This is a genomic window from Flavobacterium galactosi (assembly GCF_048158585.1).
Taxonomy (GTDB): Bacteria; Bacteroidota; Bacteroidia; order Flavobacteriales; family Flavobacteriaceae; genus Flavobacterium; species Flavobacterium galactosi.
The window spans coordinates 115,344-173,014 of record NZ_JBLNKV010000004.1; the positions used below are offsets into that span (position 1 = coordinate 115,344).

The following is a 57,671-nucleotide window of genomic DNA, read 5'->3' on the forward strand; positions in this document are numbered from 1 at the left end:
GGACAATTCCGGAAATATCAAAACTTGCTTCTTATTGTAAGATTGAAGGAGTTAAACTTATATCAGTTGTACATAATTCACTTTTAGCCACTATAGCGAATTTTAGCTCTGTAAATAAAAATAAATTTGAAAAAAATGGTATTAGTTGGTTGTTGCCTTATACAGATACTAAAATAGTAAAGTATTTATTGCTAAAGTTGTATAAGCGGAAATATGCAGAGCACTATAAATCTCTCTGTAAAAAGAGTGATTATGTTTTTTTATTATCTGAAAAGTATAAACAAGAACTAGTTTTTTTTATGGATGGGCAATCTATTGATAATGTTGTTGGCATACCCAATCCTGTTTCATTCGATGAAATAGTTAAAATTAGAAAAAAAAAGGAGATTCTTTATGTTGGCAGAATTAATACTTCTCAAAAACGAGTTGATTTATTGCTTCAAATATGGGGTTTATTAGATAATAGATTTGCTGATTGGTCTTTAAAGATAGTTGGTGATGGAGATGAGCTCGAATCTATGAAAGTATTAAGTTCTAAACTTAATTTACAAAATGTTTCTTTCTATGGATTTCGTGATCCTAAGCCATTTTATGAAACAGCTTCGATTTTTGGTATGACCTCTTCGTTTGAAGGATTACCTATGACTTTAATAGAAGCCATGCAATATGGTGTCATTCCGGTAGCTTTTGACTCATTTCTCTCTGCCACAGATATAATTGACGATGAAGTAAATGGGTGTTTGATTAGGCCTTTCGATGTTAATGAATATGTCAATGCGTTATCAAAATTGATGTCCTCTCAAGAGGAATTAGAGTGGTACTCAACAGCGGCAGAACAAAAAGTAAAAAGATTTGATTTGTCAATTGTAGGAGAACAATGGCTAAATGTCTTTAAAGAATTAAATATCTGTTGTTAAAATGCTGCTTTCGCTAATAGTGCTTTTATATTTTATTGTAGTACAATTTTTTGCGAATAATATAAAATTTTACGGTAATAAAGGTTTACCATATTTTGTATTATTCCTTTCTTTTGTTATACTGAATATACTTAGAATATATTGTCAATTATTTTTTTCAGATATACCCAATTATAAATCAATTTTTGAAGCTATACAACCGATTTCGTTTGTAATGAGTTCTGGATATGGGCTAGAATTATATGACGCAGATGTTGAAATTGGTTTTAGGGTGTTTATTTCTATATACAAGTTTTTCTGTAACGACTTTTTCTATTTTCTTTTTTTTATTTCGATAGTGGAACTATCAGTTTTTTACTTTTTCTGTAAGAGATGTAAAATAAGTCCAGTTAATGCTTTCCCCATTTATATTGCTCTTACCTATATAACTTTCCAAATAGGTATGCTACGGCAAGCATTAGCTTTTTGTTTTTTTCTTCTTGCATTAGTCTATATAAATAGAAAAATTATATATATACTTTTCCTTCTTTTAGGATTTACATTTCATAAATCAATCCTTTTTTGTGTTTTTTTTTTATGGTCAGATAAATTTATTAAAAAGGAGATTATTTATGGTGTCTTCTTAATTTCACTTTTTTTATATCTTTTAAAAATAGATATAATAAATTATTTTGTGGCTTATTTGGGAATGGACGAGGAAGTAAAGGCTGCTAGAGTTGGCTTTTACATGAATGTAGATAGAGAGAACAATTTTTTAGGAATAGGTTTTTGGGAAAGATTTATTTCATTTATTTTAATGAACGTTGTGTATGCAGACCTATTGAAAAAAAATAAAATAACAGTAAATCACAATTTAATATACAATTTGGGTATTTCAGTGATCATACTACAAATGATATTCTTTTCTTCTCCAACAATCACAAGTAGACTTCGATATTATATTGTAATATTTCCATTTATTTTCCTTTCGGAATATATTTACTCAGAATACAAAAGTGGAATAAAATGGATATATCAATTTCTTTTTTTTATGTATTTATTTATGTATTTATATTTTCAGGCATCCTATTTACAATAAAAAAGTTTTTAATTGTATGAATATTAAACATTATTATTTGTAAAAATTCATAACCATTTAAGTTGAGTCACAAAGAATATTAGAAATAATAAAAAGAAAACATATGATCAAAGTTTGTTATTTTACTTCAAAATCAGCCTCAGATGTGCGCGTTTTTGAAAAAGAGTGCACATCATTAGTCAAAGCAGGCTATGAGGTTTATTTAGTTTCTCCAAATGCAAAAGAAGAAATTAAAAATGGAGTTCACATCATTAGTGTTCCATATGATAAGGAAGGTTTATTAAATAGGTTATTTACTTTACCAAAGTTTCTTTATAAGAAGGCGCTGAGTATAGATGCAGATATTTATCACTTTAATGATCCGGCATCGTTACCTTATGGTTCAAAACTAAAAAGTAAAGGAAAAAAAGTAATATTTGATAGTTTTGAAGATCATCCAACATTGTTTTTCGAGAAAAAATCACTGCCATATTTTATAAGATATATAATTTCTAAGATTTATACTGTCTACGAATATTATCATTGCAAAAAATTTGATGGATTGATTTTGTGTTACCATTGGACTCAAGAACGGCTTAATAAGGCGTGTAAAAACAATCAGTTGGTGTTCAATTTTCCTATTTTGAAAGAAGACATCGTCAATAGAGAAGATGTTGTAGGAACTTCCATTTGTTATGCTGGTTTGTTTTCAAGAATGTGGTATATTGAAAATATCTTAACTGCTTTGATTCAAATTGATGATATTCAATTTAATCTAGCTGGAAATCCAGCTGATGTGTCTTATCTAAATATGTTAAAAAGCAACGCAGGATGGCAAAAAGTTAATTATCTAGGACAAATTGAATATAGAGAAGTTTACGATAAAGTTTATTCAAAATCAAATATTGCAATGGCCTTATTGGATTATATTCCACTTTGTAAAGGTAATGTTGGAAACTTATCTAACAATAAATTTTTTGAATATATGATGGCAGGGTTACCTGTAATATGCACAGATTTTATTCTGTGGAAGGAGGTTGTTGAAAAAAACGGATGTGGGATATGTGTGAATCCTCGCAATATTAATGAAATAGTTGATGCAATAAATTATTTGTTAAATAATCCAGATATTGCTCTCCAAATGGGTAAAAATGGTAGAGAAGCCATTTTTAGAGAATATAATTGGGGTACACAATCACAAAAGTTATTATCAGTGTATGAAAAAATTAGCAAAATAGGTTTTTAGTAAAACAAATTAATTCTTCAGCAAATTAAAATAGATAATATTCTTCGAAAATACTTAGTGAATACATAAATAAAAAAATCTCAAAAAATAATGAAAAAAATATTAGTTACTGGTGGAGCTGGAATGATTGGATCAAATCTAGTGAAACGACTTGTGAATGAAGGAAATGAAGTATTCATAATCGACAATCTTTGGAGAGGGAAAATTGAATACTTGAATGATGAAACAGGAAAACCGGTCATCCCTTTAGAATCCCACTTCTTTAATCTTGATTTACTAGAACAGGGTATAGCAGATGAAATAATATCAAAAGTTGAATATGTAATTCATTTGGCTGATATAGTTGCAGGTATTGATTATGTATTTAATAACCAAGGATCAATATTTCGTCAAAATTTATTAATCAATTCTAACGTAATAACTTCTGTACGTAAATTCACGAACTCAATCAAGGGATTTATTTATGTTGGAACCGCTTGTAGTTTTCCATTAACTCGTCAAAACTCTCTAGATGTTATCCCTTTACGTGAAGAAGAGCTTTATCCAGCCTTACCAGAATCGGCATATGGTTGGAGCAAACTAATGGGACAATATGAAACTGAGTTGTTGGAAAAGGAAACAGGAATACCTATCAGTATTTTGATGTTCCATAATGTTTACGGTTCTCCCTGCGATTTTGGTGAACGCAGTCAGGTTATTCCTGCACTAATTAGAAAAGCGATTACATATCCAGATGAGCCATTTCATGTTTGGGGTAGTGGCGAACAAGGTCGTGCTTTTATTCATGTTGATGATATTGTAAATGCTTTATGTCTGGCTTTAGAAAAAGGCTTGGGACATGGAGTTATTCAAATAGGCCCTTCGGTTTGCACTTCCATAAAAGAAATTGCAGAACAGGTTATTGAAATATCTGGTAAAAAAATTGAAGCATTTTACGACAAGTCTAAACCCGAAGGAGATAAAGCCCGTAGCGCTGATTTTTCAAAAGCAAAAGCTATATTAGACTGGGAGCCTAAAGTCACCTTAAAAGATGGTCTAAATGCTCAATATAATTGGATTAAGAAACAAATGGAAAATAAAAAAGACTAAATAGTTTGTTATGAATAAATCGACTGCTCTTATAGTTCTCACATGTGATAGTTACTCGGATTTATGGCCGATGTTTATACATTTTTCTGATAAATATTGGCCGGATTGTCCATATGATAAATACTTCGTAACAAATAATAAATCAATACCCACATCATCTTTTGAATTTATAAAGATAGGTAAGGATGATAGTTGGTCTGATGGATTATTAAAAGCAATTGCAATACTAAAAACTAAATATGATTATCTTTTTATAACTCTTGAGGATAGTCCAATTATTGAAAAGGTTGATCAAATGAAATTAGATTCAATTACTGAATCTTTTTTTGCAGTAGATGGAAATTTTATTTCCCTTTTTACTCAAGCTAATATGGGAAGGCCAACTAGTAAATTTAATAACTTTTTTGGGATAATTGATAAAGGATCTTTGTATCGTCCTACCTGTGTTTATTCGTTATGGAAAATTTCAGTCTTGGAGGATTTACTGGTTAGAGAAGAGAATGCCTGGGAATTTGAAAGGTTTGGATCAGTAAGAAGTGATAAATATGATGGATTTTACATGGCATACAAGAATTTCTTTAAGATGTCTAACACCGTAATTAAAGGGAAATGGCAAAAATCAGAATATAGGAAAATTGTTAATTTGGGTTACTTGCCTGATGTTAAATCACGAAAAATGTTTAACACAAAAGAAGAGTTATTCAACAAACTGTATTCATTTGCTTTTAAGGCATTTATTTATTACTTACCGATTCCTTACAAATCAAGAAGGAAATTTGTTTTTTACTTAAAAGGATATAAAAACAAAAAAATGATAGTTCATGAAAATCGATAATGTCAAAATAGTTAATCTTCCTAAAATTTTAGATCCCCGAGGGAATTTAAGTTTTTTTGAAAATAGCAATCAAATTCCTTTTGATATAATAAGATCCTACTGGATTTATGACGTGCCTGGAGGAGAAGTGAGGGGAAGTCATGCTTTTAAAGAATCACATGAATTTATTATTGCGCTTTCTGGCAGTTTTGATGTTGTTTTGAATGATGGAGAAAATGAAGTGAAGTATAGTTTAAACCGATCCTATTATGGGTTATATGTGCCAAATTTGCTTTGGAGAAGCATAGAGAATTTTTCTACAAATTCATGCGCCTTAATTGTTTCATCAATACCATATGATGCTGTAGATTATATAAGAGATTTTGAAGAATTCAAAATAGTAAGAAATGAAGCTAAAAAATAACACCGTATTTGATTGTTCTGTAATAGATGTTTCTAAAGTTCATAATGAAGCGGGGAATATTACAGTGGCTGAAAATTTGAAAAATATTCCGTTTGAGGTGAAAAGAGTATATTATTTATATGATATACCTGGAGGAGAAGCAAGAGGAGGCCATGCACACTATGAATTGGAGCAATATATAATTGCTGCCAGTGGTAGTTTTAATGTAATTTTGTCCGATGGTCAAAATAGAAAAATTGTTACTTTAAACAGACCTAATTTTGCGCTTCACGTTGTGTCTGGTCTTTGGCGTGAACTTGATAATTTTTCTTCAGGTTCTGTTTGTTTGGTTTTGGCATCACTTAAATATGATGAATCTGACTACATTAGAGATTATAGGGAATTTTTAAAATTAAAAAAATGATACACCCATTATCTGATGTACATTCCAAAAATATTGGAGAAGATACTTTTGTTTGGCAGTTTTCAATAATTTTAAAGGGGGCAGTAATTGGCAAGAGATGTAATATCAATTGTTCTGTTTTAATTGAAAATAATGTTTTGATTGGAGATGATGTCACTATAAAACCAGGTGTGCAAATTTGGGATGGAGTAAGTATAGGTAATAAGGTAATGATAGGTCCAAATGTAACCTTCACAAATGACAGAATACCTATCTCTAAAAATAAGGAGTACAAAAATGAAAAGACAATAATAAATGAAGATGCATCAATTGGTGCTAATTCTACAATATTGTGTGGCATTGAAATAGGAACTAAATCACTAATAGGAGCTGGAAGTGTATTGACAAAAAGTACACAGCCTTATACTGTTTGGTATGGAAATCCTGCTATTCACAAAGGGTATATTACAGAAGATTCTATTTTGTTAGGGTTGGATTTAAAAGATAAAAATACAGGAGATCAATATTATATAGATAGTTATAAACCAGTAAAAAAATGATTAGTTTTTTAGATTTAAAAAAAATTAATGCTCAATATGAGCTAGAGTTAAAGAATGCAGCTATTAGGGTTATTGATTCAGGTTGGTACCTAATGGGAAAGGAATTGGAAACTTTTGAACAGAATTACAGTACTTTCTGCGGTACAAAATATTCATTAGGCGTTGCAAATGGCTTAGATGCCTTGCGGTTAATTTTCAAAGCATATATTGAGTTGGGAATAATGAAAGTAGGTGATGAGGTAATTGTTCCGGCAAATACCTATATCGCTTCTGTATTGGCAATATCAGACAATGGTTTAATTCCTGTATTTGTAGAGCCTAATAGAAACACCTATAATTTAAATTCTTCAAAAATTGAAATAGCTATTACTTCCAAAACAAAAGCGATCTTAACAGTCCATTTATATGGTCAAAATTCTATTGACGAGGAAATGCTGGCTATTTGTAAAAAGCATCATTTAAAATTAGTAGAGGACAGTGCCCAATCTCACGGTGCAAAATGGAATGGGAAAGTAATGGGGAGTATCGGAGATGCGGCCGGCCATAGTTTTTACCCGGGAAAAAACTTAGGCGCTTTGGGTGATGCAGGAGCGGTAACCACCAATGATGAAACATTAGCAAAGACTATTGAAGCATTGCGTAATTACGGTTCACTAAAAAAATATGAGAATATCTATCAGGGATTAAATTCCAGATTAGATGAAATTCAGGCTGCCTTTTTAAATGTGAAATTAAAGTACATTCAAAAGGACATTTTAGAAAGAAGACGTGTTGCAAATTATTATTTGGAAAACATAAAAAATCCTAAAGTCATTTTACCTGAAGTGCTTAATGGAGAGGGGCATGTTTGGCATTTATTTGTAATTCGCAGCAAAGATCGATCAGTTTTTCAAAAGTATATGGAAGATAACGGTGTTCAAACGATTATTCATTATCCAATTCCGCCACATAAACAAAAGTGTTATAAGGAAATGAATAGTATTTGTTTTGAATTGACAGAACAAATACATAATGAAGTAGTTTCACTACCAATAAGCCCAGTACTTACAGAAGCAGAGTTGTACAAAATTGTTAATTTGATTAATAGTTTTTAAACGAAATGAAAAAGAAAATTTGGCTAGTAAATCCAGTTGCAATGCCACCTAAATATGAAGTTCGTATTCAAACGTTAAAACGCGCACAATATTTAATAGAAGCAGGTCATGATGTCACCATTATTGGAGGAAGTTATCTACATAATACATCCATAAATTTAATTACTGACAACAATAAATTTTTAGAAGCTGAATATGAAGGAATAAAGTTTATACATATCAAAACGAATAATTATTCCGGGAATGGCATAATGCGTTTTTATAATTTAATTTTATTCAATTTTCGTCTTTTTTTCTTGTCTAAAAATTTTGCTAAACCAGATGTAATAGCCCAAATAGCTACGGTTCCTTTTGGTAATATTTTATATTATGTTGCTAAAAGATTTAAGGCTAAAAATATTGTTGATGTAGTAGATTTATGGCCGGAATCGTTTGTCTCATATGGCTTGATTTCAAAAAACAATCCTCTTACTAAATTTGCGTATTGGGCAGAAAAATGGTTATATGAACATGCCGATGAAATAGTTTTTTCAATGGAAGGAGGAAAAGACTATATCATAGAAAATGGTTGGGATATAGATTCTGGCGGGAAAATTGATCTTAATAAAGTTCATTATATCAATAATGGAGTTGATCTAGGTGATTTTAATAAAAATAAGAAGTTATATAAAATAGATGATCCTGATTTAGAAAATGATGCATTGTTTAAAGTTGTTTATTTGGGATCTATACGTTTAGCAAATAATATAAAATTATTAATTGATGCTGCTGAATTGTTAAAAGACCAAAAAAATATTAGGTTTTTGATATATGGAGATGGAGATGATCGGGCCTATTTAGAAGATTATTGTAAAATTAAACAATTATACAATGTTGTTTTTAAACAGAACTGGATTGAATTAAAGTATGTACCCTATGTATTGTCGAAAAGCTCACTTAATATATTGAATTACATGCCAAGTACAATAATGAAATATGGTGGAAGTCAAAGCAAGTCTTTTCAGTATATGGCCAGTGGCAAACCAATTTGCTCTAATATTAAGATGGGTTATTGCCCAATAACTAAATATAATCTTGGAATAGCTAAGGAGTTTAAATCTGCTAATGAATACGCCAATGCAATATTATCTTTTGCTGTGATGGGGTCGAATGAATATGAAACAATATGTAAAAACGCAAGAAAGGCAGCAGAAAATTACGATTATAAAAAGTTAACTATTGGTTTTAATAAATTATTGTTAAACATTAAGTAGGTTTACGATATCAGGCAGGAAATATTCTACCAGCTTATATGTTTTTCTAAATAGCCCGTTTTAGTAATGGCTGATCTTGACTGTGATTCAGAACTTGCGGTTTCAAATACAAAATGTGGTTGGGTAGGAGAATATGGAGATTCGAATTGGCGAATAAATAGTGTCAACAAGATTTTAGAATCCGAAGATGTAAAACTAAAAGAAATGGGGTTGTCGGTTTTTTTTATTATGTTAAAGAGAATTTTAGTAAATCGAATAACCTAAGTAAATTTGAATTATTATATTAATGATCACAATTAGAATTCTAAAATTAGAAGATGTCAAAAATATTGCTGTCTTACATCAGATGGCATTTGATAATTTTTTCTTGACATCGTTAGGGAATAATTTTTTAAATAAATTTTATAGCTCTATCATAAAAAGTAGTGAAGGTATTGCAATAGGTGCTTTTGATGAGAATGATGAAATAGTTGGCTTCGCAATAGGGGCTAAAATTAAAAAAGGATTTTATAAAGCACTATTAAAAAATAATTTTATTTCGCTTTCTTTGTGCGCAAGTAAAAGTTTGATAATCAGACCAACAAATATTAGTCGTTTAATAAAGACTTTTTTAACTAATGAGACATCAAATGATAACTTTCTAAGTTATGCGACTTTATTGTCGATTTGTGTTAGTCCAGAAAAGAAAGGACAAAAAATAGGGAAGTTTTTATTAGAAGCATTTGAAACAGAAATTATGGAATATAGTAGTGGAATAACATTAACAACCGATAGATTAAATAATGATTACGTGAACAATTTTTATATTTCAAATAATTACACTTTGGCGGATCAGTTCAATCAAGGTAAACGAGAGATGAATTTTTATATTAAAAAACTAAAATAAATGAATATACCATTTTCCCCACCTTTCATTGATGATGCTGTTATTAATGAAGTTGTCGATTCGTTAAAGTCCGGTTGGATTACCACGGGGCCAAAAGTAAAAGCATTAGAAGAAGAAATTAAAAAAATCTCTAAAGCTAGTGAAGTATTGTGTGTAAATTCTTGGACATCAGGAGCAATAATGATGTTGAAGTGGCTTGGAGTACAAGAAGGGGACGAAGTAATAGTACCAGCTTATACCTATAGCGCTACGGCTTTGGCAGTTATTCACGCTGGAGCAAAACCTATAATGGTGGATACTTGTGAAGATTTTAATATTTCTGTAGAGGCAATAAAAAATGCAATTACAAATAAAACAAAAGCCATTATCCCTGTCGATATTGCCGGTTTTCCTTGCAATTATGAAGAAATAATGAAATTAGTTAGCGATGAAAAAATTAAATCTTTGTTTATTGCTTCATCTGAAGTACAAAAAAAGATAGGAAGAATTTTAGTTATAAATGATGCAGCACATTCACTTGGAGCTTTATATAAACAAGGAGTTCCTACCGGAAGTGAAACAGATGTTGCCATTTTTTCGCTACATGCCGTGAAAAATGTAACTACTGCTGAAGGCGGTGCTATCTGTCTGAATTTGCCTGCCCCTTTTGATAATAAAGAATTATATACTTCTTTACGCCAAATGAGTTTGAATTGTCAGACAAAGGATGCTTTTTCGAAAAGTAAAGCCGGTGGTTGGCGATATGATATTATTGGTTTGGGTATGAAAATAAATATGGCAGATGTGAATGCTGCAATAGGTTTGGCACAAATGCGCCAATATCCCTTTTTACTTGCCGAGAGAAAAAGAATTTTTAATAGATATAATGGGGCCTTTAATCAATTATCATGGGCTATTGTTCCACCTTCGATATACAATGAAAAAGAAACTTCGTATCACTTATATGCATTAAGAATTAAAGATATTACAGAAATGCAGCGTGATGCTATCATAGATGAAATCGCCAAGAAAAGAGTTTCTGTAAATGTACATTTCATACCAATGCCTATGCTGACTTTCTTTAAGGACCTTGGGTATGATATTAGGGATTATCCTCAAGCATATAAAAATTACGCTTGCGAAATCTCATTGCCAATATATCCTCAGCTCACAGATGAAGAAGTTTCCTTTATAATTGATGTTGTTAAAGAGGCTTATGAGGTTGTAATTAATGTTGTTAAAGATGTTTTTGAAGCGTTAAATTAATCTTAATGACACGAGTTTTTGATATAATGTTTTCTTTTTTTGGTATTCTATTACTGTCTCCATTTTTTTTAATTGTTTATTTTCTCATAATTATAGAAAGTAAAGGAGGAGGTTTTTATAAGCAAAATAGAGTGGGAGTGTATGGGAAGGATTTTAAGTTGTATAAATTTCGTTCTATGGCTATCGACTCCGATAAAAAGGGATTGATAACTATTGGAGGGAACGATTCTCGTATTACCAAGATGGGATTTTTTATAAGGAAATATAAAATTGACGAACTTCCTCAATTATTTAATGTGTTTTTTGGAGAGATGAGTTTAGTAGGCCCACGTCCAGAAGTTCGAAAATATGTAAATCTATACAATGCAGAACAATTGGAAGTTTTGAGAGTTAGACCTGGAATTACAGATTATGCTTCCATTGAATATGCTAATGAAAATGAAATTTTAGGGTCTGTTTCGGATCCGGAAGAAATTTATGTTCAGGAGATTTTACCTGCCAAAATAAAATTGAATATGAAGTATATAAAAAATAAAAACTTGAAGGAATACTTGAAGATTATTTTTTTGACTTTTTCTAAAATTTTTAAAAAGAAATAATTTTTTACTTACAAAAAAATACAATAAATGAAAGTTGCACTTATAACTGGAATTACAGGACAAGATGGTTCGTACTTGGCAGAATTATTATTAGAAAAGGGATATATAGTTCATGGAATTAAAAGAAGGGCTTCTTCATTTAATACCCAAAGAATCGATCATATATATCGAGATTTGCATGAAGAAAATGTCAATTTTAAATTGCACTATGGGGATTTAACGGATTCTACTAATATTATTAGAATTATTCAAGAGGTGCAACCGGATGAAATCTATAACTTGGGAGCCATGAGCCATGTAATGGTGTCTTTTGATTCTCCTGAATATGTGGCTAATGTAGATGGTATTGGTACCCTTCGTATTTTGGAGGCTGTTCGTATTTTAGGTTTAGAAAAATCGACACGTATATATCAGGCTTCTACTTCGGAGTTGTATGGTGGTTTGGCTGAGAATAAAAATGAAAAAGGATTATATGATGAGCATTCTCCTTTTTATCCGCGTTCACCTTATGGAGCGGCTAAAATTTACGGTTTCTGGATTACAAAAAATTATAGAGAAGCTTATGGAATGTTTGCATGTAACGGAATTTTGTTTAATCACGAATCACCACGTAGGGGGGAAACATTCGTGACTCGTAAAATTACGATGGCAACTGCTGCCATAGCTCTAGGAGAACAAAATTGTTTGTATTTGGGTAACTTGGATGCACAACGTGATTGGGGGCATGCCAAAGATTATGTGGAAGCGATGTGGCGTATTTTACAGCAGGATGTGGCTGAAGATTATGTCATTGCTATGGGAGAAACTACCTATGTGCGTGATTTTGTTAGTATGTCGTTTGCAGAAGTAGGAATTGCCATCGAGTTTAGAGGCGAAGGTATAAATGAAAAAGGTTATGTTGCTTCTTGTAGTAATCCGGATTATCAAATTGAGTTAGGTAAACAGGTCATCGCTGTTGATCCCCAATATTTTCGTCCGTCCGAAGTAGATTTACTTATCGGAGACCCTACCAAATCTAAAACCAAATTAGGATGGGTACCAAAATATAATTTAAAAGGATTGGTGAAAGAAATGATGGCATCTGATCTTGAGTATGTTCAAAAACATAAGTTGCTTAAAGAAGTTCGTTTGACTTTTAAAAATTAATTGATATAAATTAAGGTGATTTATCCATGAAAGAAGAAAATAGAATCATGAATTTAAATGATAAAATATATATTGCAGGCCATCGAGGGATGGTGGGTTCTGCAATTTTGAGAGCTTTGCAAGCCCAAGGCTATAACAATTTTTTGTTGCGTACTTCTTCTGAATTGGATTTACGGAATCAAAAGGCTGTGACTGATTTTTTTTCTCAGGAAAAACCAGATTATGTATTTTTGGCGGCAGCGAAGGTTGGGGGGATCGTGGCTAACAATACTTATAGAGCGGATTTTATTTATGAGAATTTGATGATTCAGAACAATGTGATTCACCAGGCCTACGTAAATGGAGTTGCAAAATTAATGTTCCTTGGCTCTTCCTGTATTTATCCAAAGTTGGCACTGCAACCGCTGAAAGAAGAATATATACTTACTGGTGAATTAGAACCTACCAATGAACCATACGCTATAGCCAAAATTGCGGGTATCAAAATGTGTGATGCCTATCGGGATCAATATGGCTGTGATTTTATATCGGTGATGCCAACTAATTTATATGGGCCAAATGATAATTATGACCTTACTACTTCGCATGTGTTGCCAGCGATGTTACGCAAGTTTATTACAGCGAAACGTAATGGGGATACATCCGTAACTATTTGGGGAACCGGAAGTCCGAAGCGAGAATTTTTGCATGTCGATGACTTGGCGGAAGCCTGCTTGTTCTTAATGGAAAATTACAATGAAGCGGGATTGGTTAATATTGGAATCGGAGAGGATATTTCTATCTTGGATTTGGCTCTATCAGTAAAGAAAATAGTTGGCTTTGAAGGGGAAATTTTGACAGATACTACCAAACCAGACGGGACTCCCCGTAAATTGATGGATGTTTCTAAACTGAATGAATTAGGTTGGAAAGCAAAAATTACTTTGGAAGAGGGTATCCAAAAAGTATATGAAGAAATAAAGGATTGTGTCTGGTCCCTCTAAAAGGATTGTTGTTTTTTACCCCGTGGCATATAATTATTTAAAACGTCAGTTCGAAAATCATTTGAACTGAAAATTAAAAACACTGGTTATTAGCTGTGTTTAAGGATGGTAAATCAACTGTACTTGCTAAAACGGTTTAAAAGTTTTCGGATAATTTAGAAATAAAAAATTTGGATTGAATATCAATTTATACAGACAATCAGTCTTTCTTCAAACGTGGTATTCATAGATTGCATTTACAGATTAATTCTTTTGCGCAAGCTAAATTAGTACGGGTACTACAAGGATAAATTCTTGAAGTGGCGGTAAATTTATGTAAAAACTCATTTACTTACGGACAACATTTTAGTGTGGTTTTAAATGCAGACCATAAAAAAACAATTGATGGTGCCTCTTGGATTTGCACATGGTTTTTCTGTTTTGAGTGAAACCGCTTCGGTACTCTATAAGTAGATCAGTTGTGTCATAAGGAGAGCGAAAGTGGGATTCGTTATGATCATGAAACCTTAAATGTGATTGGGGAATGGATTTAGCGGATGCGATTGTGTCTGAAAGGATTTGATTTTACCTGATTTCACTACTTGTAACAATGAGTTTTAAGTAAGTTATGGTTATCGGTTAGAATTTGTATACTTGAATATGCAAATAAGGCCTGTATGTATACCCGAATATACAGTTTTGTTATTTTTTGTATAGTCCGATATAAAATAATTTTTTTGTCACATATAACGAACAATAATTGATCATTTTGTATTGTCTGATGAGCAAAAACAAGTATTTTTTATTGTAAACAAAATAACATGGAAGAGTTAGCTGAAAAATACCGTCTGAAATTAACTTATATTACCAAGGATTTCGTAAGAGTTTGGGGAGTGATATTAATTGGAACGCCAGATTAATAGGTATTAAAGGTGCTAGGGGAGTTGGGAAAACTACAATGCTCTTGCAACATATTAAATTGAGTCTCGCCAATGAGTTAGACAAGACCTTATATGTGTCCTTGGATTCCATTTGGTTTAGTAATCACACTTTGGTTGATTTAGCTGATGATTTTGTGAAAAAGGGGATGTCTTTTCTTAGATGAGTTGCATAAATATTCCAATTGGTCGCAAGAACTAAAAAATATCTATGATGATTACCCGATGTTAAAAGTCGTGTTTACAGGGTCTTTGTTGCTTGAGATATTGAATGCCAGGGCCGATTTGAGCCTTAGGGCGATTAATTATACCCTGCAAGGGCTTTCTTTTCAGGAGTATCTCAGCATAGAAACGAGGCAACATTTTGACTTTAGAGTCCATTTTGAAAAATCATTTAAAAGAATCCACTTTGATTAATGCTAAGGTAAAACCTTTGCAATATTTAATGCTAATCTCAAAGAGGGGTATTGTCCATTTTATAAAGAGGAATTAGATTTATATGTTCCTCGTTTGGAAGAAGTTATTAATATGATACTTGAAATTGAATTGCCTATATTACGCGGTCTAGATTTGGCTTATGTTCATAAAGTAAAGCAATTACTACTTAATTATTTCGGAATCAGTTTCTTTTGTGCCCAATGTGAGTAAATTGAGTGATAAAATTGGGATCGCCAGGGGGACTTTGCTTTTGTACTTTCATTGTTTGGCAGAAATCGTTCTGACTATAGGCTTGTTTTATCAGTAAATTGCAAAAACCTCTTAAAGTATATCTAGAAAATTCAAATTTATGTATGCTTTATCTCTTAGGGCAGTAAATACTGGAAATAGAAGAGAGACTTTTTTTGCTAATCAGCTAGGACATACCCATAAAATTATGTATTCCGACAGGGGGGTGATTTTTTTGTAGAAGAGCAATATGTTTTTGAAATTTACGGAAAAGATAAATCCAAAAAACAAATTGTGACTATCGAAAATTCCTATATCTCCGCAGAAGATATTGAGTATGATTTTCAAGATAAAATTCCATTGTGGTTGTTTGGTTTTCTGTATTAATTACAATTAAATGATTTAGAATAAATAAAATTACCATATGACCATTGAAAAAACAATTATAAATGATTTGGTAATCATTACCCCAACGGTTTTTGAAGACTCTAGAGGCTATTTTTTTGAAGCCTACAATCAAGCTAAGTTTCTAGAAAATGGAATTTCATATCCCTTTATACAAGACAATCAGTCTTTTTCCAAACGTGGTGTGATTCGGGGATTGCATTTGCAGATAAATCCTTTTGCGCAAGCCAAATTAGTGCGGGTGCTTGAAGGAGAAATTCTTGACGTGGCAGTCGATTTACGTAAAAATTCTGCAACTTATGGTCAGCATTTCAGTGTGGTTTTGAGTGTAGAAAATAAAAAACAATTGATGGTTCCCCACGGATTTGCCCATGGTTTTTCGGTTTTGAGCGAAACCGCTTCGGTACTATACAAAGTAGATCAATTGTATCATAAAGAGAGCGAAAGAGGGATTCGTTATGATGATCCTACTTTAGCCATTGATTGGCAGGTGAATCCTGAAAAAGTTATTGTTTCTGATAAGGATTTGATATTGCCTAACTTTGACCAAATTGATTGGACTTTTGAATAATATGAAAAAAATATTAGTAACCGGAGCCAGCGGGCAATTGGGTTCGGAATTAAAGGTATTGTCCAATAATTACCCCCAATTTGAATGGATTTTTGCGGATAGAACGCAAGTGTCCTTGGATAATTTGTCGGTTTTACAAAGTCAATTAGAAACGATTGATCCAGATTTTATTTTGAACTGTGGGGCCTATACTGCTGTAGATAAAGCAGAAACAGAACAAAAATTAGCGGATATTGTCAATCATTTAGCGGTTACCATTATAGCCCAATATGCCAAAGATAATTCTGCGAAATTAATCCATATTTCTACCGATTATGTTTTTGATGGAACTTCATCGATTGCATTGACCGAGGAAGCCATAACGCAACCTATTAATGTGTATGGAGCAACCAAAAGAGCGGGAGAGTTGGCTTGTTTAGAAGTCAATTCCGATGGAATTATCATTAGAACATCATGGGTGTACAGCAGATTTGGAACTAATTTTGTAAAAACCATGCAGCGTTTGTTACAAGAACGGGATAGTATTGGCGTAGTAAATGATCAGGTTGGTTCTCCAACTTATGCGGCCGATTTAGCTCAGGTAATGATGGACATCGTAACCGCACAAGAGTGGATTCCAGGGATCTATAATTATTCGAATGAGAGTGAAATCAGTTGGTATGAATTTGTTTTGGCTATCCAGGAAATAGGAGGATATATTTGTGAAGTCAACGGTATTCCCTCATCGGCTTATCCTACACCTGCAAAGCGTCCAGCTTTTTCTTTATTGGATAAAAGCAAGATAAAAGAAGTTTTTAGTATTAATGTTCCGCATTATAAAGATAGTTTGAGAAGGTGTATGAGGTTGTGAGTCCCGAGGGCTATCGTTATTAGTGTTGCGATTATGAGCGGTTAATGTAAAAAAGTTCTTTTTCTTTTGCCTTGATGCAAAAGAAACAAAAGATCATGCCTGAAAATTAAAAACTTAAAAACTACCTCAAAACTATGTTCCGCAGCCCGAGCCGTTCGCCTTTCGGTCTCATCTCGCGGACTGCTGCCACTTCATTTTTTCGTTGTTTTTGACGTTTTTAATTTAAGGGCGAGGTAAAGAGTAGTGAGAAGTGACTTTTGGAAATCGTATGTTTAATTTTCAGATAATAGTGTTCAGAGAGAGGGTATAATATTTTGTTTTAGGTTATACTGATTAACTTTGTGTCTCTTTAGCTATTGGGAATGTGTTTTCTTAGTGCCTTTGTGGTTAAATAAAAAAGATAAAATATATAGAAATGAAAAAAATATTAATTACCGGAGGTGCTGGTTTTATTGGATCTCATGTAGTACGTCTTTTTGTAAAGAAGTATCCACAGTATCAAATTTTTAATTTAGATGCACTTACGTATGCCGGGAATCTCGAAAATATTGTTGATATAGAAGCAGCGCCTAATTATACTTTTATCAAAGGGGACATCGTTGATGCGCCATTTATTGATCAATTATTTGCTGAACATCAATTTGATGGTGTTTTGCATTTAGCTGCGGAATCTCATGTGGATCGCTCTATAACGGATCCGTTATGTTTTGTAAAAACAAATGTTATCGGAACCATGAATTTATTGAATGCGGCTAAGGCTACTTGGCAAGGGGATTACGAGGGGAAACGTTTTTACCACATCAGTACTGATGAGGTTTACGGCAGTTTAGGTGCCGAAGGATTGTTTACAGAGACAACGGCCTATGACCCTAATTCTCCTTACTCGGCTTCAAAAGCCAGTTCAGACCATTTTGTTAGGGCTTATGGAGAAACCTATGGCTTGCCTTATGTGTTGACCAATTGTTCCAATAATTACGGGCCATTTCATTTTCCTGAAAAATTGATTCCATTATTCATTAATAACATTATTCAAAATAAACCCTTACCTGTTTATGGAAATGGAAAGTACACCCGTGACTGGCTTTTTGTAGAAGATCATGCAGTAGCGATTGATTTGGTCTTCCATGAAGGTGTTAACCATGATACTTATAATATTGGCGGATTTAATGAATGGCAAAATATTGATTTGGTCAAATTGCTTTGCAAAATAATGGATGCCAAATTAGGAAGGGCGGCAGGAACGTCTGAACAATCGATTTCGTACGTGAAAGATCGTCCCGGACATGATTTACGCTATGCCATTGATGCCAGTAAGATTAATAAGGAGTTGGGGTGGAAGCCATCGGTTACTTTTGAGCAAGGGTTGGAAAGAACCGTAAATTGGTATTTGGAAAATCAAACTTGGCTGAATAATATTACCTCAGGGGAATATGCTACTTATTACGAAAAACAATACAATTAGTCGAAAGCCAAAAAATATGGAATCGCCATTAATAAAGAAGTTTGCGTAAGCAAATACCAATAAATATAAAGCTATACCATAAATGACCCATAAAAAATAAATTTAACATTTATGAAAGGAATAATATTAGCTGGGGGTTCTGGAACCCGTTTGCATCCGTTAACGCTTGCCATGAGCAAACAAATGATGCCAGTCTATGACAAACCGATGATTTATTATCCATTATCTACTTTGATGATGGCGGGAATCAATGAAATATTAATTATTTCCACGCCTCATGATTTACCTAATTTCAAGAAATTATTAGGAGATGGGAATGCAATAGGTTGTCAATTCAGTTATGCTGAACAAGCGATTCCTAATGGTTTGGCGCAAGCTTTTGTTATTGGAGAAGAATTCATAGGAAAAGACAGTGTGGCTTTGGTTTTAGGGGATAATATTTTCTTTGGTTCCAATATGGATGAATTGTTGCAGTCCAATCCCAATCCTGAAGGTGGAGTAGTATTTGCCTACCATGTTTCAGATCCGGAACGATACGGTGTTGTTGAATTTGATTCTAATTTTAAAGCGCTTTCCATAGAGGAGAAACCATTGGAACCGAAGTCAAATTATGCGGTACCCGGTTTGTATTTTTATGATAATTCAGTAGTGGAAATAGCCAAGAATATCAAGCCAAGTGCCCGTGGGGAATATGAAATTACTGACGTGAACAAAGTCTATTTAGAAAAAGGAGCTTTGAAAGTGGGGATTTTAAGCAGAGGAACCGCTTGGTTAGATACCGGAACTTTTAATAGCTTAATGCAAGCGGGACAATTTGTTCAGGTTATTGAAGAGCGTCAAGGATTGAAAGTAGGTTGCATCGAAGAAATTGCCTGGAGACAGGGATTTATTACGGAACAACAACTACAAGAATTGGCAGCCCCTTTGAAAAAGTCGGGCTATGGAGAATATCTTTTGGGATTGTTGAAGCACAAGTTGTAAGGTTTCAGATTTCAAACGGTATTTAAAGAATAGATTTTATATAGTTTTTAAATATGGTATATATTGCATTAATTATTTTATTGGTTGGTATTGAACTTATTTATTTTAAAATAGCGGATACCTACAATATCATTGACAAACCCAATAGTAGATCGTCGCATACTTCCATTACTTTAAGAGGTGGTGGGATTACTTTTCCAATAGCGATTAGTATCGCCTTTTTTTTGGGATATGTTTCTTGGGCAGTAACGCTTGCGGTAGTATTGGTTGCGGTAGTTAGTTTTATCGACGATATCAAGCCGTTATCCCAATTACCCCGATTTGTATCCCATTTCATCGCTGTTGGTTTGATTTTTTATGAGTTAAACTTGTTTTCAGAATCCATTTGGTTGCTTCCTATTGTTTTTGTATTGGTGATCGGTTGGGTAAACGCTTTCAATTTCATGGACGGCATTAACGGAATAACGGTTTTATACGCATTAACAGCCATCGTTAGTTTCTCTTTTTTACCAATAAACAAAGCCAGTTTGCCCTTGCTAATTACTATGGGATTGTCATGTTTGGCTTTTGGGTTATTTAATGTTCAAAAAAGCTAAAACCTTTGCAGGGGAAGTTGGCAGTATCAGTATGGCACTTTTTTTGGGCTATTTTATGATAAAAACCATTATTGATTCGGGTCAACTCGGGTATATTCTTTTCTGTTTATGGGATTGATGCTATTATCACCATCATCAATAGATTGCTTAAAAAAGAAAATATATTTCAGCCGCACCGTTCTCATTTGTACCAATATCTAGCCAATGAAATGGGTTATTCCCATGTTTTAGTTGCCTTTGTTTATGCAGGATTTCAATTGGCATTAAACGGATTCGTTATTTATATGGATACCAAAGGGTATTTAACCTTCTTCTTTATCGGTGGATTTTTAGTGCTACTGACCTTTATTTATTTACTAGTCCGAAAATTTGTTACTCATAAAATGGTTCTCAGAGTTTTGTAATTCGTTTTTTTTAGAAGATGCATAAAAATAAAATTTGGCTATCGGCTCCTCATATGGGAGGCAGCGAACTGAAATACATCCAAGAAGCATTTGATTCGAATTGGATTGCTCCAGTCGGTTCCAACATAGATTGTTTTGAACATGATTTAGAAAAGTATTTAGGTTCAGGACATGTTGCTGCTTTAAACTCTGGTACAGCAGCTATTCATTTGGGATTGATACTCTTGGGAGTTCAGGCCGGTGATGCCGTAATTTGTCAAAGCATAACTTTTTCAGCCTCAGCTAATCCTATCTTATATTTGGGGGCAACTCCTGTTTTTATTGACAGTGAACCAGAAACCTGGAATCTATGTCCCATTGCGCTTGAAGAAGCTATTGTAGACATGATGGGCAAAGGGAAGAAGCCAAAAGCGATAATAGCAGTTCATTTATATGGTGTTCCCTATAAAGTTGATGCCATAAGAGCGCTGGCCGATAAATATTCCATTCCCATTCTTGAAGATAGTGCCGAAGCTTTGGGAAGCAGTTATAAGGGGCAACCATGCGGTACTTTTGGTGATATTGGAATTTTTTCTTTTAATGGAAGTAAAATTATAACTACTTCTGGAGGAGGAGCGCTAGTGGCTCATTCGAAAAAACTAAAAGAAAAAGCTATTTTTTTGGCGACACAAGCCAGAGATGCTGCGCCACATTATCAGCATAGTGAAATAGGATACAATTATAGAATGAGTAATATCAGTGCGGGTATCGGACGGGGACAAATGGAAGTTTTAGACTATCATATTAGCTTGAGAAGAAACGTTCATGAATTTTATGTCGGATTATTTGCAGCTATCGAAGGTGTCACCGTTTTGAAAGTGCCCAATGCTACTTATTTTTCTAATTGTTGGTTGACTACCATTCTAATAAATCCTCTGGAAACCCATGGGATTACGAGAGAAACTTTAAGATTGGCATTGGAAGCAGAAAATATTGAATCCCGACCTTTGTGGAAACCCATGCACTTACAACCTGTTTTTTGCAACTATCCATATTATGGTAACCGTATTGCCGAAACCCTTTTCAATAATGGACTTTGTTTGCCTTCGGGCTCCAATATGACTCCTGAAGATTGTAATTGCATAAAATCCGTTATCTTAAAATTATTTAAAAAATAGAAAAAAAAGTAGTTATTTCTAAAAAAAAGATGAGATAAATTCAGTTTTGTTGTTTAATTGCTTTTAAAACTAAATTGGATTGGTTTGTGTCCTTTTATCCATTAATTAATTGTTATTTTTGTTTTAATAAAAATAGTAATCTTTAAAAATATTATTTTGAGTGAAACTAATAACTCAGGTTCATCACCTATAAGCTCTAATTTTTTTTCAAGAGAAAATTTAAAATTTAACATTCATAATTTGAGCTATCTGCCCAGATGGATCATTATCATGATAGATTTTTTGGTTTTAGTTTTGTCATTTTTTTTTACCCTTCTAATATTTAAAGGAACTGGACTGGAATATATTATTACACCGCATACCTTTCTATTCATAGGTTCCTTTTTTGCGGTTAATGTTTTCTTTTTTTGGTTATTCAGAACCTATTCCGGAATTATTCGCCACTCTTCTTATATTGATGCGGTTAAGCTTTTGTTTTCGCAAATGGCAGTACTTATTATATTTCTTTTTTTTAATTTTGGATATGAATTGCTGTATGGACAGAAAGCATTTTTAAATACTGCTTTTTTTATCAATATAGTACTTTCTTTTTGTGGATTGTTTTTATATCGGGTTATAATTAAACAAACTTTTGAGTTTTATTTTTCAGAGCAAGGGACAAATAAATTAATTAGAACCATTATTTATGGTACGGATGCCAATGCCATATCAGTTGCCAATGCTTTAAAATTTGAAACACCTTCCCGATTTAAAATTGTTGGATTTGTTGATAAAAACAACCAAAATGCCACCAAACGGATGTTAGATTTGCCCATATTGGTTAAAAAGAAAAAATTACCGCCATTAATGCGTTCCGTTAATGCGCAGGCAGTTATTATTGCCGATAAAAGTTTGTCAAAAGAAGAGCGATTAATCATTGTAGACCAATGTTTAGAATTCAATTATAGGGTATATACGGTACCATTGATTTCTGATTGGGAAAATCAAAAAGAGATTTCCCAAAAAGTAAAGAACATTCAAATTGAAGATTTACTGGAAAGAAAACCGATTGTATTGGACAGTAAATTGATTTCTAAGCAGCTTAAAGATAAAACCATACTGATTACCGGAGCCGCAGGATCTATTGGTAGCGAAATTGTTCGTCAAGTACTGTGTTTTAGTCCAAAAACAGTTGTTATTTTAGATCAGGCCGAAACGCCATTGCATCATCTTTGTTTAGAAATGGGAAATTTGGATTGTAATTCGAAGATTTATAACGTTATTGCCGATGTAAGAAATAAAGTCGCTATGGATAAGGTTTTTAAACGGTATCAGCCCCAAGTAGTTTTTCATGCTGCAGCCTATAAACATGTGCCCCTGATGGAAGAAAATCCTTCTCAGGCAATTCTTACTAATATAGAGGGGACCAAAAACATTGCCGATTTATCTTGCTTGTATAAGGTCAAAAAATTTGTCATGGTCTCTACTGATAAAGCAGTAAACCCAAGTAATGTAATGGGAGCCAGCAAAAGAATAGCCGAAAAATATGTCCAATCTTTGCAATTAAAAAATAAGAATGACGGTGAAAAAAATGCTACAAAATTTATTACCACCCGTTTTGGAAATGTTTTAGGTTCCAATGGTTCCGTAGTGCCTTTATTTACCAAACAAATTGCTAATGGAGGACCAGTTACAATCACACATCCTGATATCATTAGGTATTTCATGACCATACCGGAAGCCTGTCAATTGGTTTTGGAAGCAGGAGCCATGGGAAATGGTGGAGAAATTTATATTTTTGATATGGGAAAACCGGTTAAAATTATTGATTTGGCCAAAAAGATGATTAAGCTGGCTGGATTTATCCCGGATAAAGATATTAAAATACAAATTGTCGGATTAAGACCCGGAGAGAAATTATACGAAGAGTTGCTTAATGATACCTCAAAAACATTGCCTACTCATCATGAAAAAATCATGATTGCAGAAGAGATTCTAGATGAATTTGAAGACTTGAATGCTGATATTGAAGAGCTTATAGGAGTTGCCAATCACCATGAAAACGATCATATTGTAATGAAAATGAAAAAAATTGTTCCTGAGTTTAAAAGTATGAATTCCACTTTTCAATTATTAGACAAGTAACAATTGTTTTTAGAGTGTTATATAAAAAAGGTTGTAAAGAACACTATTCTTTACAACCTTTTTTCATTTAAGATCCATAAGAAGCCGTTAGTTTTTTTGGTTTGAGGTTCTCTATACCATTTTATGAAATCGATTTTCGTTTTACCCCATCCCTAAAGGGAGCTGAAAATCCAGAACTCATGTTTTAATATTTATTCAAACTTAAAAAACTGATTGTTGGCAATGGCTTCTTTCAGTGGAAGTATGTCTTTTAGTTTTACTTTTTCATTAAAAGATGAAATATGATTATTGTGATGCACATCAGAACCTACGTAATTGTACATTCCTTTTTGTAGTAATTGCTCTGCTATTTTAGTAATTTGGGTTCCATAATAACCAACAACCGATAATAAATTTAACTGAAACAAACAACCCGCCGTTTTTAGTTTTACATACTCATTTAAATTGTTATGGTAAAATAAGTAGCGTTCCGGATGTGCTAAAACCGGAATGTATCCTGCCACCTGCAAGTCAAATAATATGGAATACAACTGAATAGGAGCATTGATATAAGACATTTCTACTAATACATAATTGTCTTTCAATGTCAATAAATCGTGGGATTGAAAAAGTCTCGCAAACTGATCGTCCATCATGTACTCAGCGGCAGCCTTAAAGGGAACAGTAATAGCCTTTTTTCGTAGTTCTAATACCGTTGATTTAGCATTGGATTGAATTTGTTCCTGAGTATTGTCCCATACCTGTTGAATAATGTGCGGAGTAGTAATAAACTGCGAAACTCCAAATCCTTGAAGCGCTTTGGTCAGTCGTAACGTATCGTCAAAAGTTCTGGCACCATCATCAATACCAGGCAAAAGATGCGAGTGAATATCGATATGGTTGTCCGGAATTAGATCCTTAAGTGCAGGTTTTGATTTGAATAGTGAAAACATAACGTAAAGATAGAAAAAAGTAATCAGTTCTCAGTTTGCAGATTTCAGAGTAACTACTATGTAAACTGCTGTAAGCAGGTCTAACAAGATTTTGGATTTTCTACTTAATTTAAATGTTTTTTTGTACTTTTAAAGTCAATTATTAATCAGCGTTTTGTGCTTTAAAAATTGTTAAAATTTTGATTTTTAAATGATTATTAGTAATTGTATGCTAATGTCAAACAAACTTGAGCTGACAAAAATAGAATACTTAAAAATTAAAAAATATGGAAACATCATACGTTTACCCAGGAGCATACACATTGAATTCCTATATAACACTCAAAGGATGCAGTGAAGCAATTGACTTTTACAAAAAAGCATTTGGCGCAACAGAACGCGGCAGATTGCTTATGCCAAATGGGCTAATTGGTCACGCAGAAATAGTGATTGAAGGTTCTTTACTTATGATGGCCGATGAAAATATCGAATGGGGAAATAAAAGTCCTCAAACTATTGGAGGAAACCCGATGTCTTTTGGGTTGTATGTAAAAGATGCAGACGAAGTATTTCAGAAAGCGATTGATGCAGGTGCAACGATGGTAATGCCAATTGAAGACATGTTTTATGGAGACCGGGTTGGACATGTAATGGATCCATTTGGATATAAATGGATGATAACAACCCACAAAGAAGATATGAGTTTTGAGGAGATGCAAAAACGCTCCGATAAAATGTTTTCAGGACAATAGGACGAACTACAAATTGCGAGCAAGTTAAATTTGTTTTTTTGAAAGTTAAATCATTTTGTAGTTTGTGACATTCAGCATTAGGTTGGGTTCCATAGGAATTATAACAAATTCTTCTTATCCTTGACGTAATTTATTGCTCCCCCTTTTAAGATCAGTTCAATTTGTCTATCACTTATATTTAAGACGAGTGGAATTTCCATTTGTTTTCCGATAACTGTTGCATTCAAAACTTCCCTGTTTTTTATTGCGGACCTCAGTCCTTCTACTCGTAGGACATCACCTTGTTCCAGTTTGTCAAAATCATCTTTGTTTTTGAATTCGAAAGGAATAATACCAAAGTTAATCAGGTTCTGCCAACCGATTCGTGCATACGATTTTGAGATTGTACACAGTTGGCCTAAATATCTTGGGGCCAATGCCGCATGTTCTCTGCTGGATCCTTGTGCGTAATTTTCTCCCGCCACCACACAAAAACCTTTGTACTTGTTTTGGTTTTCTATTGCCCTATCGTAAAAATGTGGATCAATCACATAATAAGAATATTTGCTGATTTCTGGAATGTTGGAGCGCAGTGGCAATACATCTGCACCCGCTTTTAGTATTTCATCTGTAGAGATGTTGTCTCCCATTTTTAAAAGAATAGGGATTTCCATTTCGTCCGGAAGCTCGCCAAACTCAGGGAGAGTTTTAATATTAGGGCCTTTTATTAATTCAACCGATTTTCCATTAGGAGCCAGAAGCATTTGCTGATTGACTTTGATAGTTTCCGGTTCTTTCCATTTTGGATACCCAATATTGAATTGTTTCTCCAGATCTCTCGGATCCGTTATTTTTCCTGTAAGAGCAGCTGCGGCAGCTGTTTCCGGACTACAAAGATATACTTGATCATCAAGGGTTCCGGAACGTCCCGGAAAATTACGTGGCATCGTGCGGAGACTAATGCTATTGGTGGCAGGTGCCTGTCCCATACCAATACAACCCATACAACCTGATTGATGGATGCGGGCGCCGGCGGCAATCAAAGAAGCAAGCGCTCCCATTTCTGTCAGATTTTGTAATATCTGACGCGTGGAAGGGTTGACGTCAAAGGAAACATCCGGAGATGAAAATTGTCCCTTTACAATTTGGGAAACAATCCAAAAATCACGCAGTCCCGGATTGGCTGATGAACCCAATACGACCTGCGATACCGGTTTGCCACTGACTTCTCTTACCGGGACTACATTCCCCGGGCTACTGGGAATCGCTATTAAAGGTTCTAATTCCGATAAATTAATTTCTTCATTATGATCATACGCAGCTCCCTCATCTGCTTTTAATTCCATCCATTGGTCTTCCCGTCCTTCTTTTCGAAGAAATTCTTTTGTAATTTCATCAGAAGGAAATACGGAAGAAGTGGCACCCATTTCGGCACCCATATTGGCAATTACATGTCGATCCCAAGCACTCAGGTGTTGCAGTCCCGGACCATAATATTCTAAAATATATCCTCGTCCACCATTGACATTATACCGTCTTAACATTTCTAAAACTACATCTTTTGCACTGACCCAATCCGGTAATTTTCCTGTGAGTTTAATCCCCATTATTTTTGGCATCTTCACAAAATACGGTTCGCCGGCAGCCGCAAGGGCAACATCCAGCCCACCGGTACCAATGGCCAGCATTCCAATACCACCGCCTGCGCACGTATGACTGTCAGAACCCAATAGCGTACTGCCAGGTTTGCCAAATCGTTCCATATGTACGGCATGACTAATTCCGTTTCCCGGTCTGCTGAACCAATACCCAAAGTGTGCGGCAGCCGATTGTAGAAAAAGATGATCGTCCATATTTTTGTAATCGGTCTGCAGAAGATTATGATCGACATATTGAACAGCGACTTCCGCTTTGGCTCTTTCTAATTGAAAAGCTTCCAGTTCAAGCATAATTAAGGTTCCGGTAGCGTCCTGTTGCAGCACGTGGTCGATTTTTAATCCAATTTCGCTTCCCGGCTTCATTTCACCAGAAAGAAGATGACTGCTAATTAATTTTTGGCTGATGTTTAGATTGTCCATACCCCTTTTTTAGATTTATTTCAAACGATATAACTCCTTTATTGCAAGTGTTTTAAATTTTATTTGGAGCATATAAAGTTACTGATTTTTAACTTGAGTAAATTTTATTTATTCCTTTTATAACAAAGTTCAGCGATTGAAATTGGATTTTTTGGTTTAGGAAGTGTTATAGGCAATCAGGGTTGCAGTATTGTTTTTACGGTGCAGGAGCTTGAGTTTTTTTCGTTCTCGTTTTGCAAAACCTATAAATAGGAATGTGAGATGGAGTTGGCTTCCTATAGGTTTATCATTTGTTAGCGTTATGGTTTGTTTTTCGGATTCTTTATCCAATATGATTTCATGGCTATAACACGTATCGAAAGTGTCATTTTCGAAATCCCAATTGGCTGTGGCTGATGCCAAATGTACGTGAGAGGCTTCTTCAGGCCAGTCTAAATGTTCATTCGCTATGAAATCAGTCAGCGATATTGTCCGGCTGTCCGGATTGTATTGTTCCTTTATTTTAAGAACTTGATGCAGAGGTCTTAGTTTGTTGCTTTCAAAAAATAATAAGTATTCCTTGCCGTCACTGGTTTTTAGTCCTTCTGTCAGTGTTCTTTTTCCCTGTGGTTGGGTTGTGTCTTCCTGGAGAATTTCGAAAAGAAGTTTGTTTGCCCTGCCTGCAACGCTTCCGTCTTTTGCCAGTGTATTGAAACGAACCGCCAGTTGGCGAAACAGTGCTGATTTTTTTGCACACTGTCCGAACTCTTGTCCCTGATTTCGTATTCTGTCGAAAACAGGATTGTTTTTAAATTCTTTGGATGTTACTCCTGTTTTTCCTTTTGCCCGTGCATAATTGTTTCCGTCTGCTGTCACTACAAAGTTAATCTCCTCTATGGTTCCTTTGATTAGGAAGGGTGCTATTATTTTTGCCATGTTTTTTCCTTGTCTGTTATATCCCCTTTGACTGCATTAGTATGGTTTATTTCTATTTATCTGCATAAGGAGGATTTATGGTTATTTTGGATAAATGGATACCAAGAATCTAAAGTAGATGGGTTGTGCTCCTGTTTATAACCGTTGCGTTATTATTTGAACTGCCTATTGAACCTGTATTGTCATCTTATATAAGTATATCAGCCGTTTTAATTGCTTTAAATCCTATCCGATTATACAACGTAAAACATGTTCCATTTGAAGCCCTGAATAGTCACAAAATTCCTCTATTGAAAGTAGTTGGTGTGGCTCTTTATTCAAGTTGGTTTTTATCTTATGCAGATACAACCTTGCTTGTCTGTATGTTTTACCGGTAATACGTTGTACATCTTTTGGATAAATACATACCCTGATGTTACTTGCAATCACATTTTTTATTTTTAATACATTATCTAAATCTATCGATTTTCTTGTTGTCTATCCCGTCTCAGGGTCACTGTATTTTATTATTTGTAAAATTATGAAAATTAATTACTTATGAATTGACTAAAATAGGTAATTGTAGGCTATTTAGTACCATTTTTGACATCTGCTTTTTGAAAAGTGCTTTAATTGATTGAAACTTTACTGAAATCATTCCCGATTTAGTTGCAACGAATATTCAGGATGAATGAGTAGTAAAATTATTTTTAAACTTAAATTTTAGGAATTATGGCAAGACAGAAAGGCATAATTAAATTGAAAGGTACTATCGGAGATATTACTTTTTACAAAACAAAAGATGGTCATTTGGCACGTGAAAAAGGCGGCATTGATGCGAGCAGAATTGCAAATGACCCAGCGTTCCAGAGAACCCGTGAAAATGGCTCCGAATTTGGCAGAGCAGGGAAGGCAGGTAAAACTTTGAGAACCGCATTGCGGACTTTACTCTTGAATTCTGCCGATAGCCGAATGGTGAGCCGACTTACTCAAGCTATGGTAAAAGTCATTCAAGCGGATTTAACCAATGAAAGAGGTTTACGTAATGTCATTGATGGTGAGGCAGAATTACTTTTAGGCTTTGAGTTTAACATCGGAGGTAAATTGGGGACTACTTTATTCGCTCCTTTTGAGGGAGGAATTGATTGAGTTGCCGGTGCAATCACTGTTGATTTGGCATCGTTTATTCCTGCCAACATGATTGCAGCTCCAAGTGGGAGTACCCATTTTAAAATTATATCCGCAGGGGCTGAAATTGATTTTGAAGCAGAAGTTTTCGTTACCGCGAATTCTGAAACAGCAATTCTTCCTTGGGATATGACTCCAACCGCTATCATTAGTCATTTGAATGCGGTAACTCCTAACAGTACAAAACCTTTGTTTTTAGCTCTTGGTGTTGAGTTTTACCAACAAGTAAACGGCAGGATGTATCCTTTGAAAAATGGATCCTACAACCCATTAGCGTTAGTACAAGTAAGTGGATTGTAAGATGGTTTTAGTACTATCCAGAACTTATTTCCCTGATGGGACTAACGGAAAACTTGAATGTGAAGGTAAATTCATCTGTTACACTATTGAATTGCCATGGAACCATAACGAGAAAATGATTTCGTGTATTCCAGAAGGGAACTATTTATTGAAAAAGCGATATAGCAAAAAATTTCAATGGCATATAGAGTTAGTAGCAGTAAAAGACAGAAGTTTTATTCTGATGCATCCGGCTAATAATGCTTTGAATGAATTGAATGGTTGTATTGCTCCTGTTACGAAATTTTCCGGACCTGGTTTAGGTCTTCAATCCAAACAAGCTTTTGTTAAAGTTAAAAACTTAGTTTACAAAGATTTGTTCCAAGAGGAAAGTGTTTTATTAATTGTTCAATCTTAATATTTTAATTATGAATATAGTAAAAAGAGTTAAAGCTCCCAGTCCTAAATTTTTTAAAGTGCTTCGTACTGTCGGATTGGCATTGGCAGCAGTTGGAGGAACCATTTTGACCGCTCCGATTGCTTTGCCTGTTGTAATCGGCTCGATTGGGGGGTATTTGGCCATTTTTGGTGGTGTACTATCGGCAGTAAGCCAACTTACTACGACCTATGAGGAAAATCCTTATTTAGTGCAGGATGACAACGAGTAACCCTGCCTTGATGGGTACCGCAGGAGGTACGTTTTTGAGTGTTGTGCCGAATTTGCATTCGGAAGATGTTTTGAAAACTGTTTTATTGGCCAGTATTGGAGCAATAGTCAGTTTTGGAATATCAATGGTACTCAAATTTATGATTAAGAAGTACCAAAAATAGTTTGACTCGGGTTATAATAACCGAAAGTTAAAACTGAGTGAAAGCCCAAACCGTAAGGAATGGGCTTTTGTTTTTTTGATATCAGTTGCTCTTTCTTTTGTCTTGATTACTCACGAGTTAATAATTTATTGGAGTTGGTGAATCTTCGATTTCACAAGAAACAAAAAACTGTTGCTATTGCTATATTTTATTTGAAGAAAATCTTTACTTTTTTTCTTGATGAAAAAAGCAGCAAAAAAATATTCATGGGTTATTATTGTTTTTTGGTATTCATGAATCTTCGATTTCAAGCCTGAATATTTTTATCCCGAAAATCAATGGACGGATTTTCCTGTCGTGACCCCAGCTGCTCGTGTTTCACACTCGGCTCCGACATCACTCCCTGCGGTCAACGCATAAACCCAGATTCCGCATTAGAAATCTACTACATCTGAATTCTTGTTCAAAACCAAGTATTTACTCCCATTTTTAAAATCAAAATACAAAAGTATTCCTCATTTAAAAATAGTCCGTGAGCACTTGTTTTTATTGAATAATCCAGCTTCATAACGAAGTCTCATGCGGGATCTGGGCTAAATTCTTACCGTGATTTTCTGGCCTGGCAACTATAAGTGCGGGTTGAACGTCGAGCTACTTGCGGAGATTGCTTTGCAGGTTCGCTGTCGCTTGTGTCTTCCTTCGTCAGGTTGCCAATATTGCGTGGAATTATATTGTGAATCAAAACGACTTGATTTACTTCGTAGGTAATACTGTTCTAGAAGACTGGTGAAACCAAAAAAGAAACTACTATTGTGTTTGAATATTATTTTTATAATTTCAATGCCACTAAATTTGTAATACTATACGCTATTTATGCGTAAATTAGCAATGGCTAGTGCCACAATAATTAACTAAATATTTGCTATTATGAAAAATCTAGGCCTTTTTTGTTTGCTGTTTGCTTGTATTGGATTTCAAAGTTGTAAAAAAAATCAAAGTCCAAAAGTCGTTCAGGTTGAAAAGCCGATAGACGTACAGTGCTATAAAGCGTTATATCAAGAAGATACTATTGAATTAAAAATGAATACTTTAAAAAATGGAAAAATAACCGGAGATATGGTGATGAAATTTTTTAATATGCCGAAAAAGGTTGGGAAAATCGCCGGAGAATTCCGTGGAGATACTTTATTTGCCAGCTACACATTTATTCAGGGAACGTATGATAAAATAACATACAAAAATCCAATGGCATTTCTAAAGCGAGGTAACGAACTCATCTTAGGCAATGGGAAAATAGAAACCACTATGGGTGCCTCTTATTTCGTTAAAGGCATACCTATAGATTTTGAACGTGTGAAATATAAATTTACAACTGTTGATTGCGTCGATAAATGATGAACAAATAAGGGAGGGAATTATTGCTCTTTTTAACTATTTATGTAGATGAAGAGTCTTTTTTTCTTTTGTCTTAATTGCTCACGAGTTAATAATTTATTGGAGTTCGTGACTCTTTGATTTCAAAAGAAACAAAAAATATTCATGGGTTACTATTGTTTTTTGGTATTCATGAATCTTCGATTTTAAGCCTCAATATTTTTATCACAAAATCATTGGACGCATTTTCCTATCGCGACCCCAGCTGCTCTTGCTTTACACTTGGCTCGGGGTTGTGTTCTCATTGACTGATACAAACCTAACTTTCCATAAAGACTAAAACCCAAATCTCGTCAAATGCCTTTTAGTATCAGCTACTTACTTTTTGTTTTCTTCGTCAACAATTAGTTTCAAAGAATTGATATAATCAGTATCAAATTCTATAACTCTTATTTTGTTTTGCTTAAAACTCATTTCACCCTCAAATCTTCCTTCGGTTCCCAAAAAATCTATTACCAGTTCTTCCTCATTTAGTTCTATGAGTTTACCAAGATAAACAGCTTTATCTGACTTTTTTGTAATCTGAAAAATCTCGTATTTATTCGCTAGAAAATTTATAATTGAAGACAAATCTTTAAGCGGAATTATTTCCTCTGCGCTTGTTTTTAACCCTTTAAGTTTAATTACTCTTTCTGTGAATTCATGATCCTTGTCTTGAATAATTGACTTTACATTTTTGTTTTTTAATATCGTATAGCCATCAATTATAAAATCAACAGGATTATTTTTCAGTAAAATCCAATCTTCAGTCCAATCAATAAGAAACCCATTAAAAATTTCTTTTTTATCGTCAAATTCTATTGAAATTAATTGTCGTAAGTATTTTTCCATTATGTTTTTTAAGTTTCGAGAGCAGTTTGCAACTGACGTCATTTACCCGAAGCGTCGGGATAAGAAGCTCCAAACGAATATTAGCTAATTAGAAAGTAAATATATGTGATTTAAAATACAATTTAAATATTTCCTCCAAAAAAAACATCTATTAAAGCTTAAGTTAGCATCAACAAGAAGGGAAATTACAAGCTTATTTAAAAACCTATTTTTAAGGACCTAAAACGGACTTTTTGATGAAGTGTGTTTTTCTAAACTCTAGGTAGAATAAAATAAAACTCTCTTAAAAGTCTCGAAACTTCGGGATAAACGGGGTTGAATGTAACATTAGGGTAATGGATATTTTTATTGATGAAGAGTGTTTTTTCTTTTGTCTTGATTACTCACGAGTTACTAATTTATTGGAGTTCGTGACTCTTTGATTTCAAAAGAAAAAAAAATATTCATGGGTTATTATTGTTTTTTGGGATTCATGAATCTTCAATTTCAAGCTTGAAAATAATCGTAGTTATTTACCTTACTGCCACTGGTAGCCCTCCTCTTAATTTCAAATGTTCCGCGCCTCGTGCCCTTCGTCCTGCGGACTCAACTTGCGGCGCAATGCCACTTCACTTCTTCGTTGTTTTTCTATGCTTTTTATTTAAGGGCGGGTTGAAAGGAAGTTTAGTTGTATTTTATTTTGTTTTACTATGTAAAAATAGTTTTCAGAGTACTCATAATTACGATTTACACCTAATTAGGATATACACCCTGCAGCCATTATTAAAACTATTACTTTTTTCACTCCTTTTTGAACTGGTTTTGATCTTCTGAAAAATTAATCAGGATTACCATGCTGCTTTTGAATGGATTGAATGAAGGTTCGTATTTGATATATCCTTTTTCGTTTAGTTCTCTCATGCATTTATGATACGTTGCTTTTGAACAAATTTTACTGATAAGCATCACTTCACCTCGTGTTATGTTTATTGGATTTTTGAAACGATTTATATTCCAAAATTGGAATAATGCAATGTATAAACTGATATGAGTAGGGTTGAGGTTTTGGTCTTGGATTGTGCGGTCAAAGAAACCGGTGAGGTGTTTGATGTAGTTCATGAGGTAGTATTTAGTTTTTCGTTTGATTAAATGCAAAGAGTGAGAAGTTGATGAGATTTATCTTTAGTGACATTGCTTCGTTCCTCGCAATGTCTGACTATTTGAATGGATTAGAGTTATTATTGACTTTGTTGATTTCCAGTAAATTATCGATGTCTTGATTCGCATAATAGATAATACCGCCGATTTTGGTATAGGAAAGTGTTCCGTTTGTGCGGAGGTTTTGAAGTGTTCCGGGAGAAATGTTGAGTAATTTCCTAACTTCGGTTGATTTTAGCCATTTTTTGGTTTGCTCGTTTTTTTCTTTTAGTATTTCTCTAATATCTTCTAAAAGAGATTTACGGAATTCATAGAGGTCTGCTTTGGTTAGGATTTCGATTGCCATAAGTTTTGTTTTATATTGTTATGGCGCAAAATTGTTGGTATTGGTTGTTTTTGTATCACAAGTGGTTCACAAGTTGTGAAAGAAAAAATGGGTTTTTATTTTGAATTGGTGGTGGTTATTGAGTTCTTTTATTAAAATTACTATCGGGGTTTCATTATATTTTTACTTTTTTCCTTGATGAAAAAAGTAGCAAAAAAATCAAGCCTGCAAATGAAAAGCTTGAAAACTACCTTGAAGTTCCGTTCCGCACCCCGAGCCGTTCGTCCTGCGGACTCAACTCGCGGAGTGCTGCCACTTCACTTCTTCGTTGTTTTCTATGCTTTTTATTTAATGGCGAGCCTAAGAGTGGAAATTTTAGTTCTATTATGCTTCGTTTTTACTGTTCAAAACAGTTTTCAGTACGCAGAATGTTCCGGAATCACTCACTACGACTAAGATGTCCCAGATGATGCTATTGACTTCTTAATTTACTGATGAAGTAGGAGGGAGAGAGGCCTGTTCGGTTATTGAAGGCCCGGGTGAAGTTTTGGGTGGAACCGAAGCCGGATTCTTCTCCCAATGCCTTGTTGGTGTAGTTGCGGTATTTGTTTTCGTTTTTGAGTAATTCTATAATATGATCAATCTTTAAATTGCTGATATAGTCAACGGTTCCTTTGTCACGGTAGCGTGCAATAATTTTTGAAACGTATTTCGTATTGGTGTTTAATACTGAAGCCATTTTTGCCAAAGTCATGTCTTTTTCAAGGTATTTTTTATTGCGTTCAAATTTTTCTAGATTTTTTAAAATAGAGGCAATCACTTCGGGATTGATATCGAGTTCTTTACTGCTATTGTTTGAAACCAATGATTGGATCGTTTCGGGTTTGCGATTCATTAATTCTTCAAATAGTCTTTTATTCTTAACGTGTCTGTACACCAGAAACGCCATGAATACTGTCATTATGGTAATTATAATGCAAACTACAACTGTCCAGTATTGTTCATTGTTTCTTTGCGTTTGCAGTAATTTTTTTGTGTCGTATTCTTTGTGTATTTTCCCTGAAAGGTATTTGTAATCCTTAAGCAGCACTTGGTCTACTTCTAAAAGGGTTGTGACATAATATAACTCTAATTCTTTATCGTTTCGTTGCTGATAATAATCAATTAATATTTCATAGGCTTCCCTTAAATCCGGACGTATATACTTTTGTTTTTGAAACGCTTCATCTATCTTTTTTAAGTAGGGTAATGCCTTTTCCTGCAACTTTTGGGCCCAGTAGCTTTTACCGATGTAAAAATAGGCAGTCGTTACGTTTGTAAAGTCTTTATTGTCTTTCACAGCAGGCAGTGCCTTTGTCAATTTCTTTATTGCGTCCCTATAATTGTGTTTGAAATACTGGTTTACTCCTTCGGAATGGATGAAGTAGGGCTCCATTTCTAAATTTTTAAAACGTAGACCCGCGCTCAGTCCCACTAGATTCATCTGGCTGCACAGGTTATATTTCCCTATGCGGTTGTAACAAAGCCCTAAAGAATGAAGTGAATTCAGATAGGCGCGTTCATTTTCTTCCTTGAAATAGTTGATGCATTCTTGAAATAATGCTATTGCCTCATCGTAAAACGCAAGGTAATATTTGATCTGAGCAACGCCATATTTTACTTTGTAAATGAGGTAGTGGTTGTTTGTCTTTGAAATGTATTCATCTGCTATCAGGTAGTTGTCGAGGGCATTCATGAGCTCTTTACGATCATAATATACAACCCCTTTTGTCATGTAGACAGATCCGATTAATTCCATGTCGGCTGTCCGTTTTGCCGCTGTCAGCATACTGTCGGCATATATAAGTTGGAGCTTTTTATTGCTCGTATAAATTAAGGCTTTATAGGAGTGCGCCATTTGACCGAAGTTTTTCTCCCATTTTGCTTTTGCTAACCATGATTGTGCATAGAGTCGTTCTTTAATACTGTCCTTTTCCTTATATACTATTTTTTTGCTAAAATATTCATAGTCTTTGGTTGAAAGACTGTCCGGAATGACAAAATTATTTTGTTGTGCATAGGCGTAATGATATACACATACCCATAATATAAGTAAGTATTTTTTTGTCATATTTCTAAAAGATTGGGGGCTTTTTAATTAGAATAACACAGGATTGGTGTACTACGGTATTCAATTTCTGTGCAATAAATGTAACTAAAATAATTTAAAAGATGCAAGAATTACCCTAGTACATACTCTTTTCGTCTTTCTGAATGTAACTCTTTGGATTGTTGTTTTTTATCTGAAAAATGTTCTGTGTTCGATTCAGGAATTGCATATAGTAGATTCGCGAATTGAGCAGTTGTATGCTTGCCGGCGGGGAAACGTCCTATTAGTTTTGCTCTGAATTCAAACGGTTTTGTTATGAGCGAAACCAATATCAACACTGTTCAGATTACCCCGGGAGAAATGAACTGATGAAAAAAGTAATCAGTAACATTTAAAACATTAACAAAGATGAAAAAATTCTATTCAGGTCTTAGCACTTTAATTTGTGTGTCCTTTTTGTTTGCACTTGATTCCTGTACTACCGATACTCCTTTTGTATCGGATAATACTTTAGGCAAGGTAGAACCAAAGACTGAAATTAATTATTATAATTTAAGGAAAGAGGATGCAGTGGCTGCCAGCATTGAAGAACCCTTTGTTTCCGCCGAACGTGTCAATAATGAGTTATTTGAGTCCCATTATGTGCCAGAAAGTTTTTCGACTTATTCGACTAAAACGGAGGGAGATGATATCATTGACCCAGACTGGAAAAAGCTTATAACCCGTTTTATGGAAGGTAACAGGGGTGCAAAGTAGTGGGCCTCAGTTTTAAGATTATCCGTTTGTACAGTCAATTCTAAAAAGGGTTGCTCATTTTTGTGAGCAGCCTTTTTTAATTTTCATCGGCGTCATCCATGCGGATTATGAGTTTATTTTTGAGTGTATTCAGAAATTTTGTCCTCTCGGATTTCCTGTTTCGGATTTCCAGAAAAACCCTGTTGAACTGTCCTAAATCAATATTAAAGGATGACTCGAAAAAGGTTGTGACTTCTTTTAGTCCTGAGACCCCGTTATTAAAAACGCCTTCGGTATGGAGTGCATAAATTAACTCGATCAGTTCTACTTTTGATGCTGTCCATTTTGGGCCTTTAGAGAGTTGGGAAGGTACCTCTGTTTTTACTGTCTTTCTGCCTAATTTTTCTATTTGCTCTTCCAGAAAAACTTTTATCTCATCATTGGCAAGTATGCTTGCCACTTTATTGTCATGCGAGGTTGCGAAGCGATGGTCTGCCAGAAAATAGGAACTGTCGAGCATTAGCTTAAGGTCGTATTTTGCCCTTATAAAATATTTATTATCGAGGTAGTTGTTAGAAGTGCGGTAGTAGCGGTAAAACTCCTGATTCTCCTCGAAAAAGACTTTTAATTTAAGGAGTTCTGCTTTGTAATATTTACGTATTATTTTTTGAGTACCCAACGGCCTGTTGGTTTCAATAGTATAGATTTTGTTGTAGTAAATCAATTTGCTGGCAAACTTTGGCTTAATGTCCCGAAAGAATTCAATTTCCTCCCTTTTGTTCAGCGGTTTGTATTTTATGAAAAAGTTCTTCAATTTCTCTAAGACAGCAATGGTACTTTTTATTGCCAGTTCGGACAACTGTATCGGATTTTCTGTTTCCAGATGGATTGATTTTAATTGATGTTCTAATTCGGACATCAAGGATTCAGAAAACAATTTCATTAGGGCTGTTTTAGATTGATAATTGGACTGATTCCGTACTTGAATCAGGAGGCAAATCTATTTGATGATTGCTAGGGGTGCAAATGGTATGGTGTTCGATTCCCGAATTGAATAGCGAAATTCCCGAATTGCATAGTGGTTATGATTTATTTTCTATTGTGTATAGCACTGACACGACAAGTTTCTTGTTGATTAAGGATATTTTTCTTTTGTCTTGATACAAAAGAAACAAAAAATCAAGCCTCCATGTTTTTATCCAAAAAATTACGGACGTATTTTCCTATCGCAACCCCAGCAGCTCGTGTTTCACACTCGACTCCAGGGTCACTCCTTGCGGCCATGACTAAAATCCTTGCCATGATTTTCTGGTATGACAACTATAAGGGAGGCTAGAGGATGTAATTATATTACTGTTTTTTGGTATTCATGAATCTTCGATTTCAAGTCTGAATCTTCTTATACCAAAAATCATCTGAAGCATTTTCCTATTGCGAACTTGCATGTACTGCAAATCTGCATTATCGGGTTTACTTAATATATTTATCAACCATATATTGGGTAATCGGTTTTAAAGGTTTTTCATTTTCAGGGTTAAAACCTGGTCCATTAAAAAAATCCAAATGATCTCTAGTTTTATAATACCACAATAGTGGTTTATTATGCTTAAAAAAGGTTGTTGTATCACAAATTTCAATTTTTCTAAAATTTAGCATATTTTTATTTAGAGGCATAGTTGAATACAAGTTTACAATACCAACTGCTTTGGTTTCACAAACAACAGCTTCATAATGGTCTTTTTGCCATTGCATGCACTCTTTTTTAGGTAAAAAAATGTATCCAAAACCACTCAACATTGCAACTACTACCAGTCCAGGAATAACTAACTTTTTTTGAAAAATACGTAATTCCTTCTTTTCCAAGGATGATGGTTGAATTGATTGGTCGGAACTACTACTCTTATTTTTAACAATCTTAGCCACTCCAAAAACATCCTCTGTATCTGCACTTTCAATACTAGTAATGAGGATATTCTCTTTTTTAAAAGCCTCCTGTTTTGAGAATTTAAGGTAAGGCCGCGGATTAAAATCGACTAATATTGCTGCAATATTCACTGCTTCAATATCAGTTAAATCAGTTTCTCCTTTAAAAAATGTTTCAATAGGCCTGAATTTATCTGTTTGGTCTTTTAATTTATTGGAGCAATTTAAAACAAAATCAAATTGAAAAAAAGCAGAAAAGCTTTTTAAATCATCAGTGTTAGTATTATTCTTAAATAACTCGCCACACAATTTCCTCAATTTGGCACGAGAAGGATTTAGCAAAAAACTGGAATGGGTTCCAATCTTTTCAAGCTCATACTTCAATTTAACTGCTGCTTTATAATCTTCTAAAGTATTTTTCACCATAAGCTTAAAGGAATTTTTAGGAATTTTCAGGAATCCACGGTATTACTGGGAATCATAGGAATTCCGGATCAATTTTACTGCAGAAGCTTCATTACTTTGCTTCAGAATTAGTTCTTGTTCTATTTCGCGATACGGACAAATGTACAAAACTACTTCTATAAAAGTGAGGCTATACAGAACAGAATTTTTATTCCGGGAAGTATAATTAAACGATTCCGTACTAGCCCACTTTACTTCCCACAACCAAAAAAAACTGTTCTCATTTTAATGGTTTGGCCTTTAATAATTATTCGATTAAAGATATCGAACAGCCAAACCTATGTCAAATTTTTAACAATTAAAATCATGAAAAAAATATTTTTTATAGCTGCTATGGTAGTAGTATCGGGCTTAGTTATGGTATCATGTGATGCGGATGCGATTGATAGTGCAACTCCTCAAGCAAAAGATTTTGGAGTTCAAAAAGAAGGTCTGAAATTCAAGGAAAGTGATACTAGTCCCTTGTCCAATACAAGTACTCCTATGGCTACTGAAGGTCCTGGCGATGAAATAATTATTATAACACCACCAAAAAATCCATAATAAGATGCATTAATTTGCAATTAAATACTAATTTCGGGGAAAGAAACTTTATATGTTGCGTTCCCCGTTTTTTATTGTATTGCTTTTGCTTTCAATCATATCTTGTCAAAAGAGCATAGAAACAAGTATTGATACTTCTAAAAAACAAGAAAGTCAAAAAAAACTTTTAGCCCAGAAATATTCAGAATTAGGTGATTCCTTCAGTAGGGATAATAGACTGGATAGTGCTTTCTATTATTATTTAAAATCTACAGAACTATTTAAAAAGGAGGGTAACAGCAAATATATTGCCTATAATCTAGTTGGAATGGCACATATCCAACAGACCTATGGAGATTATTACAGCAGTGAAGAAACTTTGACTGAAGCTTTGCCGTACATAAACAATGATTTACAATATCAGGTGGCGGCAAATAATTTATTCGGAATCTCAGCAAAAGAACTAAAAAATTACGATGACGCCGTTCGTTATTTTACTACAATTTTAAAAACTGTAAAAGATTCCGTATCTAGAGTGGCTGTTCTCAATAATATCGCTGCAGTTTATATGGAACAAAAAAAGTACAGAAAAGCAATAGTACTTTTAGAGCCATTTTTAAAGTCTGATATTTTAGATACACTTCAGAATAAAAAAGCTAGAATTATTGACAATCTAGGATTTGCTTATTATAAAGATAATCAGATTCCAAAAGGACTAGCATTAATGAATCAGGCTTTAGCCATCAGAACTAGAATTAACGATTCCTATGGAAGTATTGAAAGCTATTTGCATTTAGCCGATTACTATCAAAATAAAAATTACCAAAAATCAAAAGTATATGCACTACATGCTTATTATGAGGCAACGAAACAGCAAAGTATTGACGAACGATTGGGAGCCTTGGCATTTTTAATGTCACATAATCAAGAAAAAGGAATAAATACTTACGCCATATTGTTTATAAATCTAAACGATAGTATTAAAAAAGTACGGAATAATGCTAAAAATCAGTTTACTAAAATTAGATATGATTCTAGAAAAGCCATTCTGGAAAGCATAAAATATAAGGGACAAAGGGCAGAAACCCTTTTGCAACTTGAAACACAAAAGAACCAAAAGTACTTGTTGTTTTTTGGATTTGTTGTACTACTTGGCGGGATTGTATTTATAATCAATTACTACAAAAGCAAAGGCAAACAAGAACGCTTAGAGGCAAGTTACAGTACCGAAACCCGAATTTCTAAAGAACTCCATGATGAATTAGCTAATGATGTTTTTTATGCCATGACTTTTGCTGGAACTCAAGATTTACAGAATCCGATAAAAAAAGAAACTCTTTTAGATAATCTTGATAAAATATATGTTAGAACACGAAATTTTTCTAAAGCGAATAGTCCTATAGAAACTGGAGAACGTTTTGAACAGAATTTAAAACAAATGCTCAATAACTATAAAAGTAGTAGTACCGAAGTTATTATTAAAAATGGTAACCCAATAGATTGGTCAAAAGTTCAAACGGAAAAAAAGATTGCCATACAAAGAGTATTACAAGAACTTATGGTTAATATGAAAAAATACAGTCAAGCCAGTTTTGTGGTAATTGGTTTTGATATGGAACAAAATTCTCTTAAAATTGACTATTCAGATAATGGAGTTGGTTTTTCGGAGAAACTAATTTTAAAAAATGGTCTCCAGAATGCGGAAAACCGTATTGAGACGGTAAATGGAATACTTACTTTTGATTCTCAAACCAATAAAGGTTTCAAGGCTAAAATTTTAGTTCCAAAATAATATATAAATATGTTTACAAAAGTTTTAATTGCAGATGATATTGATTTTAATGATTTGGGTGCTGCCCAGATACTAAATGAACTAAATGTTCTTGAAATTCAATATGCAAAATATTGTGATGAAGCTTTGTTAAAGGTTAAAAAAGCACATTTAGACGGTGCTCCTTTTCAACTGCTTATTTCTGATTTGTCCTTTAAGGCAGATCACCAATTGAACCAACTCAATTCGGGTGAAGAATTGATAGCTGCAGTTAAAAAGCAGTGTCCTAACATTAAAATAATTGTTTTTTCGATTGAAGACAGAGCACATCGTGTCAAATTACTATTTGACGAGCTTAATATAGATGGCTATGTAATAAAAGGAAGAAACACAATATACGATCTAAAAAAAGCCATTCAAAAAACCTACAATAATGAACCAGAAAACATTTCTCCTGAATTGTTGTATCTGCTTCAAGATAAGACTACAAGTGAAATAGACAATTATGACGTGCAGTTAATCAAGTATCTCTCCATAGGGATATCTCAAGAAAATATAGAAGCGGAATTTAAAAAAGAAGGCATTAGTCCTAACAGTAAAAGTTCTATTGAAAAACATATCAATAAACTCAAAATTTATTTCAAAGCAAATAATACTGTACATCTTGTAGCTATAGCCAAGGATTTAGGAATTATTTAAAATTTCATTCCTAGAATACCCTAATTTACTCTTAACATTCTAGCTCCTTCGGGAGCTTTTTTTATGTCTTAAATAAAATAATGAGTTATGTTACGGTTTACCGTAAGGAGTTGAATTTTAATGATTTTATCTTTGAATAAATTATTAAATTAAATAGTATGGAATATAAAGTAATCCCTTTCGTAGCTTCAATAGATGCAAATAAAGGCAATTCTAACCATGTTGCTGAACAGTTAGAGAGTTTAATAAAACATTATACTAGTCAAGGGTGGAAATATGTAAGACTTGAGAGTGTTTCCACTTTTGTACAACCGGAATCAGGTTGTTTCGGATTAGGAGGAAAGCCAGGTTATACAACAAACAGGCAAATGGTGGTTTTTGAAAAATAAAATGAAATATCTAATTCTTTTTGCAATTCGATTGTATTGGATTCTTATTCCTCAGAATAAAAGAAAGAAATGTGTTTTTAAAAAATCATGTTCTAATTATGTATTTGAAATTACCCAAACTGAAGGATTTATTAAAGGTTTGAGTGCCTTTCGTTTTAGATATCAAAATTGTAGAGGGGGTTTTGAAATTTTTAAAAATCCCATAAGTAATAAAACTCAAATGCTTCTTCCTTCAGGAATAGTAATTGAAAAAGAAGAAATCGCAGAAAGATTATTAATCCACTAAAATTATAAATTATGAAGTACTATGTAAACAAAAATGCACAATCGAACGGAGATCATGAAGTGCATACTGAAGATTGTAACTATCTTCCAAACTCTGATAATAGAAAATATTTAGGAGAGTTCACAAATTGTGCGGCTGCAGTAACAGAAGCAAAGAAAACATATTCCAAATCTAATGGATGTAAGACTTGCTCCAATAGTTGTCATACAAGCTAAGTTATGAGTTTTAGATTTCAAAAAAGAATTAAGCTTGGAGGAGGACTTGGTTTCAATATAAGCAAATCAGGAATTTCTCCGAGTCTAAGGACGAAAGGCGGAACGATTAGTAACAAGGGTTTCTCAGTAAGGACCGGGGTATCTGGTGTTTCTTATAGAAAATCATTTAATTCATCAAAATCAAGTGGATGTCTTTTGACGGTTATTATCTACTTCAGTTTTGGCGTACTATTTTATCAAATCTTAAAATAATATTATTATGAAAATATTTTTACACTCCTTTTTATTTTTCCTTTTTACTTGGACCGTTTCAGGTCAAACCACTCCGGAAAAATTAATTGCTTCAACCTGTGAAAGCAGGGGATGTTCTGGTTCTGAATATTGCGCCGCCTGTAAAAATTGTTCGGGTTGTAAACACTGTGCCAAAGAAGGAGGAACCTGCGGTGTTTGTGCGCCTACTCCAAAAAAGGAACCTGTTTCAAAAAACATCAAAAGTAGAAAAAATTCAAAAAAAGCAAGAAAATCTTAGTTTGAATAAAGTAAATAAGACATTTTTAATAATCTAATTTTCAAAATATGAATTCAAATCATAGCATGAGCATTCAACTAAAAAGTCATTTCCTTCGACTTTACCAAATGGCCTTAACAGATGATCAATTTGACGTGTTAGAACTTCAAATGCTATATCATTTTGCGGATGAACGAGGGATTCCAAAAGAAGAACTCGATAAACTTTTTCTTAATCCAATCAATACCGAGTTGAGTATTCCAGAAAATTTAGATACAAGGATTGAATACTTATATGATTTTGCCAGAATTATTTGGGCTGATGAGAAGGTAACAGATGATGAATTAAATATGCTCAAAAAATACTGTCGTAAATTTAATTTTTTGGATGAAAACATAAATGAGTTAACCGATTATCTAATTGATTGTGTTAAGAAAGGCATTAGCAAAGAAGCAATTATTAATCAACTAAATTCTTAAATTATGAAATCACTAACACAGTTATTCAGTCTAAAAAAAGTTGATGAAGCTCCGAAAAATGATATTGATGAAAATGAAAATGACAGGGATCAAATAAGAATAACCTATTATCAGAGTGGCTTTGCCGCATCAATAAAAGCGACTGGAAAACCAATCGTTCTAAAAGCTTGCCTTCAAAATTTATACATGAGTTTTGAAGATCAATGTCGAAAACAAAAATTAGAGCAAGACCGTTTGAAACAACCTTACAGGGAAGAACAGGAAAAAAATAGGACAGAACTAAAAAAGTGTGAGGCGGCAATAGGAATTTATGAAAAAAAAGAACAAGACCTGAATGAAGATATTAATCAGATAAAAAGTGAAATTGTTGAAGTAAAGCGTAATCCTGACAAATTTGGAATTGAAGAAGGCAAAGGTCTAAAAGCACATTTTTATATTGGACTAATCTTGTTATTACCTATAACGCTTTATTTATTAGTGTTTTATATCTCGGCCTCTTATTCTGCATTTTTCAAGGAGTTTTCAAATGATAGTTTAACAGCTGCCATTTTTGATGCAGATGCATTGACAAACTCATTTAAAGCAAGTTGGTTAGAAGGGGTTTTAGTAATTACTATTCCTTTTGTTTTCATGGGATTAGGCTATGTAATTCATATGGTACAAAAAGTAAAGGGTATCAAAAATATCTTTAGAATCATTGGTTTATTTATTACAACATTTTTGTTTGACGCACTTCTGGCTTATCAAATTGAGAAAAAAATATATGAATTTAATAAAACTACCGATTCCTCACCTTATAATTTAGATATAGCATTGGGGGAAGCTGAGTTTTGGATGATCATATTTGCTGGATTTGTAGTGTATATTATTTGGGGACTTGTTTTTGATTTTGTGATGAAAGAATTCGAAAACATCGATAAAATCAGGGCTTACATTAGAGGACAAAAAGAGAAGCTTATTGATTTAAACAAACTAACAACGGTATATATTAATAAAGTCAATGATTTTAAACAACAAATAGTTACCATTAATGGTAAGATTTCAGAACTGCAATCTAAAATAGATGGTTTTGTATTTCCAGTGAAAGAATACCTTCATTATCATCATCAATATAAAGAAGGCTGGTTTCAAGCCATTAATACTGAAATAGCTTTACCTCATAAGGAAAAAACAGAATTATTGGAAAACTGCGATATTTTATCAATTGAGCATTTGGACAAACTAAATCTAATTGATCCTGATTTCCAACATTTAGTATATTCTAAAAACTAATCTTATGAAAGATATTTTAAAAACTATTTTACTATCATTTTTTATCGTTTCTGTATCTTCATGTAAAGAAGATACAGAAAATAAGAATGATAAAACTATAATTAGTCGCCCTATTCAGGAAAATTACAACATTAGTATACTTCTAGATTTATCGGACAGAATAAGTGTCAAAAAAAATCCTAATCCAACAATGGAATATTTTCAAAGAGATTTAGGGTATATAAAATCTATTTCTGAAGCCTTTACTCAACATTTGAGATCAAAAAGAATAAGACAGATTGATGATAAAATGCAATTGTTTTTCAATCCGGAACCATTAGACCCTGAAATTAATTCCATTTCTAAAAAATTAAGAATTGCTATTGATAAAAATAATGTATCCAAAGAGTATTTGAATTCTATAAATTCAAATTATGCCGCCCAGACTTTAAAAATATATGAGTCCGCAATAAAAGATGATAACTACATAGGCTCAGATATATGGAGCTTTTTTGAAAACAAAGTAAAAGATCAATGTATAGATGATAAACACAGAAATATACTTGTAGTATTAACTGATGGATATATGTTTTACGAAGACACCCGAATGATAGAAGGTAACTTAAGTACCTATATCACACCGGAACTCATTCGAAAAAACGGATTAAACAGTAAAGATTGGAGTGAAAAAATTCAAAACAAGCATTATGGTTTTATCAAAGCAAACGATGACTTATCAAATCTTGAAGTTCTAGTTTTAGGAATAAACCCTAATAAAAATAATCCTTATGAAGAAAAAGTAATCCGTGCCTATTGGAGTAAATGGTTTACAGCAATGAAAATAAAACATTTTGAAATAAAAACGGCAGACTTACCCTCTAATATGGATACAATCATTAAGGATTTTATATTAGATACAAATCGTCAATAAAAAGTAACCATTTTATATCAATATTTATTTTAACTCCTTAAACGAAAATGCTTAGCAATTTTAGAATAGTATTTATAATAATGGCTTTGGGAATAATTAGTTGTAAAAAAGAAAAGCCTCCTCAAAAAATCAATACATTTTATAAGGAGTTTATCAAACCAGATGATCGAAAAACTATTACTCCTGAAGAAGCAAAAACGTATCAGAATGATACACATCGTCAATATGAACACCGCACTGGTAAACCGGGTCATTATGAGTATAATTATGATGTAAGTGGATATAATGCTCTAGGAGATTCAGTATTTGGAAACATCAATATTCAAGGAAAACAAGGCGCTGGTATATTAATTACAACTGATGGAGAAATTGAGATCACAGCAGAATGGATTGATTATGACAAGCTAGAAGCGGTTGACAAGGACGGAAATGAATACCATCTACAAGTGAATTAACACTATTAATATCAAAATAATTAAAATGGAATCTATTGTAATCGTTCTTTTTGTGTCTCTAACTTCTTTTCACCAAGTAGAGACTAAAGTCTACATCTGTGGGCTAAGAGGAGCAAAAAAACATCATTAAACTGAAAACTGTCGCGGGTTGACAGCCTGTAAACATGAAATAGTTAAAACATCACTTTTTATCTTACTTACTAATTTATTAACCTAACCAAAATAACACTATGGAAACAATTAAAGCAGACATTAAACCGGGGCCCAAAAGAAAGACTGAAGGAGGAAAAGAAGACAGAAGACAACGAGTTACTCCTGAAAATCAGCCTAAGCATCCAACTTTAAAACCTCACGATCACGACAAGAAGAATTAATTTAAAAAAGCCTACCATTAATTTAGTAGGCTTTTTTGCTTTCTGTCTCGTCCAGAAAATAGTTGACCATAAAATTAAATAAATTTCAATATTTGCCATATATAAAGCAAGTTGTAGAATTATATTATCATGAGTAAATCATGTAAAATAGGAGTTTGTGATTCTGGAATTGAGTGCATAAATTTGAGTGTAAAAGATATTTATCCTATGAATTGAAAATTTATTTCAATCAGATTTTATATAAAAGAAACACTTCTATATTTTAAGGGGTTGTAGGCTAATCATTCATACTTAGACAATATAATTCTGCCTTCAGGAATAATTATCAGACTGTTTTAGAAATAAGATCTTAATTGATTTTGATTGTGTGCACGAGCGAGACGCTCGCGCCAGCAGGGGGTCTGAAGAGGATGTAATTGTACGTTTACTGCTATTTTTGTTGATCAAGAGATTATTTTCTTTTGTCTTGATTACTCACGAGTTAATAATTTATTGGAGTTCGTGAATCTTTGATTTAAAAAGAAACAAAAAATATTCATGGGTTATTATTGTTTTTGGTATTCATGAATCTTCGATTTCAAGCCTGAATATTTTTATCCCAAAATCATCGGACGGATTTTCCTATCGTGACCCCAGCCGCTCGTGTTTCAAACTCGGCTCCGGGATCACTTCCTGCGGTCAATGCTTAAATTCTTACCGTGATTTTCTGAAGTGGCAACTATAAGGGCGAGTAGAAACGGAAGTTTAATTGTATTTTGCTCCGTTTTAAGTTCTTCGAGCGGGCGGGTCGGTAGTATTTTATTACCAATTAGATTTTATTTCTAATGTGTTAACTCCTATGTTATAAGCGTAAACGGCAGCTGGAACGTAGGTTATATTTATTTCTTCTATGGTTTTGTTGTCTGATATATCAATGGTAGTTACCAATGTGGCTTTGAAATTATTTTGTTTGCAGAAATAGATTAAACTATTCAATTCTTGTGGTTTTTCCACATAACGATTGCTCCATTTGATTTCTACACACCATTGCGGTTTAAATAATTTGTTGTCTAGTAATACAATATCCACTTCGCCTTCGGAGCGTCCCATTTTCCATCGGGCATATTTTAAATCGAGATTTTCACGATGCATCCATTGTGAAAAAATGGCGGTTTCGACCATATTGCCCGTTTCTTTGTCCGTTTCTACAATAGGTGAAAATAAAGCGGTTCGTAAAGAAGAATTGGTTAAATAGACTTTAAAACTGGTAACTCTTTTAAACTTTTTAGCGTTATCATCAATCTTATGAATTACTTTAATTAAAAATGCTGCTTCCAGATATTCTAAATACTTTTTGATAATTTCTTTTGCAATACCACTGTCTTTTCCTAATCTTTCAAAAGAAAATTCATTTCCTGTATTATAGGCCAAATAACTAAAAAAGCTATTTAGCTCTTGCACGTCTTTGATGCCATATAAACTGGGTAAATCTCGAAGTAATACTTTATCTACAATATCATTTTTTACATAACGTCCCATATCACTTTGTATCTTTTCTGACAAGACCACTTCGGGATAACCGCCAAAGTTCAGATAGTGAAAAAATTCTTTGTTGAATGCCTTGTTGTCGTGGGTAATAAAAAAAGGAATTTCTTTACCATTGTACAGTATCGTTTTTGGTTGCACCAAATGATTCAAACCCTTTAAATGAATGTATTCGTGAAAAGTAAGAGGTGGCAACATAAAATCGGTAAAACGACCTGCACCACTTTCGGAGCTTTGCAAGCGTAAGGCAGCAGCAGCCGAACCCGATACTACAAATTTGGTTTTTGGATAAGAATCTACCAATACTTTAAGATGGCGTTCCCAATCTTTAAGGTATTGAATTTCATCAAAAAAAACAAAACAACCTTCTAGGTTATTTAATTGCACGGCTTCTTTTGCCAAGAGCAGAATGTCTTCTAAACTCAGGTGCATATAAATAGGATTGTCAATGCCTATGAAAAAGATTTTTTGGGGCGCAATATTTTCCTTGATTAGCTCTTGAATGGTGTGATACATCATTACTGTTTTTCCCACACGGCGTGGTCCCATAAGGACTACAGCTCGCTTGATGTCGGTTTCTTTTACAAAAGGATAGAACAAATCAAAATACAGTCTTTTAGACATATCTTGATAGGTTTGTTGCACATTGCCTGATGCCCACCAAGGGTTTTCGTATTGCAAACGTTCTATTCGTTTGGATGTTGGAATAACAGTATCAAAACTCATAATAGTTCTTATTTTTACACAAATGTAAAAATAAGTATTTAAAAAAAACCTTATTTTTACAAAAATGTTGCTTTAAGTTATTTTAAATATTTTAAAAAACTTAATTTTACAGATGTACTTAATACATATATTAAGTAACGAGTTGTCTAATCAATAATTAATTCTATTATGTTCTCAGATAACATAAGTTTTATATCTTGTAAAGACAGGCACGAATGCACTTCCGTCTTTAAGGTAAAAATATAAGGACGAGTAGAGTTTGGAAGTAAATATATGCGATTTGAACTACAATCGTATCCTTTTTGTAAAAAGACACTGGTTTGACGATATAAAAAAGACGCCTCCCGACATCTTTTTCATTTTCGTCTAGTTCTCCAACTATCGTTTTTAAACCAGTTCTTTTTATGTTCATAGACTTTACCCCGGATGTATGCGCCGACAATTATAACAGGTATTGCTACTAAAATTTCATACCACTGCATTGTGATTATAAATTTGATTAAGACCTCAAACCTATAGTTTTATAATGGCAGCAACAAATAGTATGGTGTGTGATTCGAGAATTGAACACTTAAATTTGAGTGATTAAAGATATTTATCCAATGGATTAAAAATCTATGTTATTGGATTTTATAAAAAAAATACTCTTATTTTTTTGAGAGAGTTCTTCTCATCGACAGTCACAGAATGCAATTCCACGCCAACGGGGTTTATTCGTCCTCGTAATCTTTGATGTCAAAAACTTTGTAGATTGGCTTTTGAAAATATGGATATTTAACATTTAAAAACTTTTGATTATTTTCTTCGTCAATCAGTAAAGAGTATTCTTGGTCTATAAATGTGTTTTCTAATAATTCTCTAAATGATTTCAGTGTATAGATGCGGAATTCATTATTGTACATAATAAAAGTTGGCGTATTTACAATAAATATTGCTTCAATTGTACAGTCTTCAATTTTTAGGTTTTTGTCATTTAATTTAACTTGAAAATGTTCCTGTACATCACTAATATTAGCTTTTAAAAAATTCATCTTACGCTTAATGGTTTTATTGTAAGCTTTTTTATTTCTTTCAAAATATGCAGAATCATTTTTGAAGTTATTCATATCATATCGTGCTATCAGATGTTTGCTGTCAGCAATGTAAATAGATTTATTATGTATAAACAGAAAGTCAATTTCGCCACAGAGATCGTTATCAATATTTAAGTTTCGATGATTCCATTTTTTTAGATATTTTAAGTTTCTATCATAAATTACATTATTTTCCTGTAATAATTTTTCAGCTTTATCCTCTAATATTTTATCGTTTTTAGAAACTTTAGACTGAATGTATTTTTTGAAACATTCGTTCTCCCATTCGATTGGATATTTATTCCATCCAAATGCGTTGGTACATAATGAATGAATACTTTCAATAAAGATTTTGTCTCCGACTATTGTTAAGTCTTTCCCATCAACATTCCATATCAAAAAAGGTCGATATAAATATTTTGTTGTATTATGCGGACGATAAACAGCTTCTTTTAAAGACATTTTATTGTCCTTATTTAAAGTTAGTCCTTTAAAAAAAGTTTCACCGTGCTGAAATGGAATACCGTATAAATTTTCTAAATTTTTGGGATATATAAAAGGTTCGTCAAGAGTAAATTTCCCCCCTGGTAAATGTTCATGGATTCGTTTAATAGTATCAACGACTGCTCCGTAATCAATGCCTAAACAGCTATTAAGTGCAGTTACAAAATCATTAAAATCATCATCTCCGACGACTGCTTCAGCAATATGATCTGGGTAACTTTTACTTACTTCCGTTATTAAATATCCATAATGATGCTTAAAGTCAAAATAGAATTGATCGTCCGGTGTAAACTTTAAATCTACAGAGTCATTTATTAAATCTTGAGAAGCTAAGAGATTTGAATAGCTATAAATATGGTCGCCTAAGTAAAGTAAACAATCTATCACATCTTCTTTGCTTTTGAGATATTCGGATGATCCTTCAACGTTATAATTCAATTTCAAATCACAAGCTTGTTCAAGGCACAATTTGAGAATACGGCGATAAATGGCAAACTCTTTATCATTGATGACTCCTTGATAGGATTCATTAAGTTTTTCCTGATGGATTTTAGATGAAAATTCATGTAAAAGAAATAAGTTTTGATAAAAGGCAAGTTCTGTTTCGTTCTGTAAAATTTTTAAAAAATCATTTTGATACAAATCGAGAGTAAAAAATAGAATTTCGACAATTCGCTTTTCGTCAAAAGGCCCTTTACCGTAAGTTTTAATTAACTCAGATGAAATTTTTGAACGAAATTTTTTAATAGTATCTTCTTTATACCAAGCGAAAAGTTCTCCGTTATTAGTGTAATATATTGGCATATTTGTAATTTAAGCTTGCTGGTAATGTTCTGATACTACAAATGGTTTTTTGGTACTAAATTAAGATTTATCTTTCAGATTATCACTATTGAACCAATTACAAAACCAACTTAAAATTATAAATTATTACTCAATTGCAGCTAAATCGATATTATATGCATGCTTTTTCGTAATTTCCTCCAATTTTAAATTACAAACACATGACTATTTTTGATCCTGACAAAGGCTTAAGTGGGTTAGTAGTAAACCATGAACCATTAACGGCTTTACAATTAAAGCGACTACTATTAGTTTTCGATCAAGTTAACTTAACTCCTCCGAAAGACCAGATTTACTTTTTAGAGGAGGGGGCTATTTGCTATTATTATGATAATACAGGTGATCTTATTCATTTAAAATCTCTAAATGGATTTGAAATGCAAGAAAGATTTAAAAATACACAAAAGCCTTCTACACCAATAGATGCTTTGCCGGTTGCAAGTATTTTAAATTATGGTGGCAGTAAAGATGCTAATCAAAAACCATATCAAGCCTTTTTGCTTAGTAATGTTTTACCTCTTTATAACGGAGAAGAAAACAAAAAAGAAGAGGAAAAACTTTTAGATAGGTTTGAAAAAGCTATTGAAAAAAATAATTTAAAAATTCTTGATTACAAGAAAACTGATTTTTATCAGCAAAATGCTATCTCTCTAAAAATTGCATATGATTATGACGCATCGGACAGTAATTGTGTTAAGTATGTCAATCAATTATTCCGAGAAGAAGGGAAAACACAGATTGATATGTTTCTTCCAAGTCCTCCTTTACCAGAGTTAAGCGGAGTTAACATATTTCCTAAACCTTATTACAAAAAACTTTTCACCAATTCACAAAGGGAAATAGATAATGATTTTGAAAGACAATATTTCTCAATTATCGGAAAAGTGAACAAAAAACTAGCAATAAGCAGTGAATATAATTTAATGCCAATTTTTATAGATCCTCATATTTATAACTTTTATCAATATAAAGTAAATAGAGCCAAAGATAATCGTGATTTAGTTCTCCAAAAAGAATGGTTAGAAAATTACAATTATGGTTTAATGAATTTAAATAATTTGATATTTCAATCTTCATATTTATATGCAAGTGACAGAGTTTTAAGTGAACTAACCATTCCTCAAATATTGGCCTATAAAGAAAGAAGTATTGACGAGTTATACAAATTAAGATTAAGACTTGCTACTGAAATTAACAGCATAGTTTCGACTAATTATAAGGATCTAGATTTAAAAGATTTGGAAAATCTCATTAAAACGAAACTAGCTCCAGACTTTGTAAACTATCAGAAGTCACAAAACGAAATACTTTCCAAAATACTTAATAAAACAATTAAATACACTATTGGAGTTGGAGCAGCTTATCTTGGTTTTGTTCAAGGTCTTTCGCCTTTACTAATAGCAGTGTTAGGTGGAGTTAGTCCAAATCTAGCGGATGACACTTTAGCTTTATCTAGCAAATTACGAGAGAAAAAGAAAAAGAATTATGAAAATACTTTTTCATATTATTTGAATCTAACTAAGTCTATTGCTAAATGATTTACACTCAATAAGCTTATATATAACTTGCATATATGTGACAAAGTCTACCGACAATTATAATGGTATTGTTATTAGAATTTCTACCAGTTCATATTTTGAATCTCTAATTAAGTTCAAAATATGTGTTTTAATTTTTTATATAGTGTACAGTTCCAGAATTGAAATATGCAATTTGATAGTATTTCTTGAAAATTAAAAAAGATGCTATTTAGAGAGGCATCTTTTATATTATAGTGCTTTATCTGGCCAAAAGTCTTTGGGAGAACAACCAAATATTTTGGCAATGTCATTTAAATGTTTGACATTATATTTTGCTTTTTTAGAAGGAGCTTCAATGTCGCCAATAAAACCAACACCCTTGCCAAGCCTAAGAGATAGATCCATTTGGGTTAATCCTTGGGACTCTCTAATCTCTCTAACTCGTTGAATTATATATTTATCTATTTCACTTAACATATTACAAAGAGCCACATAATTCTAATTTTTATCAATGGACTATAATCCATATTAGAAATATTTTTATTATATTTGTTTTCAATAACATATATTTGCGATTCTTCATATAAAAATATTTGAAGCATTCGCTTTGAATCTCGACTTGAAAACTGGAAATTTAAAAGGAACGAGAGGATAAGTAAGATGCTCACGCCCCATGGCGTGGGCTCACTTATTGTTCCTCGGTATTCCAGTACCTCAAGTCAATAAGCTGAGTTCCATGCCATTTTTTTGGCCACTATTTTGGCATTACTCAACTTTATTCTTAGCGCTAAATCTTCATTTACAAGTCTCGCAATCTGCTATTTACTTATTGTTACAAAAATTAATGCTAACGAACAGCACTGCCTATGATTGTATGATAACTACCTGAAATCGAGATTGCTTCGTGCCTCGCAATGACACACCTGCACCGAAAGGTCCTTTGAATAAAACACCTAGTTAATTTAATTTGAATTTATTAATAAAAGGTGCAGGTTATTTAGTACTTAATAACCATAAACTAACACCCAAACCCGTACACTTATGATATAAAAAACACCATCCCTAAAGACTTTAAGACATTCAATTGGATGACTTTAAGACCAAACCAAAAAAGTCCCCTAACTCGCCGGCAAGCTAAACTAGAGGACTATAGCAAAAACAAAACTCACGTTTCAATTCACTAAACCAATATTATGAAAATTATTTCATTAAACAAAGGGTTGGGAGCCGATCCTGAAAATCAATCTTCCTTTTTTATACCACCATTACGCCAGATCTCAATAGCTATACAATTGGTTTTATAAGATATAAAAATTGATGAGATGAAATACTACAGACAAATGAAAGCTGCATTAATAGTGGCATTAATAGCACTTATATGTCTTTGGCTTTATGGTTGCGACAGTTTTACCGAAATGGATCTTCCAAAGTCACAACGGAAAAAACCGCCGTTTTTAAAGATGTAAAAACCGCTACAGTAGCCCTTTCCGAATTGTGAGGAGCAAAGAGGTCATTTTTATTTTAAATTTTGAATTTTAAATTGGGATAAAGAATAAAGAGCATAGAACAAAGAAAAAAAAAGAAGCAAGAATATAAATCCAATTAAAAATTGTGCCTATGATAGAATAATAATAGTGCGGTTGCTTCGTGCCTCGCAATGACATAACAAAAAAGGCCCTCTAACCGTCTCGACAACTGCATAGAGGACCATCGCTAACAAAACTAACGTTTCATTTAACTAACCAATATTATGAATAAATTTTCATTTTACAAGGGTGGTTCGGCTTTTTGGTACCTGATTCTTTTTGGGTTCTCCTTAAGTTACACCCCGGCTTTAGCTCACAAGCTGCTCAGGCCAATGCAGTCCGTATGGCAACAAAGTCAAATAAGCGGTACTATCACTGATGGTACAAGCCCTGTAGCCGGTGTAACCATTTCCATAAAAGGAAGTGCTAGTAGCGGCACTATCTCCGACTTTAATGGGCGCTATACCCTTGCCGCATCGCCTGACGCTGTTTTGGTCTTTAGTTTCATGGGATTTATAACTGTTACAGAACCCATAAACGGCCGTAAAACAATAAACATCCAATTACAAGAAGATGCTACCCAACTGCAGGAAGTAAAAATTAATGCGGGTTACTATTCCGTAAAAGAAAGCGAACGCACTGGCAGTATTGCTAAAATCACTGCTGCAGCCATAGAGAAACAACCTGTTAATAATATGCTAGCTGCAATGCAAGGCAGGATGGCGGGGGTAAACGTAACCCAGACTACGGGTATTGCCGGAGGCGGGTTTGATATCCAGATACGGGGACAGAACAGCCTGCGTGCCGGAGGGAACGAACCCCTGTATCTTGTAGACGGCGTGCCGTTTGCCTCGGATATCATTGGCTATAGCAATACCACCGGTGTATTGCCCCGATCGGCTAGTCCGCTGAGTATTATCAGCCCAACCGAAATAGAGAGTATCGAAATTTTAAAAGATGCCGATGCTACTGCCATTTATGGTTCCCGTGGTGCCAACGGTGTTGTGCTGATCACCACCAAAAAAGGGAAGCAGGGCAAAACAAAATACACAGCTAATGTATCCCGCGGGAATGGAACCGTTACCCGCTTTATGGATTTGATGGATACGCAGCAGTATCTTGACATGCGGAAGGAGGCTTTTGCCAATGATGGTATCACGACATTGCCTACAAGCGCCTATGATGTCAACGGTACCTGGAGTCCAACCCGTTATACCGATTGGCAAAAAGAACTCACCGGCGGCACTTCGGAGTTGACGGATTTGCAGGCCAGTGTAACCGGTGGAAGCCAGCGCAACCAGTTTTATCTCGGGGCAAACTACCATACCGAAACCACGGTGTTTCCTGGGGATTTTATTTTTAACAGGGCAAGCGTGCGAGGGAACTTTAGCCATACCTCCGAAGATGACCGGTTTCGTGCCGACTTTTCAGTAGGGTACACCCAACAAGGCAACGACCTTCCGGCAACCGACCTGACGCGTGATTCCCGCATACTTGCTCCCAATGCCCCTGCCTTGTATGACGCGCAAGGGAAGCTGAACTGGGAAAACGGTAGCTGGAGCAACCCGCTACGGTTATTGTATGCGTCCTATCTAGCAAAATCACAAAGTTTGATTGCCAATTCACAGCTGTCCTACCAGATTGTGGAAGGCTTGGAATTTCGTACCGCTTTTGGCTTTACTGACTTGCGCCATAATGAGCGAAGAACCAATCCCTCGACCCTAAATAACCCCTCACTGGGATTTGGCAGCAGTTATTCCTCGCTGTATCGAAATACAAATAATCGCCAGTCGTATAGTGTAGAACCACAGCTGAATTTTAACCGCCAATGGAGCGATTCAAAGGTTGCTGTATTGGCAGGAGGGACGTTTCAACAGCAGGAAGGAAACCAGCTGATCTTGTTTGCCGATGGTTTTACAAGCAACAGCCTGTTGAACACACTGGCTGCCGCAAGCGCCGTTTATGTGGTGGCGGACGATGCTTCCCAATATAAGTACCAAGCATTTTTTGCAAGGGCAAACTATACTTACAAAGAGCGTTACATTGTGAACCTAACCGGGCGTCGTGATGGGTCGAGCCGTTTTGGTCCCGGTAAACAGTTTGCCTATTTTGGTGCTGTGGGTGCTGCATGGCTGTTCTCGCGGGAAGCCTTTTTTGCCACTAGCAGTATCCTGAGTTTTGGAAAACTACGCGCCAGTTATGGGACAACGGGCAGTGACCAGATTGGCGACTACCAGTTTTTGGATACTTACAGTACCACTTCCAACGGATATCAGGGCAGCACGGGCATGCAGCCCACACGGTTGTTCAATCCTGATTTTGGTTGGGAGACCAATAGGAAACTGGAAATTGCACTAGAAACAGGCTTTCTCAAAGACCGCATTTTCCTAACCGCGGCATGGTATAGTAACCGCTCT

General features: G+C 33.8%; 60 protein-coding genes and 2 pseudogenes (2 of these 62 cut by a window edge). 49 read left to right on the plus strand and 13 right to left on the minus strand.

Annotated features, from left to right (window positions below; all coding sequences use genetic code 11):
• The 27 genes and pseudogenes from ACM55M_RS09590 to ACM55M_RS09720 form a co-directional block, all read left to right on the plus strand.
• Positions 1-917, plus strand: partial view of a glycosyltransferase gene (locus ACM55M_RS09590; RefSeq protein ID WP_416857363.1) — the 3' portion only. It extends 259 nt beyond the left edge of the window; only the last 917 of its 1,176 coding nucleotides appear in the window; the start codon falls outside the window, past its left edge; the stop codon is at positions 915-917.
• A 1-nt stretch (position 918) separates the two neighbouring features.
• Positions 919-1,995 carry an EpsG family protein gene (locus ACM55M_RS09595; protein ID WP_416857364.1) on the plus strand — a complete coding sequence of 359 codons (1,077 nt, stop codon included), beginning with the start codon at positions 919-921 and terminating at the stop codon, positions 1,993-1,995.
• 103 nt (positions 1,996-2,098) lie between these two features.
• The gene (locus ACM55M_RS09600; RefSeq protein ID WP_416857365.1) at positions 2,099-3,220 is read left to right on the plus strand and encodes a glycosyltransferase; all 1,122 of its coding nucleotides are present in this window, start codon (positions 2,099-2,101) and stop codon (positions 3,218-3,220) included.
• A 90-nt stretch (positions 3,221-3,310) separates the two neighbouring features.
• The gene (locus tag ACM55M_RS09605; RefSeq protein ID WP_416857366.1) at positions 3,311-4,309 is read left to right on the plus strand and encodes an NAD-dependent epimerase/dehydratase family protein; all 999 of its coding nucleotides are present in this window, start codon (positions 3,311-3,313) and stop codon (positions 4,307-4,309) included.
• Between the two features lie 10 nt (positions 4,310-4,319).
• Positions 4,320-5,144 (plus strand): hypothetical protein, encoded by an 825-nt coding sequence (locus ACM55M_RS09610; RefSeq protein WP_416857367.1) that lies wholly within the window; start codon positions 4,320-4,322, stop codon positions 5,142-5,144.
• Positions 5,131-5,547, plus strand: coding sequence for a sugar 3,4-ketoisomerase (locus tag ACM55M_RS09615; protein WP_416857368.1), 417 nt, complete (start codon positions 5,131-5,133; stop codon positions 5,545-5,547). Before ACM55M_RS09610 ends, ACM55M_RS09615 begins: the two co-directional genes overlap by 14 nt.
• Positions 5,531-5,950 carry a sugar 3,4-ketoisomerase gene (locus ACM55M_RS09620; protein ID WP_416857369.1) on the plus strand — a complete coding sequence of 140 codons (420 nt, stop codon included), beginning with the start codon at positions 5,531-5,533 and terminating at the stop codon, positions 5,948-5,950. Before ACM55M_RS09615 ends, ACM55M_RS09620 begins: the two co-directional genes overlap by 17 nt.
• Entirely contained in the window at positions 5,947-6,489 is a 543-nt protein-coding gene (locus tag ACM55M_RS09625) for an acyltransferase (protein WP_416857371.1), read from the plus strand. Before ACM55M_RS09620 ends, ACM55M_RS09625 begins: the two co-directional genes overlap by 4 nt.
• On the plus strand, positions 6,486-7,583 hold the full coding sequence (locus ACM55M_RS09630; protein WP_416857372.1) for a DegT/DnrJ/EryC1/StrS family aminotransferase: 1,098 nt from the start codon (positions 6,486-6,488) through the stop codon (positions 7,581-7,583). Before ACM55M_RS09625 ends, ACM55M_RS09630 begins: the two co-directional genes overlap by 4 nt.
• A 5-nt stretch (positions 7,584-7,588) precedes the next feature.
• A complete protein-coding gene (locus ACM55M_RS09635; protein WP_416857373.1) occupies positions 7,589-8,836 on the plus strand; it encodes a glycosyltransferase family 4 protein in 1,248 nt (415 codons plus the stop codon).
• Positions 8,837-8,902: 66 nt separating this feature from the next.
• Entirely contained in the window at positions 8,903-9,100 is a 198-nt protein-coding gene (locus ACM55M_RS09640) for a hypothetical protein (RefSeq protein ID WP_416857374.1), read from the plus strand.
• 22 nt (positions 9,101-9,122) lie between these two features.
• Positions 9,123-9,722 (plus strand): N-acetyltransferase, encoded by a 600-nt coding sequence (locus ACM55M_RS09645; RefSeq protein WP_416857376.1) that lies wholly within the window; start codon positions 9,123-9,125, stop codon positions 9,720-9,722.
• Complete coding sequence (locus tag ACM55M_RS09650) at positions 9,723-10,967, plus strand: DegT/DnrJ/EryC1/StrS family aminotransferase (RefSeq protein WP_416857377.1); 1,245 nt, start codon at positions 9,723-9,725, stop codon at positions 10,965-10,967.
• A 5-nt stretch (positions 10,968-10,972) separates the two neighbouring features.
• Positions 10,973-11,566, plus strand: coding sequence for a sugar transferase (locus tag ACM55M_RS09655; protein WP_416857378.1), 594 nt, complete (start codon positions 10,973-10,975; stop codon positions 11,564-11,566).
• A 27-nt stretch (positions 11,567-11,593) separates the two neighbouring features.
• A complete protein-coding gene (gmd, locus tag ACM55M_RS09660; protein ID WP_416857380.1) occupies positions 11,594-12,712 on the plus strand; it encodes a GDP-mannose 4,6-dehydratase in 1,119 nt (372 codons plus the stop codon).
• 47 nt (positions 12,713-12,759) lie between these two features.
• Entirely contained in the window at positions 12,760-13,695 is a 936-nt protein-coding gene (fcl, locus tag ACM55M_RS09665) for a GDP-L-fucose synthase (protein ID WP_416857778.1), read from the plus strand.
• A 384-nt stretch (positions 13,696-14,079) separates the two neighbouring features.
• The gene (locus tag ACM55M_RS09670; RefSeq protein WP_416857780.1) at positions 14,080-14,148 is read left to right on the plus strand and encodes a hypothetical protein; all 69 of its coding nucleotides are present in this window, start codon (positions 14,080-14,082) and stop codon (positions 14,146-14,148) included.
• Between the two features lie 484 nt (positions 14,149-14,632).
• The gene (locus ACM55M_RS09675; protein WP_416857381.1) at positions 14,633-14,779 is read left to right on the plus strand and encodes a hypothetical protein; all 147 of its coding nucleotides are present in this window, start codon (positions 14,633-14,635) and stop codon (positions 14,777-14,779) included.
• Positions 14,772-15,029, plus strand: a pseudogene (locus tag ACM55M_RS09680) (AAA family ATPase); the annotation flags it as partial. The gene ACM55M_RS09675 and the pseudogene ACM55M_RS09680, both read left to right, overlap by 8 nt.
• A 673-nt stretch (positions 15,030-15,702) precedes the next feature.
• On the plus strand, positions 15,703-16,254 hold the full coding sequence (rfbC, locus tag ACM55M_RS09685; RefSeq protein WP_416857383.1) for a dTDP-4-dehydrorhamnose 3,5-epimerase: 552 nt from the start codon (positions 15,703-15,705) through the stop codon (positions 16,252-16,254).
• Between the two features lies 1 nt (position 16,255).
• Complete coding sequence (gene rfbD, locus ACM55M_RS09690) at positions 16,256-17,104, plus strand: dTDP-4-dehydrorhamnose reductase (RefSeq protein ID WP_416857384.1); 849 nt, start codon at positions 16,256-16,258, stop codon at positions 17,102-17,104.
• A 415-nt stretch (positions 17,105-17,519) separates the two neighbouring features.
• Positions 17,520-18,566 carry a dTDP-glucose 4,6-dehydratase gene (gene rfbB, locus ACM55M_RS09695; RefSeq protein ID WP_416857386.1) on the plus strand — a complete coding sequence of 349 codons (1,047 nt, stop codon included), beginning with the start codon at positions 17,520-17,522 and terminating at the stop codon, positions 18,564-18,566.
• Between the two features lie 111 nt (positions 18,567-18,677).
• Entirely contained in the window at positions 18,678-19,547 is an 870-nt protein-coding gene (gene rfbA / locus ACM55M_RS09700; protein ID WP_416857388.1) for a glucose-1-phosphate thymidylyltransferase RfbA, read from the plus strand.
• 53 nt (positions 19,548-19,600) lie between these two features.
• On the plus strand, positions 19,601-20,143 hold the full coding sequence (locus ACM55M_RS09705; protein WP_416857389.1) for an MraY family glycosyltransferase: 543 nt from the start codon (positions 19,601-19,603) through the stop codon (positions 20,141-20,143).
• A gap of 71 nt (positions 20,144-20,214) precedes the next feature.
• Positions 20,215-20,547, plus strand: a complete 333-nt coding sequence (locus ACM55M_RS09710) for a hypothetical protein (protein ID WP_416857390.1) — start codon at positions 20,215-20,217, stop codon at positions 20,545-20,547.
• A gap of 17 nt (positions 20,548-20,564) precedes the next feature.
• Positions 20,565-21,704, plus strand: a complete 1,140-nt coding sequence (locus tag ACM55M_RS09715; RefSeq protein WP_416857391.1) for a DegT/DnrJ/EryC1/StrS family aminotransferase — start codon at positions 20,565-20,567, stop codon at positions 21,702-21,704.
• A gap of 270 nt (positions 21,705-21,974) precedes the next feature.
• Positions 21,975-23,828 carry a polysaccharide biosynthesis protein gene (locus ACM55M_RS09720; protein ID WP_416857392.1) on the plus strand — a complete coding sequence of 618 codons (1,854 nt, stop codon included), beginning with the start codon at positions 21,975-21,977 and terminating at the stop codon, positions 23,826-23,828.
• A 191-nt stretch (positions 23,829-24,019) separates the two neighbouring features.
• Here the strand turns inward: ACM55M_RS09720 and ACM55M_RS09725 are convergent, their stop codons facing one another.
• Complete coding sequence (locus ACM55M_RS09725) at positions 24,020-24,760, minus strand: tyrosine-protein phosphatase (RefSeq protein WP_416857393.1); 741 nt, start codon at positions 24,758-24,760, stop codon at positions 24,020-24,022.
• A 266-nt stretch (positions 24,761-25,026) separates the two neighbouring features.
• Here ACM55M_RS09725 and ACM55M_RS09730 point away from each other — a divergent pair, with 266 nt between their 5' ends.
• Positions 25,027-25,491, plus strand: a complete 465-nt coding sequence (locus ACM55M_RS09730; protein WP_416850199.1) for a VOC family protein — start codon at positions 25,027-25,029, stop codon at positions 25,489-25,491.
• 98 nt (positions 25,492-25,589) lie between these two features.
• On the opposite strand, the gene ACM55M_RS09735 is transcribed toward ACM55M_RS09730, so the two are convergent.
• From ACM55M_RS09735 to ACM55M_RS09745, 3 genes are all read right to left on the minus strand, one after another.
• A complete protein-coding gene (locus ACM55M_RS09735; RefSeq protein WP_416857395.1) occupies positions 25,590-27,548 on the minus strand; it encodes an aconitate hydratase in 1,959 nt (652 codons plus the stop codon).
• Positions 27,549-27,704: 156 nt separating this feature from the next.
• A complete protein-coding gene (locus tag ACM55M_RS09740) occupies positions 27,705-28,463 on the minus strand; it encodes a hypothetical protein (protein ID WP_416857396.1) in 759 nt (252 codons plus the stop codon).
• A 225-nt stretch (positions 28,464-28,688) separates the two neighbouring features.
• Positions 28,689-28,892, minus strand: a complete 204-nt coding sequence (locus ACM55M_RS09745; RefSeq protein WP_099713386.1) for a hypothetical protein — start codon at positions 28,890-28,892, stop codon at positions 28,689-28,691.
• A 282-nt stretch (positions 28,893-29,174) separates the two neighbouring features.
• Between ACM55M_RS09745 and ACM55M_RS09750 the strand changes: the two are divergent.
• From ACM55M_RS09750 to ACM55M_RS09770, 5 genes and pseudogenes are all read left to right on the plus strand, one after another.
• Positions 29,175-29,930: pseudogene (locus tag ACM55M_RS09750) on the plus strand (hypothetical protein).
• 1 nt (position 29,931) lies between these two features.
• On the plus strand, positions 29,932-30,327 hold the full coding sequence (locus tag ACM55M_RS09755; protein ID WP_416857397.1) for a DUF5675 family protein: 396 nt from the start codon (positions 29,932-29,934) through the stop codon (positions 30,325-30,327).
• A 10-nt stretch (positions 30,328-30,337) separates the two neighbouring features.
• Entirely contained in the window at positions 30,338-30,577 is a 240-nt protein-coding gene (locus ACM55M_RS09760; protein ID WP_416857398.1) for a hypothetical protein, read from the plus strand.
• Entirely contained in the window at positions 30,564-30,740 is a 177-nt protein-coding gene (locus tag ACM55M_RS09765) for a hypothetical protein (RefSeq protein WP_416857399.1), read from the plus strand. Before ACM55M_RS09760 ends, ACM55M_RS09765 begins: the two co-directional genes overlap by 14 nt.
• Before the next feature lie 906 nt (positions 30,741-31,646).
• Positions 31,647-32,114: a hypothetical protein gene (locus tag ACM55M_RS09770; protein WP_416857400.1), complete on the plus strand. Its 468-nt coding sequence runs from the start codon at positions 31,647-31,649 to the stop codon at positions 32,112-32,114.
• Positions 32,115-32,471: 357 nt separating this feature from the next.
• Here the strand turns inward: ACM55M_RS09770 and ACM55M_RS09775 are convergent, their stop codons facing one another.
• The 4 genes from ACM55M_RS09775 to ACM55M_RS09790 all read right to left on the minus strand — a co-directional run bounded on the left by ACM55M_RS09775 (position 32,472) and on the right by ACM55M_RS09790 (position 36,556).
• Positions 32,472-32,984 (minus strand): hypothetical protein, encoded by a 513-nt coding sequence (locus ACM55M_RS09775; RefSeq protein ID WP_416857401.1) that lies wholly within the window; start codon positions 32,982-32,984, stop codon positions 32,472-32,474.
• Between the two features lie 780 nt (positions 32,985-33,764).
• A complete protein-coding gene (locus tag ACM55M_RS09780; protein ID WP_416857402.1) occupies positions 33,765-34,082 on the minus strand; it encodes a hypothetical protein in 318 nt (105 codons plus the stop codon).
• Between the two features lie 97 nt (positions 34,083-34,179).
• A complete protein-coding gene (locus ACM55M_RS09785) occupies positions 34,180-34,467 on the minus strand; it encodes a helix-turn-helix domain-containing protein (protein WP_416857404.1) in 288 nt (95 codons plus the stop codon).
• A gap of 451 nt (positions 34,468-34,918) precedes the next feature.
• Positions 34,919-36,556, minus strand: coding sequence for a helix-turn-helix domain-containing protein (locus ACM55M_RS09790; RefSeq protein WP_416857405.1), 1,638 nt, complete (start codon positions 36,554-36,556; stop codon positions 34,919-34,921).
• A 426-nt stretch (positions 36,557-36,982) separates the two neighbouring features.
• Here ACM55M_RS09790 and ACM55M_RS09795 point away from each other — a divergent pair, with 426 nt between their 5' ends.
• A complete protein-coding gene (locus ACM55M_RS09795; RefSeq protein WP_416857406.1) occupies positions 36,983-37,291 on the plus strand; it encodes a hypothetical protein in 309 nt (102 codons plus the stop codon).
• Between the two features lie 76 nt (positions 37,292-37,367).
• On the opposite strand, the gene ACM55M_RS09800 is transcribed toward ACM55M_RS09795, so the two are convergent.
• Both ACM55M_RS09800 and ACM55M_RS09805 read right to left on the minus strand, forming a co-directional pair.
• Entirely contained in the window at positions 37,368-38,213 is an 846-nt protein-coding gene (locus tag ACM55M_RS09800) for an RteC domain-containing protein (RefSeq protein ID WP_416857407.1), read from the minus strand.
• Between the two features lie 527 nt (positions 38,214-38,740).
• Entirely contained in the window at positions 38,741-39,619 is an 879-nt protein-coding gene (locus tag ACM55M_RS09805) for a hypothetical protein (RefSeq protein ID WP_416857408.1), read from the minus strand.
• A 372-nt stretch (positions 39,620-39,991) separates the two neighbouring features.
• Between ACM55M_RS09805 and ACM55M_RS09810 the strand changes: the two genes are divergently transcribed.
• The 13 genes from ACM55M_RS09810 to ACM55M_RS09870 all read left to right on the plus strand — a co-directional run bounded on the left by ACM55M_RS09810 (position 39,992) and on the right by ACM55M_RS09870 (position 47,538).
• On the plus strand, positions 39,992-40,201 hold the full coding sequence (locus tag ACM55M_RS09810; protein ID WP_416857409.1) for a hypothetical protein: 210 nt from the start codon (positions 39,992-39,994) through the stop codon (positions 40,199-40,201).
• A gap of 85 nt (positions 40,202-40,286) precedes the next feature.
• Entirely contained in the window at positions 40,287-41,972 is a 1,686-nt protein-coding gene (locus ACM55M_RS09815; RefSeq protein ID WP_416857410.1) for a tetratricopeptide repeat-containing sensor histidine kinase, read from the plus strand.
• A 9-nt stretch (positions 41,973-41,981) separates the two neighbouring features.
• The gene (locus tag ACM55M_RS09820) at positions 41,982-42,650 is read left to right on the plus strand and encodes a response regulator transcription factor (protein ID WP_302136998.1); all 669 of its coding nucleotides are present in this window, start codon (positions 41,982-41,984) and stop codon (positions 42,648-42,650) included.
• A 158-nt stretch (positions 42,651-42,808) separates the two neighbouring features.
• On the plus strand, positions 42,809-43,039 hold the full coding sequence (locus ACM55M_RS09825; protein WP_416857411.1) for a hypothetical protein: 231 nt from the start codon (positions 42,809-42,811) through the stop codon (positions 43,037-43,039).
• A gap of 1 nt (position 43,040) precedes the next feature.
• The gene (yidD, locus tag ACM55M_RS09830; protein ID WP_416857413.1) at positions 43,041-43,325 is read left to right on the plus strand and encodes a membrane protein insertion efficiency factor YidD; all 285 of its coding nucleotides are present in this window, start codon (positions 43,041-43,043) and stop codon (positions 43,323-43,325) included.
• An 11-nt stretch (positions 43,326-43,336) separates the two neighbouring features.
• Positions 43,337-43,540: a hypothetical protein gene (locus ACM55M_RS09835; protein WP_416857414.1), complete on the plus strand. Its 204-nt coding sequence runs from the start codon at positions 43,337-43,339 to the stop codon at positions 43,538-43,540.
• A gap of 3 nt (positions 43,541-43,543) precedes the next feature.
• The gene (locus tag ACM55M_RS09840) at positions 43,544-43,792 is read left to right on the plus strand and encodes a DUF4236 domain-containing protein (protein WP_416857415.1); all 249 of its coding nucleotides are present in this window, start codon (positions 43,544-43,546) and stop codon (positions 43,790-43,792) included.
• Between the two features lie 7 nt (positions 43,793-43,799).
• Positions 43,800-44,069, plus strand: coding sequence for a hypothetical protein (locus ACM55M_RS09845; protein WP_416857416.1), 270 nt, complete (start codon positions 43,800-43,802; stop codon positions 44,067-44,069).
• Positions 44,070-44,116: 47 nt separating this feature from the next.
• On the plus strand, positions 44,117-44,527 hold the full coding sequence (locus tag ACM55M_RS09850; protein WP_416857417.1) for a hypothetical protein: 411 nt from the start codon (positions 44,117-44,119) through the stop codon (positions 44,525-44,527).
• A 3-nt stretch (positions 44,528-44,530) separates the two neighbouring features.
• A complete protein-coding gene (locus ACM55M_RS09855) occupies positions 44,531-45,799 on the plus strand; it encodes an ABC transporter permease (RefSeq protein WP_416857418.1) in 1,269 nt (422 codons plus the stop codon).
• 4 nt (positions 45,800-45,803) lie between these two features.
• On the plus strand, positions 45,804-46,709 hold the full coding sequence (locus ACM55M_RS09860; protein WP_416857419.1) for a hypothetical protein: 906 nt from the start codon (positions 45,804-45,806) through the stop codon (positions 46,707-46,709).
• An 80-nt stretch (positions 46,710-46,789) separates the two neighbouring features.
• Positions 46,790-47,164, plus strand: coding sequence for a hypothetical protein (locus tag ACM55M_RS09865; protein ID WP_416857420.1), 375 nt, complete (start codon positions 46,790-46,792; stop codon positions 47,162-47,164).
• 230 nt (positions 47,165-47,394) lie between these two features.
• Positions 47,395-47,538, plus strand: a complete 144-nt coding sequence (locus tag ACM55M_RS09870) for a hypothetical protein (RefSeq protein WP_416857421.1) — start codon at positions 47,395-47,397, stop codon at positions 47,536-47,538.
• A gap of 801 nt (positions 47,539-48,339) precedes the next feature.
• Here the strand turns inward: ACM55M_RS09870 and ACM55M_RS09875 are convergent.
• Both ACM55M_RS09875 and ACM55M_RS09880 read right to left on the minus strand, forming a co-directional pair.
• Positions 48,340-49,788: an ATP-binding protein gene (locus tag ACM55M_RS09875; RefSeq protein WP_416857423.1), complete on the minus strand. Its 1,449-nt coding sequence runs from the start codon at positions 49,786-49,788 to the stop codon at positions 48,340-48,342.
• A 710-nt stretch (positions 49,789-50,498) separates the two neighbouring features.
• Entirely contained in the window at positions 50,499-52,169 is a 1,671-nt protein-coding gene (locus ACM55M_RS09880) for a hypothetical protein (protein WP_416857424.1), read from the minus strand.
• A 200-nt stretch (positions 52,170-52,369) separates the two neighbouring features.
• Here ACM55M_RS09880 and ACM55M_RS09885 point away from each other — a divergent pair, with 200 nt between their 5' ends.
• Entirely contained in the window at positions 52,370-53,746 is a 1,377-nt protein-coding gene (locus ACM55M_RS09885) for a hypothetical protein (RefSeq protein WP_416857425.1), read from the plus strand.
• A 231-nt stretch (positions 53,747-53,977) separates the two neighbouring features.
• Here ACM55M_RS09885 and ACM55M_RS09890 read toward each other — a convergent pair whose 3' ends face one another.
• Positions 53,978-54,220 carry a helix-turn-helix domain-containing protein gene (locus ACM55M_RS09890; RefSeq protein WP_416857426.1) on the minus strand — a complete coding sequence of 81 codons (243 nt, stop codon included), beginning with the start codon at positions 54,218-54,220 and terminating at the stop codon, positions 53,978-53,980.
• Positions 54,221-55,478: 1,258 nt separating this feature from the next.
• Between ACM55M_RS09890 and ACM55M_RS09895 the strand changes: the two genes are divergently transcribed.
• Positions 55,479-57,671 carry the 5' portion of a SusC/RagA family TonB-linked outer membrane protein gene (locus tag ACM55M_RS09895; RefSeq protein ID WP_416857427.1) on the plus strand. 840 nt of this gene lie beyond the right edge of the window, so 2,193 of the gene's 3,033 nt are visible here — the first part of the coding sequence; its start codon is at positions 55,479-55,481; the stop codon falls past the right edge of the window.

What these genes read in the sequence shown, in the direction of transcription:
- ACM55M_RS09600 (WP_416857365.1), top strand. Translation starts at nt 2,099, where the DNA reads ATGATCAAAGTTTGTTATTTTACTTCAAAATCAGCCTCAGATGTGCGC.
- ACM55M_RS09720 (WP_416857392.1), top strand. Translation starts at nt 21,975, where the DNA reads ATGATAGATTTTTTGGTTTTAGTTTTGTCATTTTTTTTTACCCTTCTA.
- ACM55M_RS09810 (WP_416857409.1), top strand. Translation starts at nt 39,992, where the DNA reads ATGGTAGTAGTATCGGGCTTAGTTATGGTATCATGTGATGCGGATGCG.
- ACM55M_RS09655 (WP_416857378.1), top strand. Translation starts at nt 10,973, where the DNA reads ATGACACGAGTTTTTGATATAATGTTTTCTTTTTTTGGTATTCTATTA.
- ACM55M_RS09865 (WP_416857420.1), top strand. Translation starts at nt 46,790, where the DNA reads ATGGCTTTGGGAATAATTAGTTGTAAAAAAGAAAAGCCTCCTCAAAAA.
- ACM55M_RS09650 (WP_416857377.1), top strand. Translation starts at nt 9,723, where the DNA reads ATGAATATACCATTTTCCCCACCTTTCATTGATGATGCTGTTATTAAT.
- ACM55M_RS09705 (WP_416857389.1), top strand. Translation starts at nt 19,601, where the DNA reads ATGGTATATATTGCATTAATTATTTTATTGGTTGGTATTGAACTTATT.
- ACM55M_RS09725 (WP_416857393.1), bottom strand. Translation starts at nt 24,760, where the DNA reads ATGTTTTCACTATTCAAATCAAAACCTGCACTTAAGGATCTAATTCCG.
- ACM55M_RS09860 (WP_416857419.1), top strand. Translation starts at nt 45,804, where the DNA reads ATGAAAGATATTTTAAAAACTATTTTACTATCATTTTTTATCGTTTCT.
- ACM55M_RS09845 (WP_416857416.1), top strand. Translation starts at nt 43,800, where the DNA reads ATGAAAATATTTTTACACTCCTTTTTATTTTTCCTTTTTACTTGGACC.
- ACM55M_RS09630 (WP_416857372.1), top strand. Translation starts at nt 6,486, where the DNA reads ATGATTAGTTTTTTAGATTTAAAAAAAATTAATGCTCAATATGAGCTA.
- ACM55M_RS09755 (WP_416857397.1), top strand. Translation starts at nt 29,932, where the DNA reads ATGGTTTTAGTACTATCCAGAACTTATTTCCCTGATGGGACTAACGGA.
- ACM55M_RS09620 (WP_416857369.1), top strand. Translation starts at nt 5,531, where the DNA reads ATGAAGCTAAAAAATAACACCGTATTTGATTGTTCTGTAATAGATGTT.
- rfbB (WP_416857386.1), top strand. Translation starts at nt 17,520, where the DNA reads ATGAAAAAAATATTAATTACCGGAGGTGCTGGTTTTATTGGATCTCAT.
- ACM55M_RS09615 (WP_416857368.1), top strand. Translation starts at nt 5,131, where the DNA reads ATGAAAATCGATAATGTCAAAATAGTTAATCTTCCTAAAATTTTAGAT.
- ACM55M_RS09605 (WP_416857366.1), top strand. Translation starts at nt 3,311, where the DNA reads ATGAAAAAAATATTAGTTACTGGTGGAGCTGGAATGATTGGATCAAAT.
- ACM55M_RS09780 (WP_416857402.1), bottom strand. Translation starts at nt 34,082, where the DNA reads ATGAACTACATCAAACACCTCACCGGTTTCTTTGACCGCACAATCCAA.
- ACM55M_RS09760 (WP_416857398.1), top strand. Translation starts at nt 30,338, where the DNA reads ATGAATATAGTAAAAAGAGTTAAAGCTCCCAGTCCTAAATTTTTTAAA.
- ACM55M_RS09765 (WP_416857399.1), top strand. Translation starts at nt 30,564, where the DNA reads ATGACAACGAGTAACCCTGCCTTGATGGGTACCGCAGGAGGTACGTTT.
- ACM55M_RS09820 (WP_302136998.1), top strand. Translation starts at nt 41,982, where the DNA reads ATGTTTACAAAAGTTTTAATTGCAGATGATATTGATTTTAATGATTTG.
- ACM55M_RS09645 (WP_416857376.1), top strand. Translation starts at nt 9,123, where the DNA reads ATGATCACAATTAGAATTCTAAAATTAGAAGATGTCAAAAATATTGCT.
- ACM55M_RS09870 (WP_416857421.1), top strand. Translation starts at nt 47,395, where the DNA reads ATGGAAACAATTAAAGCAGACATTAAACCGGGGCCCAAAAGAAAGACT.
- ACM55M_RS09635 (WP_416857373.1), top strand. Translation starts at nt 7,589, where the DNA reads ATGAAAAAGAAAATTTGGCTAGTAAATCCAGTTGCAATGCCACCTAAA.
- ACM55M_RS09775 (WP_416857401.1), bottom strand. Translation starts at nt 32,984, where the DNA reads ATGGAAAAATACTTACGACAATTAATTTCAATAGAATTTGACGATAAA.
- ACM55M_RS09735 (WP_416857395.1), bottom strand. Translation starts at nt 27,548, where the DNA reads ATGGACAATCTAAACATCAGCCAAAAATTAATTAGCAGTCATCTTCTT.
- ACM55M_RS09855 (WP_416857418.1), top strand. Translation starts at nt 44,531, where the DNA reads ATGAAATCACTAACACAGTTATTCAGTCTAAAAAAAGTTGATGAAGCT.
- ACM55M_RS09850 (WP_416857417.1), top strand. Translation starts at nt 44,117, where the DNA reads ATGAATTCAAATCATAGCATGAGCATTCAACTAAAAAGTCATTTCCTT.
- fcl (WP_416857778.1), top strand. Translation starts at nt 12,760, where the DNA reads ATGAATTTAAATGATAAAATATATATTGCAGGCCATCGAGGGATGGTG.
- ACM55M_RS09825 (WP_416857411.1), top strand. Translation starts at nt 42,809, where the DNA reads ATGGAATATAAAGTAATCCCTTTCGTAGCTTCAATAGATGCAAATAAA.
- ACM55M_RS09840 (WP_416857415.1), top strand. Translation starts at nt 43,544, where the DNA reads ATGAGTTTTAGATTTCAAAAAAGAATTAAGCTTGGAGGAGGACTTGGT.
- ACM55M_RS09625 (WP_416857371.1), top strand. Translation starts at nt 5,947, where the DNA reads ATGATACACCCATTATCTGATGTACATTCCAAAAATATTGGAGAAGAT.
- ACM55M_RS09730 (WP_416850199.1), top strand. Translation starts at nt 25,027, where the DNA reads ATGGAAACATCATACGTTTACCCAGGAGCATACACATTGAATTCCTAT.
- ACM55M_RS09640 (WP_416857374.1), top strand. Translation starts at nt 8,903, where the DNA reads ATGGCTGATCTTGACTGTGATTCAGAACTTGCGGTTTCAAATACAAAA.
- ACM55M_RS09675 (WP_416857381.1), top strand. Translation starts at nt 14,633, where the DNA reads ATGCTCTTGCAACATATTAAATTGAGTCTCGCCAATGAGTTAGACAAG.
- gmd (WP_416857380.1), top strand. Translation starts at nt 11,594, where the DNA reads ATGAAAGTTGCACTTATAACTGGAATTACAGGACAAGATGGTTCGTAC.
- ACM55M_RS09835 (WP_416857414.1), top strand. Translation starts at nt 43,337, where the DNA reads ATGAAGTACTATGTAAACAAAAATGCACAATCGAACGGAGATCATGAA.
- ACM55M_RS09880 (WP_416857424.1), bottom strand. Translation starts at nt 52,169, where the DNA reads ATGCCAATATATTACACTAATAACGGAGAACTTTTCGCTTGGTATAAA.
- rfbA (WP_416857388.1), top strand. Translation starts at nt 18,678, where the DNA reads ATGAAAGGAATAATATTAGCTGGGGGTTCTGGAACCCGTTTGCATCCG.
- ACM55M_RS09875 (WP_416857423.1), bottom strand. Translation starts at nt 49,788, where the DNA reads ATGAGTTTTGATACTGTTATTCCAACATCCAAACGAATAGAACGTTTG.
- ACM55M_RS09805 (WP_416857408.1), bottom strand. Translation starts at nt 39,619, where the DNA reads ATGGTGAAAAATACTTTAGAAGATTATAAAGCAGCAGTTAAATTGAAG.
- ACM55M_RS09610 (WP_416857367.1), top strand. Translation starts at nt 4,320, where the DNA reads ATGAATAAATCGACTGCTCTTATAGTTCTCACATGTGATAGTTACTCG.
- yidD (WP_416857413.1), top strand. Translation starts at nt 43,041, where the DNA reads ATGAAATATCTAATTCTTTTTGCAATTCGATTGTATTGGATTCTTATT.
- rfbC (WP_416857383.1), top strand. Translation starts at nt 15,703, where the DNA reads ATGACCATTGAAAAAACAATTATAAATGATTTGGTAATCATTACCCCA.
- ACM55M_RS09595 (WP_416857364.1), top strand. Translation starts at nt 919, where the DNA reads ATGCTGCTTTCGCTAATAGTGCTTTTATATTTTATTGTAGTACAATTT.
- ACM55M_RS09770 (WP_416857400.1), top strand. Translation starts at nt 31,647, where the DNA reads ATGAAAAATCTAGGCCTTTTTTGTTTGCTGTTTGCTTGTATTGGATTT.
- ACM55M_RS09715 (WP_416857391.1), top strand. Translation starts at nt 20,565, where the DNA reads ATGCATAAAAATAAAATTTGGCTATCGGCTCCTCATATGGGAGGCAGC.
- rfbD (WP_416857384.1), top strand. Translation starts at nt 16,256, where the DNA reads ATGAAAAAAATATTAGTAACCGGAGCCAGCGGGCAATTGGGTTCGGAA.
- ACM55M_RS09800 (WP_416857407.1), bottom strand. Translation starts at nt 38,213, where the DNA reads ATGAAATTGTTTTCTGAATCCTTGATGTCCGAATTAGAACATCAATTA.
- ACM55M_RS09740 (WP_416857396.1), bottom strand. Translation starts at nt 28,463, where the DNA reads ATGGCAAAAATAATAGCACCCTTCCTAATCAAAGGAACCATAGAGGAG.
- ACM55M_RS09885 (WP_416857425.1), top strand. Translation starts at nt 52,370, where the DNA reads ATGACTATTTTTGATCCTGACAAAGGCTTAAGTGGGTTAGTAGTAAAC.
- ACM55M_RS09790 (WP_416857405.1), bottom strand. Translation starts at nt 36,556, where the DNA reads ATGACAAAAAAATACTTACTTATATTATGGGTATGTGTATATCATTAC.
- ACM55M_RS09785 (WP_416857404.1), bottom strand. Translation starts at nt 34,467, where the DNA reads ATGGCAATCGAAATCCTAACCAAAGCAGACCTCTATGAATTCCGTAAA.